This window comes from Cupriavidus alkaliphilus, from assembly GCF_014191175.1.
Lineage (GTDB): Bacteria > Pseudomonadota > Gammaproteobacteria > Burkholderiales > Burkholderiaceae > Cupriavidus > Cupriavidus alkaliphilus.
In genome coordinates this window covers 1070269-1126029 of the sequence record NZ_JACHWE010000001.1, presented here as the reverse complement: position 1 = coordinate 1126029, position 55761 = coordinate 1070269, and the positions used below count along the sequence as shown (strand labels likewise).

Genomic DNA, 55761 nt, shown 5'->3' with positions numbered 1-55761 from the left:
GAACCAGAATACTTGCATGTCGTGCTCCTGTTCTTCTTGGCTTGCGGGTTAGCGCCTGGCCTGCTGCTGCGGCGCGGTCCAGCGTGCATCGGCGACCTTGACCGGCCTGGGAATCAGCTTCAGCGCATGAAAGGCATCGGCTATGCGTTGCTGCTCGGCCAGCACCTCGGCGCTGACCGGGCGCGCGCCGTACGAGAAGCGCGACACCGCAAGCGCGAGCACATCGGCCGGCAGCCCGGTTTCACCGGCCAGCACCGTGGTGGCCTCCTTCGGATGCTGTTGCGCCCAGGTGCCGAGCGTCGCCAGTTCCTCCAGGATCAGGCCGACGATTTCCGGCCGGGCCTGGGCATAGGGGCGTGAGGCAAGGTAGAACTGGTGGTTGCTGACCACGTTCTTGCCATCCGCGCCGCGGCCGTCGGCCAGCACGCGCGCGCCCAGCTGCTTCTCGGCGGCGGCGAGGAACGGGTCCCAGATCACCCACGCATCCACCGCGCCCCGCTCGAAGGCGGCGCGCGCGTCGGCCGGCGGCAGGTAGACCGGCTGGATCTCGCTGTAGGGAATGCCGGCCTGTTCCAGCTGGCGCACCAGCAGGTAATGCACGTTCGAGCCCTTGTTCAGCGCTACGCGCTTGCCGCGCAGGTCTGCGACCGAGCGCAGCGTCGAGCCCCTGGGCACGACGATGGCTTCCGCCACCGGCGCCGGTGGCTCGTTGCCGACATAGACCAGCTGCGCTCCCGCTGCCTGCGCGAAGATCGGCGGCGCCTCGCCGACGGTGCCGAAGTCGATGGCGCCCACATTGAGCCCCTCGAGCAGTTGCGGCCCCGCCGGAAACTCGGTCCACCTGATGCTGATGCCTTGCGCCGTCAGTCGCTTCTCCAGCGAGCCGCGCGCCTTCAGCAGCGTCAGCGTGCCGTACTTCTGGTAGCCGATGCGCAGCACCTTGGGATCGATGTGGTTCGATTGTGCTTCGGCCTGGCCGGGCAGAATTCCGTAGGCCAGGCCAGCGGCGAGCACCAGCGCTGCGGTAATGAGGCGGCGGCGCCGGCTTGCCGCGCGCAACGGGTCGGTCGTTGTCATGTGAGGTCCTCCGTGGCCCGCGCCGATGTGCTGCGGGCCGGATCGATGTCCGGGATGGTTGCGGCAGCACGCCGCCCTGCCGGCCCCGCGTGGCGGGTGGCATGGTGTCGCTGCCATTGCGCCGGGCTGGCCGGCGCCACTACAGTCAAGCCATCAGTTCAGGCGGAACATCGCCCGGCCGCCGCGACCGCGGCGGCGCGGCGGACATAGGCGCCGGGCACCACGTCGAGCGGCACCTCGATGCGGGCATGCGCCAACGCATCGCGCACGCGCAGGACGCCTTCGTCCAGCCGCGCCGCCAGCGCGGCATCGAAGCGCCCCTGGCGCGCGCCGGCGGCATCGACCGCTTCGATCTGCTGGTCCACGGCGAAGATGCCGGGCAGGATCTGGCGCGAGCCGAGTGCGGCCAGCACCGGCCGCAGCGCGTAGTCGATCGCCAGCGCATGCGCGAGGCTGCCACCCGTGGCGATCGGCAACACGATCTTGTCGCGCAGACCGGTCTGCGGCAGCATGTCCAGGAAGGCTTTGAGCAGGCCGCTGTAGGCGGCCTTGTAGACCGGCGTGGCCAGTACCACCACCTGCGCCTCGGCCACGGCACGGGTGGCGGCATCGATGGCCGGGTCGTCGGCGCGCGCGGCCAGCAGCGGGCCGGCGGGAAGCTCGCGCAGCTCGAGATGGCGGGTGCGTTCGCCGGCAGCCTCGAGCGCCGTGCGCAGGTGCGCCAGCACGAGACCGGAGCGGGACTGGGCCGACGGGCTGCCGGAGAGCGTCAGGATGGACATCGGGCTTCCTTGTTCGGATGGACCGGTCGACGCCGCGGCCGCCCCACGCGGCCCGGCGCGCCGGTCTGGGGGTCTTATTTCTTGCCGGGCTGGTAGATCTGGTCGAACGAGCCGCCGTCGGCGAAGTGAGTCTTCTGCGCCTTCTGCCAGCCGCCGAACACCTCGTCGATGGTGAACAACTTCACCTTCGGGAAATTGGCGGCATACTTGGCCGCGACCTTCTGCGAGATGGGGCGGTAGTAATTCTTCGCCGCGATCTCCTGCCCTTCATCGGTGTAGAGGAACTGCAGGTAGGCCTCGGCCGCCTTGCGCGTGCCCTTCTTGTCGACCACCTTGTCGACCACCGCCACCGGCGGCTCGGCCAGGATCGACACCGACGGCGCGACGATGTCGAACTTGTCCGGGCCCAGCTCCTTGATCGCCAGGATGGCTTCGTTCTCCCACGCGATCAGCACATCGCCCAAGCCGCGTTCGACAAAGGTGGTGGTGGCGCCGCGCGCGCCCGAATCCAGCACCGGCACATGCTTGAGCAGTTCGCCGACGAAGTCGCGCGCCTTGGCATCGTTGCCGCCCGGCTGGCGCAGCGCATAGCCCCATGCCGCCAGGTAGTTCCAGCGCGCGCCGCCCGAGGTCTTGGGATTGGGGGTGATCACCTGCACGCCGGGCTTGACCAGGTCGCCCCAGTCCTTGATGCCCTTGGGATTGCCTTTGCGCACCAGGAACACGATGGTGGAGGTGTACGGCGAGGCGTTGTGCGGCAGGCGCTTCTGCCAGTCCGGCTTGATCAGGCCCTTTTCGGCGATGGCGTCGATGTCGTAGCCCAGCGCCAGCGTGACCACGTCGGCGTCGAGCCCGTCGATCACCGAGCGCGCCTGCTTGCCCGAGCCGCCGTGCGACTGGCGCACGTTCACGGCGTCGCCACCCTGCGCCTTCCAGGCCTTGGCGAAGGCGGCGTTGACATCGACATACAGCTCGCGCGTCGGATCGTAGGAAACGTTCAGCAGGTTGGCAGCGCTCGCGGTCTGCGCCGCGCCGATTGCTGCCAGCACGGCCAGGCCGATGGCCAGTTTGCGAATCATCTTGTGTTGCTCCCGTCAGTGTCGTGAATGGCGCCTTGCGCCTGTTTGCGTGGCCCGCCTGGCGGGCGGGCTGGTGTCAGGAGCAAGACTACCGACGGGGCAATCCGAACGGAACGAAGGGTTTCGCCGATCCTTCGCCGTTTTCTGCATAAGATCCGGCGGAAATATGGGCATGCCCGGGAAGGGATACTCACCGCGCCGCGAAACCCAGGGCACAGGTGGCGCAAACAGCACGCCCAAAAGAAAACGCCCGCACCGGCAAACCGGTGCGGGCGAAGTTTCCATTCTGGAAACGGGTAGACAAGTCATGAAGAGCGCCCCCGCATCTCCATGACAGGGCAGATCTTATCGGGCCGGCCGCGGCCGCGGCTTGACCAATATCAAGTGCGCGGCAATCGCATCAGCCGCCGCCCTGCCGGCTCAACAGGTCGGCCATCTCGTCGGCATGCTCCTCTTCCACCGCCAGGATCGATTCCATCAGCCGGCGCGAAGTCGGGTCGCGCTCGCCCAAAAACTGGATGATCTCCCGGTAGCTGTCGATGGCAATGCGCTCGGCCACCAGGTCTTCCTTGATCATGTCGGTCAGCGAGGTGCCGGCCACATACTCCGCATGCGAACGGCTGGTCAGGCCGTCCGGCGCAAAGTCAGGCTCGCCGCCCAGCTGGACGATGCGCTCGGCAATCTGGTCGGCATGGCCTTGTTCTTCGTTGGAATGCGCCAGGAATTCATCGGCCACGCTCTTCGAGTTCGGGCCCTTGGCCATGAAGTAATGGCGACGGTAGCGCAGCACGCAGACCAGTTCGGTGGCCAGCGCGTCGTTCAGCAACTTCAGCACGGTGTCACGGTCCGCAGCGTAGCCCGCGGTCACCGCACCTTCGTCGATGTGCTGGCGGGCACGCTCGCGCAGGGTCTTGACGTCTGTAAGGAAAGGCTTGTCGTTCATAAAGGGCTCCTGGGGATCGGGCTGCGTCGGCGCAGCGCCTTGTAGGGAAACTCAACCCTTTTGTAACGCGAAAAGTGTGCCACTCGGTGCCGGCCAGCCATTCCTTGGCGGCCGCGGCTCCCCCACACATTGCCGCGTGAAATATTTGCACGCATGCGGACCGCATTACACGGCGTCGATGATAAAAAAAAATCCCTGCGCTCTCGCGCAGGGATGGTTCGGCAGCTTGTCGGCGCCCCCTTTTCGGGGGCCACCGCCGGGCTCAATCCAGCTTCCGCCCGAAGGTGAACTCGCCATCGGCATAATCCACCGGCACCAGGTCCTTGGCCGCGAACTTGCCCTCGAGGATGGCCCGTGCCACCGGGTTCTCGATCTGCTGCTGGATCGCGCGCTTGAGCGGCCGCGCGCCGAACACCGGGTCGTAACCCGCGCTCGCGATTTTTTCCAGCGCCTCGTCGCTGACCTCCAGCGTCATGTCCATGCGGGCCAGGCGGGCCTGCAGGCGCTGCAGCTGGATGCGCGCGATCGACTCGATATGCTTCTGGTCGAGCGCGTGGAACACCACTACTTCATCGATCCGGTTCAGGAATTCCGGCCGGAAATGCGTGCGCACCTCTTGCCAGACCGCGCCCTTGATCGCTTCCTGCGGCTCGCCGCTCATGGCCTGGATGATCTGCGAACCCAGGTTGGACGTCATCACGATCACCGTGTTCTTGAAGTCCACGGTGCGGCCCTGGCCGTCGGTCAGGCGGCCGTCGTCCAGCACCTGCAGCAGCACGTTGAAGACGTCCGGGTGGGCCTTCTCGACTTCGTCGAGCAGCACCACGCTGTACGGCTTGCGGCGCACGGCTTCGGTCAGGTAACCGCCTTCTTCATAGCCGACATATCCCGGCGGCGCGCCGATCAGGCGGCTGACGCTGTGCTTCTCCATGAATTCGCTCATGTCGATGCGGATCAGGTGTTCTTCCGAATCGAACATGAACTCGGCCAGCGCCTTGCACAGCTCGGTCTTGCCGACGCCGGTCGGGCCCAGGAACAGGAACGAGCCATAGGGCCGGTTCTCGTCCGCCAGCCCGGCACGCGAACGACGGATGGCGTCGGACACCAGCCGCACGGCCTCGTCCTGGCCCACCACGCGCCCATGCAGGCGGTCTTCCATCTTCAGCAGCTTCTCGCGCTCGCCCTGCATCATCTTCGATACCGGGATGCCGGTGGCGCGGCTGACCACTTCGGCGATTTCCTCGGCGCCCACCTGCGTGCGCAGCAGCTTGTTGGGCTGCTTCTGCTCGCTCGCCTCGGCATCGGTCGCGGCCTTGAGCTTGCCTTCCAGGCCCGGCAGCTTGCCGTACTGCAGCTCGGCCACCTTGTCCAGCTTGCCCTCGCGCTGCAGCTTGGCAATCTCCAGCTTGACCTTCTCGATCTCTTCCTTCAGCGCGGCCGTGCCCTGCGCGGCGCCCTTCTCCGCCTTCCAGATCTCATCGAGGTCGGCGTACTCCTTTTCCAGGCGCGTGATTTCCTGCTCGATCAGTTCCAGGCGCTTCAGCGAAGCCTCATCGGTTTCTTTCTTGACCGCCTCGCGCTCGATCTTCAGCTGGATGGTACGGCGCTCGAGCTTGTCCATCGACTCCGGCTTGGAATCGATTTCCATCTTGATGCGCGCGGCGGCCTCGTCGATCAGATCAATGGCCTTGTCGGGCAGGAAGCGGTCGGTGATATAGCGATGCGACAGCTCCGCCGCGGCGACGATGGCCGGGTCGGTGATCTCGACGCCGTGGTGCAGCTCATACTTCTCCTGCAGGCCGCGCAGGATGGCGATGGTGGCTTCCACGCTCGGCTCGTCCACCAGCACCTTCTGGAAGCGGCGCTCGAGCGCGGCATCCTTCTCGATGTACTTGCGGTATTCGTCCAGCGTGGTCGCGCCGATACAGTGCAGCTCGCCGCGCGCCAGCGCCGGCTTGAGCATGTTGCCCGCGTCGATCGCGCCCTCGGCCTTGCCGGCGCCGACCATGGTGTGGATCTCGTCGATAAAGACGATGGTCTGGCCCTCGTCCTTGGCGACGTCGTTCAGCACGGCCTTGAGCCGTTCCTCGAACTCGCCGCGGTACTTGGCGCCGGCCAGCAGGCCGGCCATGTCCAGCACCAGCACGCGCTTGTTCTTCAGGCTTTCCGGCACCTCGCCGTTGACGATGCGCTGCGCCAGGCCTTCGACGATGGCCGTCTTGCCGACGCCCGGCTCGCCGATCAGCACCGGGTTGTTCTTGGTGCGGCGCTGCAGGATCTGGATCGCGCGGCGGATTTCGTCGTCGCGGCCGATCACGGGATCGAGCTTGCCGATACGGGCGCGCTCGGTCAGGTCGATGGTGTACTTCTTCAGGGCTTCGCGCTGGCCTTCGGCCTCGGCGCTGTTGACCGAATCGCCGCCGCGCACGGCCTGGATCGCCGACTCGAGCGACTTGCGGTTGAGTCCGTGCTCGCGGGCGAGGCGGCCGGCGTCGCCCTTGTCGTCGGCGACGGCCAGCAGGAACAGCTCGCTGGCGATGAACTGGTCGCCGCGCTTGATCGCTTCCTTCTCGGTGGCATTGAGCAGGTTCACCAGGTCGCGGCCGATCTGGACCTCGCTGGTGCCCTGCACCTGCGGCAGCCGCTTGATGGCCGCGTCCAGCGCGGTCTGCAGGCCCTGCACGTTGGCGCCGGCGCGCGCCAGCAGCGCCTTGGCGGCGCCGTCGTCCTGCGCCAGCAGGGCACGCAGCACGTGCTGCGGATCGATGTACTGGTTGTCGTTGGCCAGCGCCAGGCTTTGCGCATCAGCCAGCGCTTCCTGGAACCGGGTGGTCAGCTTGTCAAGACGCATAAGGATTCCCTCTCTCGGATAGGTCGTGTCCTGATGCGGGGGCGATGGCGCCGGCCGGTTGCCGGCGCGCCCGTATGCCCTGCCGGACACTCGATGTCATACCGAAAGATAAGGCTTTGCCGTGACATTTCAAGGCCGCATTCCGCGCGCAATCGCGCCATCCGGCGTAGCGCCGCGCGGGCACGCCTGGATTACCCCATGTGATGCCCGAGATACGCAGCCGCTACGCGGCGCGCTCAGCGGCCTTGTCGGCGAGGTTGCGCACCAGCACCAGCGACTCGCCCTGCACCACCACCCGGCCGTCGGCGCCGGTGACCACGCTGGCGAGATTGACCAGGTCCTTGTCCGCGCGCAGCCGCACGATGCGCACGCGGGCCGTCAGCGGTTCGTCCAGCCGGGCCGGCGCGGCCAGCCGCAGCGACTGCTTCATCCAGCCGGTGCCGCGCCCGGGCAACCGGGTGCCGAGCAGGTCCGAGAACATGCCGGCCAGCAATGGCAGCGGCACCACGGGCCCGGCGAAACCGCGCGCGCGCGCGAAGTCCGCATCGGCGTGGAACGGGTTGGCATCGCCGGTGAGCGCGATGTACTCGTCCAGGTCCGCAGCGGTGAAGGCCCGAGCCGCGGCCGCCTGCTGGCCCGGACGCAGGCCGTACAGGGCCGCGTCGCCGTCCTGCGCAACCGGGTCCGCTCCGGCCGACTGGCCGGCCAGTGCGGCAGGAGCCGCGTCCGCCAGCCAGCGCGACTCGCCCACGGCCGTCACCCGCGGCGCCTGGCCGGGCCCGCCCGCACAGCTCACCGTGGTGGCGTAGGCGGCAAGCCCGGCGGGCGCCGGCTGCGCAGACAGCGCACACTGCACCGCATCGCCGACGAACGCCGGCGTTGGGAACATCAGCGTCTGCGCGACCGGCAAGGCCGGCCGCGGCAGTCGCCGCGCGCTATGCGCGCACAGCAGCGAGAACAGCAACATGCCGTGCGCCACCGTGGCACCGAAATGCGTGCCACGGGCAAAGGCCGGATCGCAGTGGATCGGGTTGTCGTCGCGCGACAGCGCGGCGAAGCGGTCGAAATCGCGCTGCGACAGCACGCGCGGCGGGTCGTCGTGCATCAGTCGGGCACCTGTACGGTATTGGCGTTGACGGTGATGGCGTTGCCGGGCGCCGGCGTGGCGGCGAACGGCGGCACGTTGGACGGCAACAGCGCCGGCGCCGGGGTGTTGAGGGTGCCGCCGCGCGGCGTGGTCCGCACCACCTGCGAGGGCGGCAGCGCCTTGCCGGCGGTCAGGTTGTCGTAGACCGCGTCGAGGGCCCGGTTCAGGTAGACGTGCAGCGGCACATAGCGGTTGCTGTAGCCCGGCACCAGGCCGATGAAGGCATCGAAGTGCTGGGCGTTTTCGACCTCCACGTAGGACAGCTTGCTGGTCACGCCTTCCTGCTGGCGGTTCAGGCCCAGGTAGGGGCGCGAGGTATGGTTGACCGGCAGCAGCGCGTCGCTGCGCCCATGCACGATCAGCGCCGGCTTGCCGCGCAGGTTGCCATTGCGCAGCGTCAGCGCCTGGCCGGCCTGGAGCGCAAGTGCCGCGCCATCGGCGCCGGTCAGCAGGTTGCGCAGGCAGCTGGCGCCGTCGTAGTTGAGGTCGGCGCGCTGAGTCGAGGCGGACACGGACGGCAGGTTCAGATAGGGCCCGTGCTGCGGATCGCGGTCGTTGATCAGCTGGACCGGCGCCTGCGGCGGAATGCCGTTGCCGGTGGCGTACATCGACGCCAGCGCGGCCGGCGCGATCGCGGCGGGCTTCAGGTCGGTCAGCGTGGCGGCAAAGCTGTAGCCGCACAAGCGGTCGGTCACGCTGGCCTGCGCATAGGCGTTGGCGTAGGTGACCGAGATCGCGGCCGCTACGTCGAACGCGGCCAGCGACGGGTGCAGGTCGTCCGATTCCGCTTCCCAGCCGGCGGCACGCAGCGCCTGCAGCGCGCTGGCGCTCTGCTGGTCGGTGTTGGCACCGGTGACCAGCCCTTTCTCGGCCAGCGTCTGGCAGCGCGCGGCGAAGAACGGCGCCATGGTCGGGTTGGTGTAGAACGGCGCCTGCGCCAGCGCAGTGGCACGCCCGGCGCAGTGCTGCAGCAGGTTGGCGGTGGTGGTGTAGTCGTACAGCGTCAGGCCTGACGCCGCCACCTGTGCCGCGCCGCGACGCACCACGATGCCGGTATTGGGCGGCATGTTCAGGTTGGGCTCGGCCACCGCGACGCCGTCGATCAGGCCGCCGGCATCCTGTTCCGCGGCCGCCACGGCGGCGCCGCCGCCATTGGACACGCTCGATGCGATCACCAGCACCTGGTCCTGGCCCAGCGTGCGCTGGCGCGTGCCGTTGGCCGACACGGCGCCGAAGCGGTCATTGATGGCCCACAGCGCGAACTCCACCGCCTGCAGCGTGAACCTGCCCCAGTCCTTCTCCGGGTTGCGCTGCGAGTGCGCGTGCTTGAACGCGAGCCGGTGCGGGTTGGCGGCGGTGAATTCGGCCAGCGAGGTGGCGCCGGCCGGCGCAGCAAAGTGCGCGTTCTTGCCGGCGGCCGCGCGCGTGGTGCGGGTGCCGTCGATCAGCGGCACCGTGTCGGTATCCAGGTCATGCGGCGCGGCGCCGGTGCCCTTGTCGGTATAGGCCACCGCGCAGCCGCGCTTCAGGCCCCATTCGCCGGTGCCGATGGCGCCATACACGCCGCGCGAGCCCGACGAGGTCGCGGTGATCAGGCACGGCCTGGCGGGGTTGAACGTGCTCGGTATCTGCACCAGCATGGTCACGTTCTGCTGGCCCGAGCCGTCGTCCGAGTACGCCACGTACTCGACGCCCGCGACCTTGCCTTCCGACGCCGTGACATTGCCCTGCGCGTCGATGTTGGGCCCATAGAGCGAGCCATAGCCGCCGCCGGCGCTGGTATCGACAATGGCGCGATAGTTGGTATAGATCGCATAGCGCCGCAGCTCCGCCGCGGTCGGTGCGGCCGGGTTGAGCGGCAGTGGTGCCGTGCTGCCCGCCAGACCGTCCTTGCCCAGCCCTGCGGTCAGCAGGTCGTCGGTGGCGCCGTCGTAGCTGCTGGTGGTAACCGCGCCGATATAGGCGGGCTTGGTATTGGGGTTGCCGCCGTTGCCGTTGTCGTCGCTGGAGCCGCAAGCGGCCAGCATCGTTGCGGCCGCCGCCAGCGCCGTGAGCCTGAGGCCGCGGTGCCGCCGCGGCAAATGCTGAGTGGATTGCATGTCAACCTCCTTCTGTCGCCCCGCCTCGGGGCCGTCGAGACATACGTCGATGGAAGACTGCGAAAACTGCGAAGACTGCGACCGCGAACAACGGGTACAACATCAAACCACGGCAACCGGTGCGCACCTCAGCCGGTGTTGCCGGCAAGGGCCGCACGCAGCTTGTGCTTTTCCACCTTGCCGGACGGCGTACGTGGCAACGCCTCGAGAAAGCGCACCTGGCGCGGCACCTTGTAGCCGGCCAGGTGCGCCTTGCAGTGGGCGATCACGGCATCGGTGTCCAGCGCCGCACCGGGGCGCAGCACCACCAGGGCCATGCCGACCTCGCCCCAGCGCGGGTCCGGCGTGCCGATCACCGCGGCCTCGGCCACGCCCGGCAGCTGGAACAGCACGTTCTCGACCTCGGCCGGATAGATGTTCTCGCCGCCCGAGATAAACATGTCCTTGGCCCGGTCGACGATGTAGTAGTCGCCGTCCTCGTCGCAATAGGCGATGTCGCCGGAATGCAGCCAGCCGTCGCGCAGCGCCTGCGCGGTGGCCTCGGGCAGGTTCCAGTAGCCCGGCGTCACGCCCGGCCCCTTGATCAGCAATTCGCCGCGCTCGCCGGGGCCTGCGTCGACGCCGAGCGGATTGACGATGCGGGTCAGCATCGACCCCACCGGCTTGCCGATGCTGCCGAGCTTGCGGCGCGCGGTGTCCTCGTCGCAAACGAAGACCGTGGGGCCCGTCTCGGTCATGCCGAAGCCGAAGCGGATGGTCACGCCCTTGGCCAGGTAGGCTTCGAGCAACGGCCGGGGCACCGGCGAGCCGCCCGCCGCCATGTTGCGCACGCCGGACAGATCCGTTTGTGCGAAGCGCGGATGCTGGCTCAGGAACAGGTACACCGCCGGCACGGCGAAGAACATGGAGATGCCCTCGCCGCTGCCGCGGTCGAGCCGGGCCAGGACCGCCTGCGGCTCGAACTGCCGCATGATGTGCACGGTGCCGCCGGCGTGCAGCACCGGGTTGGCATACAGGTTCAGCCCCCCGGTATGGAAGAACGGCAGCACGTTGAGGAACACGTCGTCGCGCGTGATCTGGTTCGCCAGCATCGCGTTGACGGCGTTGAAGAACACCATGCCGTAGGTCTGGATCACGCCCTTGGGCTTGCCGGTGGTGCCTGAGGTGTACAGCAGGTGCCAGATTTCGTTCTCGTCGCGGCACGGCATCTCGATGATGCGTCCGGACGCGGCATCGAGCACGGCTTCATACTCGGGCCAGCCGCCGGGCACGTCGGCGGCTTCGTCATCGGCCAGGTGCAGCACCGCGCGCAGCGGCACCGCACTGGCCAGTTCCGCCGCCACGCCCAGAAAGCCGTCGCCCGCGATCAGCACTTGCGGCGTGCAGTCGTGCAGGATCGGCAGCAGTTCGGCCGCGGGCAGGCGCCAGTTCAGGCACACCATCACCATGCCGGCCTTGGCGCAGCCATACAGCATCTCGAGATAGTCGGAGCTGTTGTGCGCCAGCACCGCCACGCGCGAGCCCGGTGCCAGGCGCAGATGGTCGCGCAGGTATTCGGCGAAACGGCTGGCACGCTCGTCGGCATGGCGATAGGTCACGTGGCGGCCGCTCTCGACGTCCACCAGCGCGACCTTGTCGGGGAAATGCTGCGCGTTCCGGTGCAGCCAGTCGATCACGTACATGGGCTAGCCTCCGCTCAGCTGGCGATGTCGTGGACCGGCCCGCTGCCGCGCAGCCGGCCCACCACGCCCTGCGGGAAATAATAGACGCTCAGCACGAACAGCAGGCCCAGCCACAGCAGCCAGCGGTCCGGATGCAGCAGCGCCGACAGCAGCGGCAGCGCGGCGGTGCCGTCGCTGGCCAGCTTCATCACGTCCTGCAGGTAGGTCTGCGCCAGCAGGAACAGCACGGTGCCGATCACCGCGCCGTAGAGCGTGCCCATGCCGCCGATCACCACGATCAGCAGGATGTCGACCATGATCTCGAACGACAGCGAGGTGTCGGGTCCGTTGTAGCGCAACCAGACCGCCATCAGCACGCCCGCCAGCGTCGCGAACATCGCCGACAGCACCGTCGACACCGTGCGGTAGACCACGGTACGGTAGCCGATCGCCTCGGCACGGAAGTCGTTCTCGCGGATCGCCTGCAGCACCCGGCCGAACGGCGAGTTGACGATGCGCAGCAGCGCCAGGAACAGCACCAGCGCGCCGGCGAACACCAGGTAATAGCTGAGCAGCTTGCCGCTCAGCGGCACGCCCAGCCATTCGGCGTCGCCCAGCGTAAAGCCGGGGCGCAGCACCTCGGGCACCTTGAAGGTCAGTCCGTCCTCGCCGCCGGTCCACTCCGACAGCTGCGAGACCAGCGTGGCGAAGGCGCTGGCCACCGCCAGCGTGATCATGGCAAAGAAGATCGCCCGCACCCGCAGCGAGAACAAGCCGATCAGGAAGGCCAGCAGCGCCGACACCGCCAGCGCGCCCGCCGTGCCGGCCAGCAATGCGCCCCAGCCGGGCTCCATGCGCGACATGGCGATGGCCACGCCATAGCCGCCGATGCCGAAGAACATGGTGTGGGCAAACGAGACAATGCCGGTATAGCCCAGCAGCAAATCGTAGCTGGCCACCAGCACCACGAAGATGCAGATCTTGGCCGCCATGTTGAGCGCGCGCGCGCCGGGGAACGCAAACGGCGCGCACGCCAGCGCAATCAGGATCAGCAGCAGCAGCGCCGCCAGCACGCGGCTGCGCGGCAGGTCGCCGGAGAGCAGTCGGATCATGGTCGTTCTCCTCAGCGCCGCGCCACCGGGAACAGCCCTTGCGGGCGCCACAGCAGGATCAGCATCATCAGCAGGATGTTGGAGAACAGCGCCACCTTGGGGAACAGGAAGCCGGTGTAGTTGGCCATCAGCCCCACCAGCAGTGCGCCGACGAAACAGCCGGTGGTGGACCCGAGCCCGCCGATGATGATCACGATGAAGATCAGCACATTGACCTGCGCGCCGATCGCCGCCGTGATGTTCTGCTGGTACAGCCCCCACAGCACGCCGCCAAGCCCGGCCAGCGCCGCCCCCGCGACGAATACGCCGATAAACAGGCGGCGCACCCGGTAGCCCAGCGCCTCGACCATCTCGCGGTTCTCCACCCCGGCGCGGATCAGCAGGCCGATGCGGGTGCGGTTGAGCAACAGCAGCATGGCGATGAAGATCACCAGCCCCAGCGCCATCGCGATCAGCCGGTACTTCTCGATCGCCGCGTCGCCCAGCAGCACCGCGCCGCGGAAGGTGGTGGGCACCTGCAGCGCGATGGTTTCCGGGCCCCAGATCGCCTTGATCAGCTGCTCGGCCACGATCATGCCGCCCATCGTGATCAGGATCTGCTTGAGGTGCTGGCCGTAGACCGGACGCACCACCACGCGCTCAAAGAACAGCCCGACCGCGCCGGCAGCCACCATCGCCGCGGCGATCGCCAGGGCAAAGACCGACAGGTTCTGCGCCAGGCTGTCGGCCTCGACCCAGCCCGCCAGCGGCAGCAGCACCGAGGCCGCGACATAGGCGCCCAGTGCGATGAAAGCGCCATGGCCAAAGTTGAGCACGTCCATCAGGCCGAACACCAGGGTCAGGCCGGACGACACCACGAAGATGATCATGCCCATCGCCAGGCCGGCGATGGTCAGCGTGAGCCACGTGGAGGGGCTGCCTACCAGGGGGAAGGCAAGCAGCATCAGCAGCGGCGCAAGTGCCAGCGGAGTCCAGTCGAGGCGGACCTTGGGCAGGGCAGCCGCCGCGCCTGCAGCGGGCAAGGTTGTAGAGGTTGTCATGTGTCTCGTCCTGCGCGGCATGGTCTTCCGCCTGCGCTTCTTCCAATCACTGATTGCTGGCTCCCTCTCCCGCAAGCGGGAGAGGGAGCCAGCCTGCGCAACTGAAAAGGCCTACTGGTGCGCCGCCAGCGATAAACCCAGCAGCCGCTGCTGCAATGCCTCATCCTCCGCCAGCGCCGCCATCGTGCCGGTATGCACCGTGCGGCCATCGTCCATCACCGCCACCGTATCGCCCACCGATTTCGCCATATGGAAGTTCTGCTCCACCAGCAGGATCGACACCTCGGTCTGCTTCAGCTCGCGGAACACATGGATCATGTTCTGGATGATCGCCGGCGCCAGCCCCTTGGTCGGCTCGTCGACGATCAGCAGCTGGCGCGGCTCGATGATGGCGCGCGCCACCGACAGCATCTGCTTCTGCCCGCCCGACAGCACGCCGGCGCGCTGGTGCCAGAACGTCTTCAGCGCCGGGAACATGCGGAACACCCAGTCCAGCCGGCGTTCGTCGATGGCGCCGGTGCGGGCGGCGAGGCGCATGTTCTCGGCCACGGTCAGGTCGGAGAACACGCTCATGTTCTCGGGCACGTAGGCAATGCCGGCCTGCGCGATCGCCGGCGTGCTGTGGCGCGTGATGTCGGCGCCGTTGAAAGCGACAGTGCCGGCGCTGGCCTGCCACAGGCCCATGATGGTGCGCAGCGTGGTGGTCTTGCCGGCGCCGTTGCGCCCCAGCAGCATGGTCACGCCGCCGCGCGGCACCGCGAAGCTGACGCCATGCAGGATGTGGTACGGGCCGATATGGGTCTGCACGTCCTGCAGCTGCAGGATCGGCTCTGCCGTGGTCGAGTCAGCCATGGCTGCCCTCCTCTTCCGGCAGGCCCAGATAGGCCTGCTGCACCACCGGCGATGCGATCACCTCGGCCGGATCGCCATCGGCCACCAGCGTGCCGTTGTGCAGCACGATGATGCGGTCGGCCAGCGAGCGCACCACATCCATCTTGTGCTCGACCAGCAGCACGGTCTTGCTGCGGTCCTGGCGGATCTCGCGGATCAGGTCCAGGATCACCGGCACTTCGTCGACGCTCATGCCCGCGGTGGGCTCGTCGAACATGAACACGCGCGGCTGCAGCGCGAGCAGGATGCCGACCTCCAGCTTGCGCTGGTCGCCATGCGGCAGCGATGCCACCGTCAGGTGGCGCTTGCCGGCCAGCGCCACCCGTTCCAGGATGGCCATGGCCTGCGCCTGCAGCGCGCGGTGGCCCGACCACATCGAGAACAGATCGATGCCGCGCTGCTGCCGCGCCTGCACCGCCAGCCGCACGTTCTCCAGCACCGACAGCTGCGGGAACAGGCTGGTCAGCTGGAACGCGCGGCCAATGCCGCGCCGGGTCTTCTGCGACACCGGCAGCCGCGTCACGTCCTCGCCGTCGAGCAGGATCTGCCCGGCAGTGGGCGGCAGCTGTCCCGAGATCAGGTTGAAATACGTGGTCTTGCCGGCGCCGTTGGGGCCGACGATGCAGGTCAGCTCACCGGCCCGGAACGCGCACGACACCGCATTGACGGCGACGTGGCCGCCAAAGCGGATGGTGAGCCCGCGCGTTTCCAGCAGCGGCCGCGCCGCGGACACCGCCGCGCCCGCGGGCTGGCCCGCCGGCTGCGACGGCGCGGGCGCGGTCCTGGCGTAGGAGGCTGGCGCGTCCATCAGCGGTGGTTGCGCACGGGCACGTTCATTTCCTCGGGCCTGATCTCGCGCACGAGCTCGGGCACGCCCCAGGCAAAGGCCGGGTCCACCTTGATCTTGAAGTGGTACATCGACTGCATCGCCTGGTGGTCTTCCTTGCGGAAGGTCATCCTGCCCTTGGGCGTGTCGAACGACATGCCTTCCATCGCCGCGATCAGCTTCTCGGTGCCGGTTTCGCCATGGGTCTTCTTCAGGGCTTCGACCAGCGCGATGCCCGCGCTCATGCCGCCGGCGGTGAAGAAATCGGGCGGCGCCTTGAACTTGCTGTAGTGGTTGGACACCAGCCATTCGTTGGCCTTGTTCTTGGGGATGCCGAAGTAGTAGTACGTGGCCCCTTCCATGCCCGGGAAGTTCTTGTAGCTGGCCATCGCGGGCAGGATGTTGCCGCCGGTGGCGATCTCGATGCCGTAGCGCTTGGGATCCAGGTCGGCGATCTTGAACGGGTTGCCGGCGCCGGCCCAGATGATGAAGATCACCTTGCGGCCGGGCTTGTCCTTGAGCGAATCGAACAGCCGCTGCGCGCCCGCGGTGAAGTCCGTGGTATTGGTCGGCAGGTATTCCTCATGCACGATCCTGGCGTGCTTGAGCGCGCCCTTGAAGGCCTTGACGCCGTCGCGGCCGAAGGCATAGTCCTGCGCCAGCGTGGCGATCTGCACGCCCGGCTTGTCCAGCGCCACCGCATTGGAAATCGCGTCCTGCGACGAATTGCGGCCGGTGCGGAAGATATAGCGGTTCCACTTGTCGCCGGTGATGGAGTCGGCCACGGCGGGCTCCACCAGCAGCACCTTCTTGTATTCCTCGGCCACCGGCAGCATCGCCAGCGCCGTGCCGGAGGACGTCGGGCCCACCGCGATGTCGGCGCGGTCGTCGCTGTAGGCCGCGGCCAGCTGGGCCTTGGCCACGTCCGGCTTGCCCTGGGTGTCCTTCTCGATCACCACCAGCTTGTTGCCGTTGACGGTCATGGTGCCGTTGGTGGCGTATTCCAGGCCCATCATCAGGCCGGTCTGGGTCTGCTTGGCATAGGCCTCGAGCGCGCCGGTCTTGTCGTAGACATGGGCGATGCGGATGTCCTTGGCCTGCGCGGCGCCGGCGCCGAGCAGCGCGGCGGCCAGGGCCAGGGCGCGCAGGGCGTGGGGGTTGCGATGCATTGCGGTCTCCTGGGTTCGGTCTCGTTTGTGTTTGTAGCGATGAAACCTGCTGCAACTGCGTGGCATGCCGGCGGCCGGCGCATGCGGGCCGGTACTGCGCAATCGCGCGTCGCGCCTATCGCGTTTGGCGCGGTTGCAGGCCATGCGCGATCAAGTCGAACGCGGTGTCGACCACCTTCTCCATCGATGGCGGACGCTTCCAGCGCGCATAGCGCATGCCGAGAAAATTGCTGATGCCGATCAGGCACCAGGCGCGCACCTCGGCATCGCCGGGCACGATTTCGCCCTGCTCTTCGGCGCGGGTCAGGCGCCGGCTGTAGAGCTCGGCGAATACCTGGAAATAGCTGCTGTAGATGGTCTCGTCGACCGAGTAAGAATCCAGCACGATCCGGTACAGGTTCTTGTGGCGCGAAACGAAGGACAGGAACGCCTTCAGGCCCAGGCGCTCGGCCTCCATCTGGGTTTCGGCGGCGCCAACGTGCTTGCGCAGGTGCGCGCGCACCAGTTCCAGCATGTGGGCGACCAGCGCGCGGAAGATGTCTTCCTTGTCCTTGAAGTACAGGTAGAAGGTGCCCATCGCCACCTTGGCTTCCTGCGTGATCTCGGAGATCGACGCGGCGTAGTAGCCCTTCTCGCCAAACACTTTCTCGGCGGCGCGCAGCAGCGCCTCGCGTGTCTTCTGCCCGCGCGCGGTCTTGGGCGGGCCCATGCCGCCGGCCGGGCCGGTGGCGTCGACGTCGGCTATGCCGGTGTCGCCAGTCTGGGTGGTGGACATCTTGTCTCCGGTGGCGCTGCGCGCCTTGTCATGGAAATGCCGACCGCTATGTGTATTGCCGGCGCCAGCGGGTCGTCGGCAGGCGCCTCCTCGCCCCTGCCGCCGACTTGCCGTCGCCCGGAACCGACATTCAGGCAAAACCTGATATCTGATTCATGTTTCATCGTATAAATTGCCCAGCGTGGATGTCAATAGAGGGGCACCCTCACCCCGGGGGCATCCGGGACATCCTTTACCCCTCCAGCCAGCCGAGACACGCCGTTGGACGCTTTCGATCCGGTACCCGCCAGCCCCGCCGCGCCACCCTATGCGCTTTATCCGGCGCGCGGCGCCCTGCCCGGCTGGCGCGAGGCTGGCCAGGGCCGGCCCCTGCTGCTGCTGCACGGCTGGTCCGTCAACGGCGCGGTCTTTGACGGACAGCGCGCGCTGGCGCTGGCCGGCTTCCGCGTGATCGCCCCGGACCATGCCGGGCATGGCCTGTCGCGGCAGCGCGCGGGCGCGACCATCGCGGAGCTTGCGCGCGACGTGGCCGCGCTGGTCGCGCACCTCGGGCTGGCTGACGTGGTGGTGGCGGGCTGGTCGATGGGTGCGATGGTGGCCTGGGCCCTGCTCCGCGACCAGCCGCAACTGCCGCTTGCGGCGGTCGGCAGCATCGACATGACGCCCCGCATGATCACTGACCAGGGCTGGCCGCATGGCCTGCACGGCCATTACGACCTGGCGCTCGCGAGGCAGATGGCGGACCGGGTTCGTGCCGACTGGCTACGGCTGGCGCCGTCGGTGGCTTCAGGCCTGTGGGCGGCGGGCCGGCGACCGGAGGCAGCGGCGACGCAGCGCGTCGCGCACATGGCGCAGCAGTGCGATGCCGCGGCCCTGGCCAGCTTGTGGGAAGACATGGCGCGGCAGGATTTTCGCGACACGCTGCGCGCGGCGCGCCTGCCGCTGTTCCATCTGTACGGTGAGTCCAGCCGGCTGTACGCGCCGGCGGTGGGTATTGCCACGCGGGCCTTGCACCCGGAGTCAGGGTTCAGCGTGGTGGCCGGTGCCGGCCACAGCCCGCATATGGAGCAGGCACAGGCTTTCAATGCCGCGCTGCTGACCCTGATCCGCGACGCCGATCAGGCCAGCATGCGATAGGTCCAGAGTCCCAGCGCGGTCAGCAGCAATGAGCCGCCGAGATGCAGCAGCAAGTGCATCGCCGCCCAGCCGTAGTCGCCGGCCATCAAGTTCGCCACGACCTCGCTCGAGAACGTCGAGAACGTGGTCAGCCCGCCGAGGAAGCCGGTAATGGCAAACAAGCGCCATTCCGGCGGCAGGCCGGCATGGGTATCGAAGAAGCCGACCGCCAGCCCGATCAGGTAGCCGCCCACCAGGTTGGCCGCGAGCGTGCCGTACGGCATCGCCGGATTGATGGCATTCCACAGCACCGAGAATCCCCAGCGCAGCCAGGCCCCCGCCGCGGCGCCGACACCGACGGCGAAAAACCCCAACGCGCCCATCAGGGCTGGTCCTCGCCGCTGGCGTTGATCGACTCGATGCCCCAGCGCTTCAACGCGTCTTCATCGGTCACCCGTGCATCGACCCAGCGCGCCCCCTCCGGCGTTTCTTCCTTCTTCCAGAAGGGCGCTTCGGACTTGAGGTAATCCATGATGAATTCGCACGCGGCGAAGGCGTTGCCGCGGTGCTTCGATGCCACCGCGACCAGCACGATCTGGTCCAGCGGCAGCAGCGGGCCGACGCGATGGATGACGGTGACGCCCAGCAGTTCCCAGCGCGCGCGCGCCGCCGCCTCGATCTGCGCCAGCGCCTTCTCGGTCATGCCCGGGTAATGCTCCAGCTCCATCGCGCTGACGGCGCTGCCCTCGCTGACGTCGCGCACGGTGCCGATAAAGCTGGCCACTGCGCCGACCTGCGGGTTATCGGCGCGCAGCGCCGCGACTTCGGCGCCAAGATCGAAATCCTCACGCTGCACCCTGACGCTCATCTCAGCCTCCGGTTACGGGCGGGAAAAACGCGACTTCGCAGCCGTCGGCAAGCGCGGTATCGGCGCGGGCGACGGCATGGTCAACGGCCATGCGCAGCGCGCGGCCCTCGGCCAGGGTCTCGGCCCAGGCGCCGCCACGCTGGCGCAGCCACTGACGCAGCGCGCCGACGGTGCGCACCTCGGGCGGCACGTCGGCGCGCTCGGCGGATACGCCGAGCTGCTCGCGCACGCTGGCAAAGAATCGGAGTTCGATGATCATTGCTGCCTTCTATATCCTGGGCATCCTTCATGCCGGCCGCTACGCGAGCAGGCCGTCAAACGGAATGAACTGCACGGTGTCGCCGCGCGCGATCGCCTGGTTGGGCGGATTGTCGATCAGGCCGTCGCCCCAGACGGTGGAGGTCAGCACGCCCGAGCTCTGGTTGGGGAACAGCTCCAGCCCGCCCTCGGCATTGAGTCGCGCGCGCAGGAATTCGTTGCGGCGGTCGCCCTTCTTCAGCTCGAAATCGGCGCGCAGCGGCAGGCGCCGCGGCGTCACGTCAGCCACGCCCTGCAGGCGCAGGATGAACGGGCGCACGAACAGCAGGAAGGTCACGAAGCTGGACACGGGGTTGCCAGGCAGCCCGAGGAAAAACGCCGGCTCGCTGCCGCTGCCGACCTGTCCGAATGCGAGCGGCTTGCCCGGCTTGATCGCGATCTGCCACATATCGAGCCGCCCTTCGGCCTCGACCGCGGGCTTGATATGGTCTTCCTCGCCGACCGAGACGCCGCCCGAGGTAATGATCAGGTCATGTCCCTGCGCCGCGCGGCGCAGGGTTTCGCGCGTGGCCGCCAGCGTATCGGGCACGATGCCGAAGTCGCTGACCTCGCAGCCCAGGTTTTCCAGCAGGCCGCGCAGCGTGAAGCGGTTGGAGTTGTAGATAGCGCCCGGCTTGAGCGGCTCGCCCGGCATCGCCAGTTCGTCGCCGGTGAAGAACACCGCGACGCGCACGCGGCGCACCACGTCCAGCTTCGCCTGGCCGACCGACGCGGCCAGCCCCAGTGCCTGCGGCGTCAGCCGCGTGCCGGCCGGCAGGATCACGCTGCCGGCTTCGATATCCTCGCCGGCGCGCCGCACCCACTCGCCGGATTGCGGCACGTGGTTGACGATCACGTCGTCGCCGTCGGCCGTGCATTGCTCCTGCATCACCACGGCATCGGCGCCGGGCGGAATCAGCCCGCCGGTGAAGATGCGCGCCGCGGTGCCGGGCTCCAGCGCAGTGCCGACATGGCCGGCGGGAATCCGTTGCGACACGCGCAGCCGCGTGCCCGCGGCCGGCACCTCGGCGGCGCGCACGGCGTAGCCGTCCATCGAGGTATTGTCGGCCGGCGGCACGCGCAGCGTGCTCGTCACCGGCGCCGCCAGCACGCGGCCGTTGGCGGCGAGCGTGTCGATCGACTCGGCCTGCGCCAGCGGGCGAGCGGCGCCAAGCAGCGCGTCGAGCGCCTGGGCCATGGTCAGCATCGGGGGACGGGAAGGTGCTGCGGCTTGGGTCATGGTGCGATGTGGGAAAGGGTTGGCCCACGAAAAACGGCCCGCGCATTGCCGGCACCCGCGCGCGGGGCTGGCAATCCGGGGACCGTGGATCGGGCCCGCAGCCTGATTGTAGCGAGTTGGGCCGGACCCGGCACGCGGCGGCGCCGCAGCCACGTGAGCGGCCCCGCGCGCTTACAGGCCGGTGTGGCGGGCGATATAGGCCTTCACCTGCGCGGCGTCGGCCGGCATCACCTCGAAGCGCTGCGGCAGGCTCTCGATGCCCTCGAACTTCGCCGGGCGCTCCGGCTCGTGGCCGAGCGCTTCGCGGATGGTGTCGGCAAACTTGGCCGGCAGCGCGGTTTCCAGCACCACCATCGGCACGCCGGCGCTGAGATGCTCGCGCGCCACCTTGATGCCGTCGGCGGTATGGGTATCGATGGTGACGCCATAGCGCGACGACAGGTCGCGGATGGTCGCCAGCCGGTCCTCGTGCGTGCTGCGTCCCGAGACGAAGCCGAACTGGCGGATGCGGTCGTATTCCGGCGTGCCCGCCAGGTCGAAGCCGCCCTTCTCTTCCACGTCGCGGAACAGCGCCGCCAGCTTGCCGGCGTCCTGGCCCAGCAGGTCGAACACGAAGCGCTCGAAGTTCGAGGCCTTGGAAATGTCCATGCTGGGGCTGGAGGTGTGGTAGGTCTCGGCCGATTTGCGCACGCGGTAGGCGCCGGTGCGGAAGAATTCGTCGAGCACGTCGTTCTCGTTGGTGGCGACCACCAGCTTGTCGATCGGCAAGCCCATCATGCGCGCGATATGGCCGGCGCAGACATTGCCGAAGTTGCCCGACGGCACGCAGAACGACACCTTCTGGCCCGGGCCATCGGTCGCCAGCAGCCAGCCCTTGAAGTAGTACACCACCTGGGCCACCACGCGCGCCCAGTTGATCGAGTTGACCGTGCCGATCTTCTGGCGCGCCTTGAAGGCGTGGTCGTTCGAGACCGCCTTGACGATGTCCTGGGCGTCGTCGAACACGCCGTCGATGGCGATGTTGAAGATGTTCGGGTCTTGCAGGCTGAACATCTGCGCGGTCTGGAACGCGCTCATCTTGCGGTGCGGGCTCAGCATGAAGACGCGGATGCCGCGCTTGCCGCGCATCGCGTATTCGGCGGCGCTGCCGGTGTCGCCCGAGGTGGCGCCCAGGATGTTCAGCTCCTGCCCGGCGCGCGCCAGCGCGTACTCGAACAGGTTGCCGAGCAGCTGCATCGCCATGTCCTTGAAGGCCAGCGTCGGGCCGTTGGACAGGCCCAGCAGCTGCAGCCTGGTGCCCCCTTCCTCGCCCAGCGTGCGCAGCGGCGTGATGTCGGCGGTGTTGTCGCCTTCGCGCGCGTTGCAGTACACCTCGGCGGTGTAAGTCTTGCGCGTCAGCGCGCGCAAGTCTTCGGCGGGAATGTCGTCGCAGAACTTGCGCAGGATCTCGTAGGCCAGGTCGGCGTACGGCAGCTTGCGCCACGCCTCCAGCTCATCGGCCGTGACCTGCGGATACTGCGCGGGCAGGTACAGGCCGCCGTCCGGCGCCAGGCCGCCAAGCAGGATCTCGGAAAACGATTGCGGCATCTCGTGGCCGCGGGTCGACTGGTATTTCATGACAATGGTCCGGTCCGGCCCTTAGTTCAGTTCTTCCATGCGCAGGCGCGTCACTGCGGACAGCACGGTGGGCAGTGCCTCGATCTTCGCGATGGCGGCGTTGACGTGCTTCTCGCGCGTGATGTGGGTCAGGATGATGATGTCGGTCTGCGGCTCGCCTTCACGCGATTCCTTCTGCAGCATGGCGTCGATCGAGATGCCGCCCTCGGCCAGGATGCGCGTGATCTCGGCCAGCACGCCGGTCTCGTCGGACACGCGCATGCGCAGGTAGTACGAGCTGTTGATCTCTTCGATCGGCAGCACCGGCACGCTCGACAGCTCGTCGGGCTGGAACGCCAGGTGCGGCACACGGTGCTCGGGGTCGGCGGTGTGCAGGCGGGTCACGTCGACCAGGTCGGCGATCACCGCCGAGGCGGTCGGCTCGGCGCCGGCGCCCTTGCCGTAGTAGAGCGTGGCGCCCACGGCGTCGCCCTGCACCAGCACCGCGTTCATCGCGCCTTCCACATTGGCGATCAGCCGCGTGGCCGGCACCAGCGTCGGATGCACGCGCAGCTCGACGCCGTCGTCGCGCCGGCGCGTGATGCCCAGCAGCTTGATGCGGTAGCCCAGCTCTTCGGCGTACTTGATGTCGGTGGCCGACAGCCTGGTGATGCCTTCGACGTGGGCGCGGTCGAACTGCACCGGCATGCCGAAGGCGATCGCGCTCATCAGCGTGACCTTGTGCGCGGCGTCGACGCCCTCGATGTCGAAGGTCGGGTCGGCCTCGGCGTAGCCCAGCTGCTGCGCTTCCTTCAGGACCGCGTCGAAATCCAGGCCCTTGTCGCGCATCTCGGACAGGATGAAGTTGGTGGTGCCGTTGATGATGCCGGCGATCCACTGGATGCGGTTGGCGGTCAGGCCTTCGCGCAGCGCCTTGATGATGGGGATGCCGCCGGCCACCGCGGCCTCGAACGCGACGATCACGCCCTTCTTGCGCGCGGCCTCGAAGATCTCGTTGCCGTGCACGGCCAGCAGCGCCTTGTTGGCGGTGACCACGTGCTTGCCGTTCTCGATCGCCTTGAGCACCAGCTCGCGCGCGATGCCGTAGCCGCCGATCAGTTCGATGACGATGTCGACGTCGGGGCGGTTGACCACCGCATTGGCGTCGCTGACGATCTCCACTTCCCCGTTGGTCAGTTCGCGCGCGCGTTCGGTGTTGAGATCGGCCACCACGGCAATCTCGATGCCGCGGCCGGCGCGGCGACGAATTTCTTCCTGGTTGCGCTTGAGCACGTTGAACGTGCCGCTACCGACGGTACCGATGCCGAGCAGGCCAACTTTGATGGGGTTCATGGACAATCTTCTGAGTTGCTAAGGATGGGTTGCGGCGCGGCCGGATCAGGCCGCTGCCTTGCCGTGGCGTTTTCGGTACGCCTCGAGGAAGCGCGCGATGCGGCCGATGGCCTCGCGCAGGTCTTCCTCGTGCGGCAGGAACACGATGCGGAAATGGTCGGGCCTGGCCCAGTTGAAGCCCGAGCCCTGCACCAGCAGCACCTTGGACTCCTGCAGCAGTTCATAGATGAACTCCTGGTCGTCCTGCACCGGGTACATCGACAGGTCCAGCTTCGGGAACAGGTACAGCGCCGCCTTGGGCTTGACGCAGGTCACGCCCGGAATCGCGGTGATCAGCTCATAGGCCAGGTCGCGCTGGCGGCGCAGGCGCCCGCCTTCGGCGACCAGGTCGTTGATGCTCTGGTAGCCGCCCAGCGCGGTCTGGATCGCCCACTGGCCCGGCACGTTGGCGCACAGGCGCATCGACGACAGCATGTTCAGGCCCTCGATGTAGTCGATGGCCGGGCGCTTGTCGCCCGACACCACCATCCACCCGGCGCGGTAGCCGCACGAGCGGTAGTTCTTCGACAGGCCGTTGAAGGTCACCGTCAGCACGTCGGTGGACAGCGAGGCGATCGAGGTATGGGTGTTGCCGTCGTACAGAACCTTGTCGTAGATCTCGTCGGCGAAGATGATCAGCCCATGCTCGCGCGCGATCGCGACGATCTCCAGCAGCAGTTCGTCCGAGTACAGCGCCCCGGTGGGGTTGTTCGGGTTGATGATGACGATGGCCTTGGTATGCGGCGTGATGCGCGCGCGGATATCGGCCGGATCGGGCATCCAGTCATTGGACTCGTCGCAGATGTAGTGCACCGGCGTGCCGCCCGACAGGCTCACCGCAGCGGTCCACAGCGGGTAGTCCGGCGCCGGCACCAGCACTTCGTCGCCGGTATTGAGCAGCGCGTTGACGGCCATCACGATCAGTTCGGAGGCACCGTTGCCCACATAGATATCGTCCAGGCCGACGCCTTCGATATTTTTTTGCTGGGTATAGTGCATGATCGCCTTGCGCGCAGCGAAAATGCCCTTGGAATCGGAATAACCTGCCGAATTCGGCAGGTTTCGCATCATGTCCTGCTGAATTTCCTCCGGCGCATCGAAGCCGAACACGGCCAGGTTGCCGATATTCAGCTTGATGATCTTGTGCCCTTCTTCCTCCATCTGCTTGGCCTTTTCCAGCACCGGCCCGCGGATGTCGTAGCAAACGTTATTGAGTTTGTTGGATTTCTGGATGGGTTTCACGGCGATGTCGGGCAAGCGTGGCGTGCCGCGTCGGCGGCACCGGACTGGGAATCGGGGCGATCTGACAGATTCTGAAAGAATGCGGAGGCGCCGTCCGCTGCGATGCAACGCAAACGTGGCAGACAGGGAGGCAAAAGCTATAATTTATCGGATTATGACAGACTTCGGCAGGGATTCTTGCATTGCAGCGTGCGCTGTCCGCGCGCACCGCGGCCGCCTGCCCGCTGTCGTCCATCCATTGCCCGCCCGGCCCGCCGGCCCTCCGCTCCGCGGACCCGCCCGCCAGCCCGCGCCGGCCATCGCCGAGATCCCCAAGTGAAACTCCACGCCGACCAGCCCCAGTCGCTCAACACCGTCACGGCCTACGGGCCCGGGTATATCGAAATCAACCTTGTGCGCCACACCAACTCGGTGCTGGTCATGCCAGAGGGCGAAGTCCGGCCCTGGCCGGTCGACCGCTTCGAAGACCTGGAGCCCGCGCATTTCGAGCAGCTGTCCGAACTGGGACCCGAAGTGGTGCTGCTCGGCACCGGCTCGCGGCTGCGCTTTCCGCACCCGCGCCTGACCGCATCGCTGGCGCGCCGCCATGTCGGCGTCGACGCCATGGACATGCAGGCGGCGTGCCGCACCTACAACATCCTGATGGCCGAGGGACGCAAGGTGGCGGCGGTGCTGCTGATCGAGCCCGAGGCCACCTGACGCGCCCCCGGCGAAAGTTGAGCAGTCGCCACGCTTGAAGTCCGCGCGAGGCGCCCCAATCTGCTCGCGCTGAGGCGGCAGCCCCTCTCCCGATTCCAACGATCTCACCGATCCCCTGCCCCTCCCCCAAGGAGCCACAAGCATGACCGTCAGTCTCAACAAGGCCATCCCCGACTTCAGCGCGCCGATGACCGGCGACGCCACCTTCCGCCTGGCCGACTACCGCGGCAAGACGGTGGTGCTGTACTTCTACCCGAAGGACAACACGCCGGGCTGCACCACGGAGGCGATGAACTTCCGCGACCAATACGAGGATTTCGAGAAGGCCGGCGTGCAGGTATTCGGCATCTCGCGCGACAGCCTGCGCTCGCATGAAAACTTCAAGGCCAAGCTGGAACTGCCGTTCGAACTGATCTCCGATGCCGACGAAAATGTGTGCACATTGTTCGATGTCATCAAGATGAAAAAGCTGTATGGCAAGGAGCACCGCGGCATCGAGCGCAGCACCTTTGTCATCGACGGCAAGGGCATCCTGCGACACGACCTGCGCGGCATCAAGGTGCCCAGCCACGTCGACGAAGTGCTGGAGATCGTGCGCGGCCTCTGAGGCATCGCCCGCGCGCCGTTGCCCGTAACGGCTTCGATCCGGACGCACCGCGGCAAACGTTGGCAGACCCAATTGCCAAACCCAAAACCTTCGGATACATTGGCCCGTAATGAGTTCAGATTCCGGATGCCACGCTGTTTCGACTCCCCGGCCCAGGCGCTTCCTGCCACGGGCCGGTAGCGGACCTGCCATGTCGGCAGTCCGCCCAAGAGCCGCCAACCCTGTTCCGCAGGCATGGCGGCTTTTTTGTTTGCAGCCACGTCTGTCCTCGTCCTTGTCCGCGCCGGGCGCCTCGCGCATGCATGCCCCGGCCCGGGTCCGCCACGCCGCCCTGAACATGTCGCACGCTGCCGAAGTCGCGCGGCGCCGCGGACCGGACCTTCCCGCCCCCTTCTTGTCCCCCTGAAAGGAAAGCCAAGCATGCCGCTGCCTACCATGCCCGCCAAGCCTGCCCAATTGCTGGACCCGAGCGAGTTCGCTCCGGTCTCCGCGGTGCCTAAGGCCAAAGCCGCCACACAGGGCAAGAAACCTGTGCCGGCGCTCGAGCGCGTGGCATTGCTGGAAACCGGCGACACGCAGGTGCCTGAAGTCAAGGCCCGCGCCGCCGGCGGCACCCGCGCCCGCAGCACCGAGACGCCCGCCGTATCCACGCCGGCCGTCACCGCCGCGCCGGTGAGCCTGGTCAAGCCGTCGACCGGCACCACGCGCCGCGCGCGCAAGGCCGACGGCCCGAGCAAGCTGTTCGTGCTCGACACCAACGTGCTGATGCACGACCCGGCCTCGCTGTTCCGCTTCGAAGAGCACGACATCTATCTGCCGATGATGACGCTCGAAGAGCTGGACAACCACAAGAAGGGCATGAGCGAAGTCGCGCGCAACGCGCGCATGGTCAGCCGCACGCTCGATTCGCTGGTCGGCGGCACCGACGGCGTGCTCGACGAAGGCCTGTCGCTGGCCAGCCTGGGCAACCGCGATGCGCAGGGCAAGCTGTTCTTCCAGACGCGCCTGAACGACATCAAGCTGCCCGAAGGCCTGCCGCAGGGCAAGGCCGACAACCAGATCCTGGGCGTGGTCAGCGCGCTGCAGCAGCAGTATCCCGAGCGCCAGGTGGTGCTGGTGTCGAAAGACATCAACATGCGCATCAAGGCGCGCGCCCTGGGCCTGCCGGCCGAGGACTACTTCAACGACCAGGTCCTCGAGGACAAGGACCTGCTCTACGCGGGCGTGATGCAGCTGCCCGGCGACTTCTGGGCCAAGCACGGCAAGGGCGTCGAAAGCTGGCAGGACCCCAAGTCCGGCGCCATGTTCTACCGGCTCACCGGCCCGCTGGTGCCGACGTTCCTGGTCAACCAGTTCGTCTACCTCGAGCCCGTGGACGGCAGCCTGCCGCTCTATGCGCAGGTCAAGGAGATCAACGGCAAGACCGCGCTGCTGCAGACCCTGAAGGACTACACCCACCACAAGAACAACGTGTGGAGCGTGACCGCGCGCAACCGCGAGCAGAACTTCGCGCTCAACCTGCTGATGAACCCGGACATCGACTTCGTCACGCTGCTGGGCCAGGCGGGTACCGGCAAGACGCTGCTGGCGCTGGCGGCCGGGCTGGAGCAGGTGCTGGACCAGAAGCTCTACAACGAGATCATCGTCACCCGCGCCACCGTGCCGGTGGGCGAGGACATCGGCTTCCTGCCCGGCACCGAGGAAGAAAAGATGCAGCCGTGGATGGGGGCGTTCGACGACAACCTCGAGGTGCTGCAGAAGAGCGACGACAGCGCCGGCGACTGGGGCCGCGCCGCGACCCAGGAGCTGATCCGCTCGCGCATCAAGGTCAAGAGCATGAACTTCATGCGCGGCCGCACCTTCGTCAACAAGTTCGTCATCATCGACGAGGCGCAGAACCTGACGCCCAAGCAGATGAAGACGCTGGTGACGCGCGCCGGCCCGGGCACCAAGATCATCTGCCTGGGCAATATCGCGCAGATCGACACGCCCTACCTGACCGAGGGCTCGTCGGGCCTGACCTACGTGGTCGACCGCTTCAAGGGCTGGAGCCATAGCGGCCATATCACGCTGGCGCGCGGCGAACGCTCGCGCCTGGCCGACCACGCCGGCGACGTGCTCTGACGCGGACCGCGGGCGCGGGCACCCTTCCATGCGCAAGGGGCCCGGGCCCGCTGTCGTGAGCGGCAAGCGCAATGCGGCTATGATGTCCGCACGTCCGCTCGTTGTTCCCGCATCCCCAACTGGAGGCGTCGATGTACCTACCGCATCTCCGCCTGGCCGCGCTGATCGGCGCTGCCATGGTCCTGGCCGGCCCGCTTCAGGCGCGCGCCGCGGCTGACGAACTGGTGATCCGCACCATGGGCCCCGTCAGCTATGTCTGCGGCGGTGTCGCCGAAGACGAGCGCCAGGCCCTGGCCGCGCGCGAGAAGGATTTCAATATCGGCATCCTGTTCACGCAGGGCGCCGCGGGCGAGTTCCTGTCCGATGTCGCGGTCAAGCTGGTGCGCGACGAGCAGGAAGTCGCGACCTTTCGCGCCGCCGGGCCCCGCTGCCTGATACGTGCGCCAGAAGGCAGCTACAATATCGAGGCCAGTTACAAGGGCCAGGCCAAGTCGATCAAGGTCAGCACCGGTACGCGCAACGCCCAGCTACGCTGGTAGCGGCAAGGCCTCCGGTGCGCCGGCAGGCCGGCGACCGGAATCCAGCGATGCCATTGCGCCGTACCCGTAGTTGTTCCAGTCCTTCCGCACTTCCCGGGCCGCTTGCCCGGGCCGGTCTGCCGCTGCTGTGCGCCGCCGCACTGCTGCTGGCAGCGTGCGCCAGTTCCCCACCCCCTCGCCATGGCAGCTTGCCGCGTACGCCCGGCAAGCCCATGACCGATCCCAGCGCCGGCCTGGAAGAAATCTCGATCCAGGCGATGTCGCTGGTCGGCACTCCCTACCGCTACGGCGGCAACACACCGGATGCCGGCTTCGACTGCAGCGGCCTGGTGCGCTATGTGGTCGCGCGCGCGGCCAATGTCAGCTTGCCGCGCACCACCGAGGCCATGGGCACGCGCGGCAGCTCGCTCGACCGCAGCGAAGTCGCTTCCGGCGACCTGGTGTTCTTCAATACCACCGGACGCGCCAACTCGCACGTCGGCATCTATGTCGGCCAGAACCGCTTTGTCCATGCGCCATCGTCCGGCGGCACGGTGCGGCTGGAGGACATGAGCAAGCCCTACTGGGCCTCGCGCTACAACGGCGCCCGGCGCGTGGTTGCCGGTGCGGTCAACCTGCCGCCGGCGCCGGCGACACCGGTGCCCGCGCCCGCCCCTGCGCCCCTTGCGCCGGAACCGGCCCCGCTGCCCGACGACGACGATCCCATCGCCGCCTTCGCCAACCGCTGAGCGACCGGCGCGGGCAAATAAAAAAGCCAGGCATTCTGCCTGGCTTCTTGCATGAGCAGCCGATCCCGCGTTACAGGATATGGCGCCCGATCCACCATGCGATCGCCGCCATGAAGGCCGAGGCCGGAATCGTCAGCACCCAGGCCCACACGATATTGCCGGCCACGCCCCAGCGCACCGCCGACATCTTCTGCGACGAGCCGACCCCGACGATGGCGCCGGTGATCGTGTGCGTGGTCGACACCGGCACGCCCAGCGCCGAGGCGAAGAACAGCGTCATCGCACCGCCGGTCTCCGCGCAGAAGCCGCCCACCGGCTTGAGCTTGGTGATCTTCTGGCCCATGGTACGCACGATGCGCCAGCCGCCGAACAGCGTGCCCATGCCGATGGCCACGTAGCAGCTGACGATCACCCACGTCGGCGGCGGATCGCCGGCCAGCACATGGCCGCTGGCGATCAGCAGCATCCAGATGATGCCGATGGTCTTCTGCGCGTCATTGCCGCCATGCCCCAGGCTGTACAGCGAAGCCGATACCAGTTGCAGCCGCCGGAACCAGCGGTCGACGCGCGATGGCGGCGTGCGGAAGAAGGTCCAGCCGACGACTACCATCATCAGCGAACCCAGCAGGAAGCCGAGGAACGGCGACACCAGGATGAACGCTACCGTCTTGAGCAGCCCGCTGGCCACCAGCGCGCCGGTGCCGGCCTTGGCCACCGCGGCGCCCACCAGTCCGCCGATCAGCGCATGCGACGACGACGACGGAATGCCGTAGTACCAGGTGATGACGTTCCACGCGATCGCCCCGACCAGCGCGCCGAAGATGACATAGTGGTCGACGACCCCGCCCTGGATGGTGCCGGTGCCGACCGTGGCCGCCACCTTCAGGTGGAACACGAAGATCGCGACCACGTTGCACATGGCTGCCATCGCCACAGCGTGGTGCGGCTTGAGCACGCCCGTGGACACTACCGTCGCGATCGAGTTGGCCGCGTCGTGGAAGCCGTTCATGAAGTCGAACAGCAATGCGAGCGCCACCAGCAAGGCGATCACCCACAGGCTCATTTGTATGGTCTGCATGCCGATTGCCGCCTCAGGCGTTTTCCAGGACGATGCCTTCGATGATGTTGGCGACGTCCTCGCACTTGTCGGTGATCGTCTCGAGCTGCTCGTAGATCGCCTTCAGCTTGATCAGGCGCTTGACGTCGGTCTCGTCGCGGAACAGCTTGGACATCGCCGAGCGCATCACGCGGTCGGCTTCGGATTCCAGCTGGTCGATCTGCTGCGCCGTCTTCAGGATGGTGCTGGCGTTGCCCATGTCCTCGAGCAGGCCCACGGCGATCTTGACCTGGTCGCAGCACTGCACGCAGATCGCGGCCAGGCGCAGCGCCTCGTCGGTCAGGTTGGTCACGTCATACAGCGAGATGGTCTCGGCCACGTCCTCCATCAGGTCCAGGATGTCGTCCATGGTCGTGATGAGCTTGTGGATCTCGTCGCGGTCCAGCGGCGTGATGAAGGTCTTGTGCAGCAGGTCGATGGTGTCGTGCGTGATCCGGTCGGCCTTCTTTTCGGTGGCCTGGACGCGCCGGGCATGGGCCTCGGCGTTGGGCAGGTCGTTGACCAGGGCCTGCAGTTCATGGGCGGCGGTCACCGCGCAGTCGGCGTGCTGGTTGAAATATTCGAAGAACTTGCCCTCGGTGGGCATGAATCGGCCGAACATGGAATGTTCCTTGTGGCAGCGTGGTGTCGCTGCGGATGGTGTTGCGGGATTAAGCGGACGCGAGCATGACGGCCGCGGATGGCGGCTGTCATCAAAGCGCAATATTTTACAGGGTTAGCGGGACATTGCCCGCGTATTTGGCACAAACGAGACGGGCAGGCACAGCAAATGGCCGCCCCGCTTGACTTCGTCAGGTGTCGTTGTCGAAGAAGGCCGGGCCGCCGCTGAAGTTGTCGAACTTCGTGAACTGGCCGAGGAAGGTCAGGCGCACGGTGCCGATCGGGCCGTTACGCTGCTTGCCGATGATGATTTCGGCGGTGCCCTTGTCCTGCGAGTCGGCGTTATAGACTTCGTCGCGGTAGATGAACAGGATCACGTCGGCATCCTGTTCGATAGCACCGGATTCGCGCAGGTCGGACATCACCGGGCGCTTGTTGGGACGCTGTTCCAGGCTTCGGTTCAGCTGCGACAGCGCGATCACCGGGCAATTCAGTTCCTTCGCCAGGCCCTTCAGGGAACGCGAGATTTCCGAAATTTCCGTGGCGCGGTTCTCGCCGCCGCCGGAGCCCGACATCAGCTGCAGGTAGTCGATGATGATCAGGCCCAGCTGCCCGCACTGGCGCGCCAGGCGGCGCGAGCGGGCGCGCAGTTCCATCGGGTTCAGCGCCGGGGTTTCGTCGATGAACAGCTGGGTGTCGTTCATGCGCTGGATCGCATGCGTCAGCCGCGGCCAGTCCTCGTCGAGCAGGCGCCCGGTACGCAAGCGGTGCTGGTCGAGCCGGCCGACCGAGCCCAGCATACGCATGGCCAGCTGCGTGCCCGCCATTTCCATCGAGAACACCGCCACCGGCAGGCCCTGCTCCACCGCCACGTGCTCGCCGATGTTCAGCGAGAACGCCGTCTTACCCATCGACGGGCGGCCGGCGACGATGATCAGGTCGCCCGGCTGCATGCCGCTGGTCATCTTGTCCAGGTCGATGAAGCCGGTAGGCACGCCGGTGACATCGGTGGTCGAATCGCGGTGATACAGCTCGTCGATGCGCTCCACCACCTGGGTCAGCAGCGGCTGGATTTCCTGGAAGCCCTTCTGCCCGCGCGAGCCCTCTTCGGCAATCGCAAAGACCTTGGATTCGGCTTCGTCGAGCAGCTCGCGCACCTCGCGCCCCTTGGGCGCGAACGCGGCCGAGGCGATATCGTCGGCCACCGTCACCAGCTTGCGCAGCACCGAGCGCTCGCGCACGATTTCCGCGTAGCGGCGGATATTGGCCGCGCTGGGGGTGTTCTGCGCCAGCGAGTTCAGGTACGCGAGCCCGCCCACCTCTTCGGCCTTGCCGGCCACCTGCAGCATCTCGTAGACCGTGATCACGTCGGCCGGCTTGGTGGCCGAGATCAACCGGGCGATGCTCTGGAAGATCATCCGGTGGTCGAAACGGTAGAAGTCCGCCTCGGACAGGAAGTCCGCGATGCGGTCCCAGGCGGCATTGTCCAGCAGCAGGCCACCGAGCACCGATTGCTCGGCTTCGATGGAGTGCGGCGGGACCTTGAGGTTATCGAGTTGGGGGTCGGCGACGGGCGCGTTCATGGGGAGGGATTATAACGGCGGGTGGACACACTTCGCCGGACATTTGGCGCCAGCGCCGTCCAGGGCAGCCGGGCAAACGGGCAACAAAAAAGGCAGGAGCCGGGGCTCCTGCCTTCTTGCAATGCCTGCGGGGCTTTGGCCAGCGCCGTGCGCCGGCCGGGGCGGCGCGTCCTTAGACGCTCTCGCCCACCACCGACACGGTCACGTCGACCACGACGTCCGTGTGCAGCGCAACGCTGACCGGGTGGTCGCCAACCGTCTTCAGCGGACCGTTCGGCAGGCGAACCTGCGCCTTTTCCAGCTTGTAGCCTTGGCCAGCCAGGGCTTCAGCGATGTCGGCGTTGGTCACCGAACCGAACAGGCGGCCGTCCACACCCGACTTCTGGGCGATCTGGACGTTCAGGCCGTTCAGCTTCTCGCCTTCGGCCTGCGCGGCGGCCAGCTTCTCGGCAGCGGCCTTTTCCAGCTCGGCGCGCTTGACTTCGAATTCGGCGATCGCGCTTTGCGTGGCGCGGCGGGCCTTCTTGCCCGGGATCAGGAAGTTACGGGCGTAACCGTCCTTCACCTTGACGATGTCACCCAGGTTGCCCAGGTTGACGACTTTTTCCAGCAGAATGATTTGCATCGTGTTCTCTCCTTGACGGACCTAGGGCCTGATCAGTTCTTGTGCAGGTCGGTGTACGGCATCAGCGCGAGGAAACGCGCGCGCTTGATGGCCGTATCCAGCTGACGCTGATAGTGAGCCTTGGTACCGGTCAGGCGGGCCGGCGTGATCTTGCCGTTGTCGCCGATGAAGTCCTTCAGGGTGTCCAGATCCTTGTAGTCGATCTGTTCGACGCCAGCCACGGTGAAGCGGCAGAAGCGCTTGCGCTTGAACAGCGGGTTCTGTTGCTGGAAGCGCTTCTTGTTCTTGTTGTCACGTTTGACGAATGCCATGATTCAATCCTTTTCGAATGCTTTACATCCAGTGATGTGAAAGACGAGAGCCTTGCTGTTGCGGTGCTTGCGGGCCAGGAATCCTTCGCAGTCGAGCAGCGTGCCGAGCGGTAGCCGCTCCAGACGCTGTCCAACCTGGCCGATCCCCATCGCAGCGATTGCAAACTCGACCTGCCTCGGCGTCTGCGCCTCGACGGCCTCGCCGCTGTACTGCAGGATGCAGTTCACGACGGGGACCCCGGCCGGGGTATAGCGCAGGGCATCGCGTTCCGCCAGGATGGCGGCAAGCCTAAGCTGGTTCAACGCGAGGCCTCTTGCTGGTTGCAATCGTTGCGGTTTCCGCTCGTGCCCTGGCCAACGTTGTCAGCCACGGCGCGCACCGCAGTCCGCACTCAGGCGGCCTGGCCTTCGGTGGTCGTTTGCGCGGCCTTGCGGGCTTCTTCGCGCTGCACTTCCTTCATCATCGGCGAAGGTGCGGTCTCGGCCTTCTTGGTCTGCACGATCAGGTGGCGCAGGACGGCGTCGTTGAACTTGAACGCGTGTTCCAGTTCAGCCAGGGTTTCCTTGCCGCATTCGATGTTCAGGCAAACGTAGTGAGCCTTGGCCAGCTTCTGGATCATGTAAGCCATCTGGCGACGGCCCCAGTCTTCCACGCGGTGAACGTTGCCGTTCTGCGAGGTCACGAGCTGCTTGTAGCGCTCGATCATGGCCGGCACTTGTTCGCTCTGGTCCGGGTGGACGATGAAGACGATTTCGTAATGACGCATTGACGCTCCTTTTGGGATTAGCCACCCGGGCGTCACGAGTCCGGTGTGGCAAGGTTGAATAGCCTTAAATTATAGCCCGCCGCGTGCCAACTACGCAAGCCGCTGATTTCACGGGCAAATCAGGCGCTGGCAAAGACCGCCTGCAGCCGCGCCGGGTCGCGCGCGAGCCCGGCATCCGCCGCCAGGGCCAGCGCCAGCAACACGCGCGCCTTGTAGGGATTGAGGTCCGCAGCAGACACGAACACACCGTCGACAGGACTGGGCTGCGGCGGGATCGCCACATGACCCGCACCGGTACGCGAGCTGCGCACCACCGCCACCCCGGCCGCCGCCGCATCGGCAAGAGCCGCTGCCAGCGCTTCGTGGACCGAGCCATTGCCGGTCGCGGCCACGACCAGCCCCGCGGCGCCGGCCTGCACTAGCGCATCCACCAGCGCCCTGCCCGGCTGGGCGTAGCTGGCCACGATCTCCACCACCGGCCACGCTGCCGGCATCGGCCCGATCGGCGCTGCCGCCCGCGGTGCCCGGGCAAAGCGCACGTAGTCGTCCTGCACGAACCCCAGCGGCCCGCACGGCGAGACAAAGGCATCGACCGCCGACGTATGCGCCTTGGCCACGTCCCGTGCCGCGTGGATCTGCTGGTTCAGTACCACCAGCACACCCTTGCCGCGCGCATCCGGGTGGGCGGCGACGCGCACCGCATCCAGCAAGTTCAGCGGCCCGTCGGCCGACAGCGACGTCGACGGACGCATCGCGGCGGTCAGGACCACTGGCACCGGACACGCTTGCGTCAGGTGCAGCGCCATCGCGGTTTCTTCCAGCGTGTCGGTGCCGTGCGTGATCACAATGCCCGCGACTTCGGGCTGCGCCGACCAGTGCTCCACCCGGGCCGCCAGTGTCTGCCACAGCGCAAAGGTCATGTCCTTGCTGTCGACCTGCGCCACCTGCTCGGCCTCGATGCGGGCCAGCGACTGCAAGGGCGGCACCGCCGCCAGCAATGAGGACACCGGCACGGTCGCCGCCTGGTAGCGGGCGCTGCTGGCGGCGCTGCCGGCGGCACCGGCGATGGTGCCGCCAGTGGCCAATACGACGATGCGAGGCAATTGGGTCATGGGAGCGCGCAACGATTTTGTTCTGGATAAAGGAAAGGCGATTGTAGCGGGCGCACACGCCCCGCCGCAGCCAGGATCAGACGCCTTGGCCGGTGTCCATGCGACACGCCTCAAAATTCTGCTTGCACTGACGCCGATACTGTATAAAATCACAGCATACTGTTTAAACATACAGTGCCCGGCCCGCCGGATGCTGGATAACGGACCAGAGCCTCCATCATCCAGCCCAGCGGCCCTGCACGGAACGGCGATCTCATGGCGACCCTGACACCCCGGCAGCAGCAGATTTTCGATCTGATCCGCAACACGATCCGCCGTACCGGCTTCCCCCCTACCCGCGCCGAGATCGCGGCGGAGTTCGGTTTCTCGTCGCCCAATGCCGCGGAAGAACATCTGCGGGCGCTGGCCCGCAAAGGCGTGATCGAACTGACGCCGGGCGCGTCGCGTGGCATCCGCCTGAAGGTGTCGCGCAGCGATTCGGAAATGCCGGACCAGTTCTCATTGCCAATGGCCGGCGTATTGCAGCTGACGCTGCCGCTGGTGGGCCGCGTCGCAGCCGGCAGCCCCATCCTGGCCGCCGAGCATATCGACCGCCAGTACCAGGTCGATGCTTCGGTCTTCGATGAGCGTCCGGATTACCTGCTGCGCGTGCGCGGCCTGAGCATGCGCGACGCCGGCATCCTCGATGGCGACCTGCTCGCCGTGCGCCGCGCCAGCGAGGCGGCCAACGGCAAGATCGTGGTGGCGCGACTGGGCGACGACGTCACCGTCAAGCGCCTGCAACGGCGCGGCGGCCATATCGAACTGATTGCCGAGAACCCGGACTTCACCAACATCATCGTCGAGCCCGGTGAAGAGTTCTCGCTGGAAGGCATCGCCGTCGGGCTGATCCGCTCTTCCGGCTTCTAGCCGGGCACCATCGCAGGCGCTTTGCCTGCACGGGCCTACCCGCTTCCATTGCTTTGCAGACGCCGCCCGGCTTGCCGGGTGTTGACCCCGCTTTGCCTAAAAAGAGGTGCCACCATGCCGCAAATCCACCACGTCGCCGCCCGCCGTCCGGTCAAGCCCGTGCCGTTTCGCCAGAGCAAGGGCGTACGCGTCTACCAGGGTACGCAGCGCCGTACCATGGTCGGCAGCATGGCGGCCATCTGCCGCATGCTGGAACTTGAAACCACCGAAAAGCTGGCCGCCTGACTGTTATTTACGGACGCGGACGCTTGCCGCGTCGCCAGACTTCTGTCGCGCTCAGCTACGCGCGCACGCCTTGGCTTCGGCCTCGAGTTCCGTCGGCGTCAGCTGGGGAAACCAGGTATCGGTCTTGCGCAATTCCAGCGCCGTGCCGTCGGCCTGTGGCGTCAGAGAGATCAGGTAGGCGTATTGATATTCACCGCTTGCCGCGCTCTGGCCGATACGGATTTCGATCTGGTTTTTCGCCGGCAACTGGACCAGCGTAGCCTCATCGCCAAGATTGTTGCGCAGGCATTTCGCGACCTCCGCCATCTTGACCGGCGTATACAGGCGCATCGGCGGGCGAGCGCGGACGTCCTTCTCCGAAGTGCCAGTGGCACACCCTGCCACCATGGTTGCCATCGCTGCGCCAATCAGTGCCGTTCGAACCAACATACCACCCCCGGGGAATGCAAAACGGCGCCCTTGGGAGGCACCGTCCTGGAGAATGCATGGGGTGGCTGGATGGGACTCGAACCCACGACGACGGGAATTTGCCATCCCGGCGTCCATCGCCATTGACCCCATTGAAATCAACGCTTTCGGCTTCGCATTGCAGTTTTGTGCGGAGCCGGGTGCGGATTTTAACCCGCGCACGCGCCACGCGCCATCTCGATCTTTGCGCGATTGACCAGCAGCGGCCTTTGGCCCGGCAGGCGGCTTACCAGCGCTTGCACTCGATCTTCTCTTCGAATTCCCCGTCGCGCTTCCACTCGCGCTCGATCAGGCAAGGGCCTTCGCGGTATTTCTGCTTCTGCTCGTAACCGCGCGGCCCACCCTTGCACTTGCGCTCTTCCTTGTATTCGCCGTCGCGCTTCTGCTCGCGCTCCACCTCGCAGCCGCCGCTACGGAACTTCTCCTTGTATTCGCCACCGCCGTGGCGATAGCCACCGGGATAATCGCGATCATCGGCCTGCGCCGGCGATGATGCCATCAAACACAGTAGCAAGGAGACAGCGGCAGCGGGCGTCCGGAGCATGGAGGTAGAAGCAGGAGGGAAATTGCAGCGAGCATAGCAACCGGAATCGCTGGCCGCTGTATCAAAGCGTTACGCCGCGGCGATCAGCGGAATTCCTCCGACAACGACCCGCGCAACGTCGAGGGGTGATAGGCTTCCAACACGGGGTGGCGTCTGCCGCCGCAGCTTGCTTGCGGCGACCTGGAGCTACCGATGCCAGTATCGAGCATTAGCGTCGTGCCCGCCGAACAAGGCTGGGCACTCGAAATAGACGGCACCTCCGAGCCGCGCGAGTTGTTCCGTACCCTTGAAGCCGCGATCAGTGCGGGCTGGGCACGCGCCCGAAGCGAACGCGTCGAGCTTCATATCCAGCCACTGGCTGGCGGCGTACGCCTGCGCGCGGAGGACAGCAGTCCGGCGAATTTTGCCGGCTAGCCGCTATGGCTGCGTTTATATCGTGGCGCAGCAGACCTCGGCGCGGTAGCCTATACTCACGTCTTCTCGCTGGCCCGCCACGCGCCAGGCCCATGCCGGGGTGCAGTGACCTGCATATGCCACCACGCCAGCCTCTGGGTCCTGCCGACGCTGCCGCGTCCGGCCCGCACCCAATTGCCGTATTCCATGAACGTAAATCCCCGCCGCATTTCGGTTGCGCCGATGATGGACTGGACCGACCGTCATTGCCGCATGTTCCATCGCCAGCTCAGCCGCCACACCTGGCTGTATACCGAGATGGTGACCACCGGCGCGCTGCTGCATGGCGACGTGCCGCGCCACCTCGACTTCGATGCGGCCGAGCATCCGGTCGCGCTGCAGCTGGGCGGCAGCGAGCCGGCCGACCTCGCCATGGCGGCGAAGCTTGGCCAGCAGTGGGGCTATGCCGAAATCAACCTGAACTGCGGTTGCCCGTCCGAGCGCGTGCAGCGCGGCGCCTTCGGTGCCTGCCTGATGGCGGAGCCGGAACTGGTGGCGGACTGCGTGAAGGCAATGCGCGATGCGGTGGAGGTTCCGGTAACCGTGAAGCATCGCATTGGCATCGACAAGGTCGAGCACTACGATTTCGTTCGCGATTTTGTCGGCAAGGTGGCGCAGGCGGGTTGCGGCACGTTTATCGTGCACGCGCGCAATGCGATCCTGAAGGGCCTGAGCCCGAAGGAAAACCGCGAGATTCCGCCGCTGCGCTATGAGGTGGCATACCAGCTCAAGCGCGAATTCCCGGAGCTCGAGATCCTGATCAACGGCGGCATCGTCAGCCATGATGAAATCGCCGCCCATCTGGAGCACGTCGATGGCGTCATGATCGGACGCGAGGCGTATCACCAGCCGTACATCCTCGCGGAAATGGACACGCGCTTTTATGGCGATGACAGTGCGCCGGTGCCGTCGCGGCTCGAGGTCGAACTGGCAATGCAGCGTTATATCGGCGACTTCGTTGAGCAAGGCGGATATATGGGTGCCGTGACACGGCACATGCTCGGCCTGCATCGGGGCATCGCCGGCGGACGTGGCTGGCGTCGCGTGCTGTCCGATGCGAAGCGCATGCATGCCGCGCGCACGCGGGCCGACGTCGAGGCACTGTTCGAAGAAGCCCGCACGCATCTGCGCCCGCACGCGCACGAGCCGCTGGCCGCGTAAGCGCGCATGGCCTCGTGCCATGCCGAGGCGACGCTCTAACTTCGAATCGTGAAAATATGCATGGCGGCGGGCGGGTTCCCCGCGCCGCACATGAGATGCCCGATCGCCCGGAAACCGGCGTCCGGAAAGGGATTCCCCTAATTCGCTGAGGCAGGGCACTTTCTTACACTGTGCCTGCCCTCGAATACAGGGCTTTCTTCAACTGATTATTAGCCCGCTCCGGCGGGCTTTTTTTTCGTCGGCGAGCTCGCTTGCGGCATCGCTCTTCGTTTACCCGAATGGTGCATTCCCCGCATGGCAGTTACAGTGCAACGGCCTTCAGGGCATTTGAGATCGCTAAAGTTAAGAGTCCGCGCTGCGGACTCTTTTTTTGCGCGCTCGCCTGGCACCACCTGGACGAATCGATTTGACCAGCCTTCCGGGCAAGCGTTCCATCGGTCACGCAAAATAGATTCCGCTGGAAGCGCATCGCCGGGGGTCTATCGCGTATGGCTGATGCCGATGTCCAGCGTGCCGTAAGTCGTGATGCTCGATTCCCTGCCGTCGGCCCCGCCGCCCGCAGCGCATCCGCCCAGCAAGGCCGCCAGTGCCGCCGCCGCCAGAATCCTCGTCGTCCATCTACACTTGTTCTGCATGGCCTGTTCCCTGCGTTCGATCACGTCGGTTGGGCTCGCGCATGGCCGGGAGGTTCCATCGCAGGCACGGTGCGGCATGGAAACGCAGGCCGCCAAGCGGAAGGAAACCACGGGGAAGGAAAAAGAGGCAGGCGGCCCATGGGGCGGGCCGCCTGACGGGAAGGTCGAGGGGGGTCAATGTCCCTCGGACTCGAGTATCGCTTCGGCCACGTGCCGCATGAACCCTGCAGAGGTAGGGGCTGTGCGCAGCATATTTGGCTGGCGGGCGTGATCGGAAGTCATCCAGAAGCCGTGATACGATTTCCGCACGCTCCCCAGGCGAGATCAGGCACGGTATGCGGACCGTGCCGGCAGGGGAGGCAGCATGGACAATGACAACGTGGAAAACGAAGCGCCGTTCGGCGTCGTCTATGAAGACTTCAGGGTGATCTGGGTAGCCGAGCAACTCCAGGATGGCAAATGGACCGCGCGCTACTGCTGGCACCCCGGCACCTCGGAAGCCGCGGGCAAGGCGTTGCAGGAAGCCGTGCTTAACGGCAAGTCGCGCCGGCTGCTGGGCCAGTTCGATACCGAAGCCGAGACCATCGCCGCGATCAAGCAGGCGGTGCTGCTCGAGGCCAAGTGGAGCCCGCCCCGCTCGTGAGCGATGCTCCTCAAAATTTTTTGTGCGGAATACTAGCCATCTCGAAAATCTGTTTGTATAATCTTGTTTTTCGTCGATCAGCGCTTCGCTGATGACCTCTACGGTGGCTGTAGCTCAGTTGGTAGAGTCCAGGATTGTGATTCCTGTCGTCGTGGGTTCGAGTCCCATCAGCCACCCCAAAATTCCCTGCAAAACGGCGCCTGATCCAGGCGCCGTTTTGCATTTTGGCCACGGTTTTCGCAGGCTGACGCTGCGCGCGCCGCTCAGCGCGGCGCGTTCCGCTCGATCCAGGCGCCAAACGTGGTCATGAACTTGCCAAGGAAGCCCTTGGTCGACTCGTTGGCAATGCCGCCCTGCTCGTCGAACAGCTTGTCGACGCCGCTGATATAGGCCTCGGGCTGCTGCAGGATAGGAATATTCAGGAACACCAGCGACTGGCGCAGGTGATGGTTGGCACCGAAGCCGCCGATGGCGCCCGGCGAGGCACTGATGATAGCGCCGGGCTTGCCGTCCCAGACGCTGCTGCCATACGGGCGCGAGCCCACGTCGATGGCGTTCTTCAGCGGCGCCGGCACCGAGCGGTTGTATTCCGGCGTGACGAACAGCACGGCGTCGGCGCGGCGGATGCGGTCGCGGAATGCTGTCCAGGCCTGCGTCGGCTTGTCGTCGAGGTCCTGGTTATACAACTCCAGATTGCCGATCTCGACGATTTCCGGCCTGAGCTGCGCCGGCGCCAGCGCGATCAGCGCCTTGGCCAGCTTGCGGTTGTATGACTCCTTGCGCAGGCTTCCCACCAGTACAACGACATCACGAGGTTCACTCATTGCGGCTCCTTTGACGGTGTAGACGGAATGGCACAGGCGGCGCCCGCGCGCGGCATGGCCGTGCACGGGCGCCAGACCCTGCCCGTCACTCTACCTGAGTCGGCGCCGGCGCGTTCCGTGCAGCGATGTCAGGCAGGCTTGCCCAGTGCCGCCAGCGGGTGCTCCTCCTGGCGCCACGGGCTGTCGAAGAACGACAGCGCCTTCTCGCGGCTGACTTCGTCGAGCCGCGCGTATTGCCAGCGCGGCTTGTGGTCTTTGTCGACCGCCAGCGCACGGATGCCTTCGACGCCGTCGCCCTTGCGGAACACGTAGTACATCATGTCGAGCTCCATGCGCAGTTCATCTTCCAGCGACATGCTGCGCGCGCGGCGGATCTGCTCCAGCGTCACCCACAACATCAGCGGCGAACGGCTGCGCAGCATGGCGGCGGTCTGAGCGGCCCAGTCGCCGGGCGCATCGCTGACGGCGGCGAGGATATCCAGCGCGGTGTTGCCGGCGAACAGCTGGTCGATCTGCGGCGACAGCCCGGCCAGCGTGCTTTGCGCGGGCACGCAATCATCGCGGTGCGCGGCGGTGAAGGTTTCGATATGCGCCAGCACCGCATCGCCGCTGGCAAACTGCTGCGCGCGCAGGGAATCGACCAGTTCCGCGAGGCGGTTGCCGGGCAGGTAAGCGTCGGCCAGGCCGGCGTACAAGGCGTCGGCGGCATGGATCACGGCGCCGGTCAGCCCCAGGTATTCGCCGATGCGCCCGGGCGTGCGCGCCAGGAACCAGCCGCCTCCCACATCCGGAAACAGGCCGATATTGGTTTCGGGCATGGCCATCTTGGTGCGATCGGTGACCAGCCGCAGGCGTGCGCCCTGCGAGATGCCCATGCCGCCACCCATCACTACACCGTCCATCAGGGCGATATAAGGCTTGGCGTAGCGGTGGATCAGGAAATTGAGCGCGTATTCCTCGACGAAGAACTGGTCGAGCAGCGGATCGCCGGCATGCGCGGCCCGGTGGAAATAGCGGATATCGCCGCCGGCGCAGAACGCCTTGCCACCGGCACCGGCCACCACCACGGCGGCGACCTCGGGCGCTGCGGCCCAGTCCTGCAGCGCCCGCGTGATGGCGCGGATCATGTCCAGCGACAGCGCGTTGAGCGCCTGCGGGCGGTTCAGCGTCAGGTATCCGATGCCACCGCGGACCTCGGTCGTGACGAATTCAGTCATGTCGTACTCCTCCAATGCAACTGGCAATTTTACGCCAGTCACCTTGGCAAGCGCACGCTCGTGAGCCGCTTGCGGCGCATGCCGGCACGCATGCGCCCTGCCCGCTCAGGCCAGCCGGAACGTCGCCACCAGCGAGGTGAGCCGCTGCGCCTGCTCTTCCAGCGATGCCGCGGCGGCCGCGGCCTGCTCCACCAGCGCCGCGTTCTGCTGCGTCATGCTGTCCATCTGCGACACCGCCACGTTGACCTGCTCGATGCCGTTGGACTGCTCGTCCGACGCCGCGCTGATATCGCCGATGATGGCGCTGACGCGCTGCACCGCATCGACGATGTCCTGCATCGCGCGCCCCGCCTCATCGACCAGTCCCGAGCCCTCGCGCACGTTGGCCACCGAGGCGCCGATCAGCGCGCGGATCTCCTTGGAAGCGCTGGCGCAGCGCTGCGCCAGGTCGCGCACATCGCCCGCCACCACAGCGAAGCCGCGGCCATGCTCGCCGGCGCGCGCGGCTTCCACCGCGGCGTTCAGCGCCAGGATATTGGTCTGGAACGCGATCTTCTCGATCACCTCGATGATGTCGACGATCTTGCCCGAGCTGGCGTCGATCGACTGCATGGTATTGACCACGCGCAGCACGGCATCGCTGCCGCGCCCGGCCAGGGTGGCGGCATCCGTGGCCAACGCGCGGGCCTCGCGCGCGCTGTCGGCATTCTGGCGCACGGTGCTGGTCAGTTCCTCCATGCTCGATGCCGTCTCTTCCAGCGAGGCCGCCTGCTGCTCGGTGCGCTGCGACAGGTCGGCATTGCCGCTGGCAATCTGCTTGCTGGCCGCGGCGATCGAGTCGGCACCGCCGCGCACATCGCCCACCATCGCCACCAGGCTGGCCTGCATCCGGCCCAGCATGCCCAGCATGCGCGCGGTCTCGCTGCGTGCCGCTTCGTCGGCCATCGCTTCGCCGCCGGACGCGGCAACGCTCAGGTCGCCGCCGGCGATCTTTTCGAAGCGCGCAATCGCCGCATCTAGCGGCTGCACGATCGAACGGCGCAGGCGCCATGCCACCACGGTGCTGAACGCCAGCCCCACTGCCAGCACGCACACGGATAGCGTGAACAGGTTGCGATAGCGCTGCTGCGACGCCTCGTAGACCTGCTTCGCGCTGGCCACTTGCAGCTTGTTCAGCTCGGTGTTGACGCTGGTGAAAGCAATATCGAGCTGCGGGATGGTTTCCAGCACGGCCTTCATCACGCCGTCGCGATCGCCGGCATGCAGGGCGGCAATCATGGGCGCCACCCCTTGCTTGAACAGCGCATCGCGCTTGGCGGTAACGTCTTCGACTACCCTGGCCTCGTCGGCCGAACGCGGCAGCGCGAGATAGGCCTTCCAGGCCTTCTCCGAATCGCGCGCAAAACCCTCGGCGGTCGCGGCGCGCGCCTTGGCGTCGGCCGGATCGGCGGCAAAGGTCGCCTGGTCCAGCAGCACGCGAACCAGCAACTGGTTCGAACGCGCCTCGGCCAAGTTGACCGCGGCCGACAGCTGCTGCCCGTAGATCTGGTGCGTGGCCTCATTGCTGCGCGACATGCCAAGCCATCCGACGGCACCGACAATCAGCAACAACAAGTTTGTGACGATCGTGAGAAACCACAATCTGGTGCCGATAGTCGTGTTCTTGAACATGGATGAGGCTCCGCGAGGAAAAAGAGAACTGGAATAAGGCCGGCGCGCCGCGCCGCTGCCCTGTCCAACTACGGCGCGCGCGCCGCATCCTTTACCCGTATTGATCGCCTTCACACGCGTGACAGAATTGCATGGCAGTACAGCATCGCCACCAAGTGATGGATTCGGCGCGCCCCCCGCCGTTTGGAGGAAGCCCTCGTGGCAATTTCGCGGCGAACAGGCACACTGCCGGGATGAACACCGCTTCGCTCGATCCCGGACTCGTGCTGCTGGCCTTCGCGCCGGTCTTCGTGCTGACCATCGGCGCCGAAGCGTGGTACTGGGCGCGGCGCGACCCTGCCGTCTACAGCCTGCGCGACACGCTCTCCAACGCCGCGCTGGCGCTGATGCACCAGGCCTCGGATGCGTTCTTCCTCTGGCTGATGGTCCGCACCGTCTATACGTGGTGCTACCAGCACGGCCTGCAGGCGATGCCGCAGACGCTGTGGTCGTTCGCACTGCTGCTGTTGCTGCAGGACTTCCTCTACTACTGGTTCCATCGCGCCAGCCATCGCGTGCGCTGGCTGTGGGCCTCGCACGTGACGCATCATTCGTCGGAAGGCATGAATTTCTCGACCGCGTTCCGGCAGAGCCTGACCTACCCGCTGTCGGGCATGTGGCTGTTCTGGATTCCGCTGGCGTATATCGGCTTCACGCCGGACTGGGTGATCCTGGCCGTGGGCCTGAACCTGGGCTTCCAGTTCTTCGTCCATACGCGCCTGGGGCAACGCTGGCCGCTGGTCGAGCGGCTGCTGAACACGCCTTCGGTCCATCGCGTGCACCACGCGAAAAACCCTCACTACATCGACCGCAACTATGCCGGCGTGCTGACGGTCTGGGACCGCCTGTTCGGCACCTTCGTGCCCGAGCACGAGGCGCCGGTCTACGGCATCACGCGCCAGCTGCGCAGCCATGACCCGCTGACGCTGACCTTCCACGAATGGCGCGACATGTTCGCCGATGCCTGGCGCGACCGCGACCTGCGCTATCTGTGGAAGCCGCCGGAATGGCGCAGCCCGCGTGCCGCGGTGCCGGCGACGCTGCCGGGCACGCAATAAAAAAACCGCGCCTGCAGGCGCGGTTTTTTGTGAGCAGCGTCAGCGCCTGGGCGCTTATGCGCCTTCGCGGGCGGCACGCTTGCGCTCGTGCTCCTTCAGGTGGCGCTTGCGCAGACGGATGCTCTTGGGGGTGAGCTCGACCAGTTCGTCGTCGGCGATGAATTCCACCGCGTATTCCAGCGACATCTGGATCGGCGGCACCAGGCGCACCGCTTCGTCGGTACCCGACGCGCGCACGTTGGTCAGCTGCTTGCCCTTGATCGGGTTCACGACCAGGTCGTTGTCGCGGCTGTGGATGCCGATGATCATGCCTTCATACAGCGCATCGCCCGGCTTGACGAACATGCGGCCGCGGTCCTGCAGCTTCCACAGTGCGTAGGCCACCGCGTCGCCGTCGTCCTGCGAGATCAGCACGCCGTTGTGGCGCTCGCCCAGGCCGCCTTCGCGCACCGGCGCGTAGTCGTCGAAGATATGGCTGATCAGGCCGGTGCCGCGCGTCAGCGTCAGGAACTCGCCCTGGAAGCCGATCAGGCCGCGGGCCGGGATGCGGTACTCGAGGCGGGTGCGGCCCTTGCCGTCCGACGCCATATCAAGCAGTTCGCCCTTGCGGCGGCCCAGCTCTTCCATGATGCCGCCCTGGTGGCTGTCTTCGACATCCACGGTCAGCAGCTCATACGGCTCGCACTTGACGCCGTCGATTTCCTTGAACACCACGCGCGGACGCGACACGGCCAGCTCGTAGCCTTCGCGGCGCATGTTTTCCAGCAGGATGGTCAGGTGCAGTTCGCCACGGCCCGACACTTCGAAAATGGTGTCGTCGCCGGTATCGGCCACGCGCAGCGCGACGTTGGACTTCAGTTCGCGGTCCAGGCGCTCGCGCAGCTGGCGGCTGGTGACGAACTTGCCTTCGCGGCCGGCCAGCGGCGAGGTGTTGACGCAGAAGTTCATGGTCAGCGTCGGCTCGTCCACCTTCAGCATCGGCAGCGCGTCCTGGGCCTCGGGCGCGCACACGGTGCAGCCGATGCCCAGTTCTTCGATGCCGTTGATCAGCACGATGTCGCCGGCTTCGGCTTCCTGCACGATTTCGCGCTCCAGGCCCTGGAACTTCAGCACCTGGTTGATGCGGCCCTTGATCGGGTTGCCTTCCGGGCCGAACTTGACCACCACGTCCTGCAGCGGACGAGCACGGCCACGCGAGATGCGGCCCACGCCGATCTTGCCGACGTAGCTGGAGTAGTCCAGCGAGATGATCTGCAGCTGCAGCGGGCCGTCGCGGTCGTCGTCGCGCACCGGCACCTTGTCGAGCACGGTTTCGAACAGCGGCTTCATGTCGCCGTCGCGCACGTCTTCGGTCAGGCCGGCAAAGCCGTTCAGGCCCGAGGCGTAGATCACCGGGAAGTCGAGCTGCTCGTCGGTCGCGCCCAGCTTGTCGAACAGGTCGAAGGTCTGGTTGATGACCCAGTCCGGACGCGCGCCCGGGCGGTCGATCTTGTTGACCACCACGATCGGCTTCAGGCCCAGCGCCAGCGCCTTGCGCGTGACGAAGCGGGTCTGCGGCATCGGGCCCTCGACCGCGTCGACCAGCAGCAGCACGCCGTCGACCATCGACAGCACGCGCTCCACTTCACCGCCGAAGTCGGCGTGGCCCGGGGTGTCGACGATATTGATATGGGTGCCGTTGTACTCGACGGCACAGTTCTTCGCGAGAATCGTGATCCCGCGTTCCTTTTCCAGGTCGTTCGAGTCCATCACCCGTTCGGCGACTTGCTGGTTGTCGCGGAAGGTGCCTGCCTGGCGCAGGAGCTGGTCGACCAGGGTGGTCTTGCCATGATCGACGTGGGCGATGATGGCGATATTTCGGATGGCGCGGGTCATTGCTGCGTCTCGCTAAGAACGGGGCCCTCGCATGGAGGGCCGGAGAATCTGAGGTAACCCAACATTCTAGCATGTTGCGGCGCAAGAAGCGTTGACCGGAACCGCCGCTGCCATAGGGAAAATATTTGCGGATTTCGCAATAACCAATTTCCGTTCTTGCGGATCGTTAAACGTGAACATATATTTGCCTCAGCAAACATTGCAACGGCAAAGATGTCACAACCACCCGCTTCCGCCCCGCCCGCCTCGCCCAACCCACTGGCGGGTTCGTTCGACCCCGCCCGGTACCAGATGTGCGACAGCGTCGGCTACCTGATGCAGCGCGCGAAGAACATGCTGGCGCACGGCGTCGAGCAGGAGGTCAGCAGCCTGGACATCACCCAGGCACAGGCCAGCTGCCTGATGATGCTGGCCACCGGCCGCGCCTCGACCGTCACCGACCTGGGCCGCGAACTGAACACCGACATGGGCTCGGTCACGCGGCTGCTCAGCCGCATGGAAAAGCGCGGCCTGATCGAGCGCCGCCGCCGCGATGCCGACCGCCGCGTGGTTGACCTGTCGGTGACGCCGCAGGGCCAGGAGCTGGTGCAGCAGCTGCCGGCGATCTTCTGCAAAGTCCTGGCGCACCACTTCCGCGGTTTTTCCGAGGACGAGATCCGGTTACTGCGCAGCATGCTGCGGCGGGTGATCGACAACAGCGGGTAGCAGGCTGCGCGCCGGACTTCCGGCACGTCAGATCGTCCGCGTCGGCCATACCGGCCGGACACCGTCAGCAGCCCGTAGACACCGATGGCTCCGGACACGGAGCAACACCATGAAACCAGCTTTTTCCTTCCGTTTTTCACAGCCGGCCAGTTCGCGCAAGCTGGCGCGCCGTGCCGGCACGCTGGCGCTGACCGCGATCGCGGCCGCGGCGCTGGCCGGGTGTGCCGCGCTTGGCGATTCGCACAGCACCCAGACCATGGCCGATCCGGCAGCCATGGCGACTTCGCAAACCCTGCCCGGCGAACACGGCCAGTGGCCGTCGCAGGACTGGGTCAGCCAGTTCCAGGACCCGCAGCTGAACGCGCTGGTCGACGAGGCGATCCAGGACAGCCCGAACCTGCAGGCCGCATTTGCCCGCGTCGAGGCCTCGCGCGCGATGGCCGAGGCCACCCGCAGCGCGCTGTATCCGCACCTGGAGTTCGAAGGCAGCCTGCTGCGCCAGCGCTTTTCCAACAACGACCTGTTCGAGGGCACGCCGCTGGCGGGCTCGTGGCAGAACCAGTCGCGCCTGCAGGTGGGCCTGTCCTATGACTTCGACTTTTGGGGCAAGAACCGCGATGCACTCGAAGCCGCGCTCTCCGACGACCGCGCCGCCGAGGCCGAAAGCCAGGCCGCGCGCCTGATCCTGGCGACGTCGATCTCGCGCAATTACGCGCGCCTGGCCGCGCTCTATGCGCAGCGCGACGTGGCCGAGCGCGCCATCGCCCAGCGCCGCGACCTGACCGAGCTGTCGCGCCAGCGCCTGGCCGCCGGCCTGGACACCCAGGTGGAAACCACCCAGGCGCGCGGCACGGTGGCGGCCTCGCAGACAGACTTGCAGCGCGTCGATGAAGAAATCGCGCTGGCCCGCAACCAGCTCGCGGCGCTGCTCGGCAAGGGCCCGGACCGCGGCCTGCAGATCCAGCGCCCGGTGCTGCTGGCGCAGGCCACGCCGACGCTGCCCGACAACCTCACCATCGGCCTGCTGGGCCGCCGCCCGGACCTGGTGGCGGCGCGCTGGCGCGTCGAGGCCGCGTCGAAGGACATCAACGTCGCCAAAAAGGAATTCCTTCCCGACGTCAGCCTGAGCGCGTTCGCCGGCCTGGCCGCGCTGGACCCGTCCAAGCTGCTGATGGGCATCAGCCGCACCTTCGGCATCGGCCCGACCATCCGGCTGCCGATCTTCGAAGGCGGCAAGCTGCGCGCCAACCTGAAGGGCAAGTACGCCGGCTACGACATCGCCGTGGCCAACTACAACCAGGCGCTGGTCGATGCGCTGCGCGAGACCGCCGACACCATGACCAGCATCCGCAGCGTCGACAAGCAGATCCAGACCCAGCGCGAAGCACTGGACCTGGCCGAGCACGCCTACGCGCTGGCCACCACGCGCTACAAGGCGGGACTGGGCACGCAGCTGACCGTGCTCAACGCGGAAAGCAACGTGCTGCAGCAGCGCCGCCTGGCAACCGACCTGCAGGCGCGGCGCCTGGACCTGCAGATGGGCCTGATGAAGGCACTCGGCGGCGGCTACCAGGAGCCGGCCGAAGGCCACGGCAGCATCGTCCACGGCCCGGCGCAGCAACCGGACAACACCCAGGCGGGCGCCCGCGGCTGATCCGCGCACCCGGTGATCGCAGACAAGAGTATCCAGAAGACATCATGAGCAACAACCAGCAAGCGGCCGGCACCAACACTCCCCAGCAGGCCACGGCCACTCCTCCCAACGGCAAGCGCAAGCGCCTGCTGCTGTCGCTGAGCGCCGCGATCGTGGTCGCCGGCATCGGCTACGGCGTCTACTGGGGGCTGTATGCCCGCCATTTCGAAAGCACCGACGACGCCTATGTCGCCGGCAACGTGGTCCAGGTCACGCCGCTGGTGGCTGGCACGGTGGTATCGATTGCCGCCGACGACACGCAGCTGGTCACCGCCGGCCAGCCGCTGATCCAGCTCGACCGCGCCGACACGCAGGTGGCGCTGGAACAGGCCGAGGCCCAGCTGGCCCAGGCCGTGCGCGAAGTACGCACGCTGTACGTCAACAACGGCTCGCTCGCCGCCAACGTGGCGCTGCGCGAAGCCGACGTGGCCAAGGCCCGCGACGACCTGCGCCGGCGCCAGGCCATTGCCGGCTCGGGCGCGGTGTCGAATGAAGAGATCTCGCACGCGCAAGCCGCGCTCAAGGGCGCGGAGTCGGCGCTGCTGGCTGCGCGCGAGCAGCTGGCATCGAACAAGGTGCTGACCGACCAGACCACGGTCGAGAACCACCCCAACGTGCAGCGCGCCGCCGCCAACCTGCGCTCGGCCTACCTGTCGTTCGCGCGCTCGGCGCTGCCCGCGCCGGTGACCGGCTACGTCGCCAAGCGCTCGGTGCAGGTCGGCCAGCGCGTGGCCGCCGGCGCGCCGCTGATGGCGGTGGTGCCGCTGGACCAGGTCTGGGTCGACGCCAACTTCAAGGAAGTGCAGATCACGCATATGCGCATCGGCCAGCCGGTGACGCTGGAAGCCGACGTCTATGGTTCCAAGGTCGAATACCGTGGCAAGGTCGCGGGCTTCTCGGCCGGCACCGGCTCGGCGTTTTCGCTGCTGCCGGCGCAGAACGCCACCGGCAACTGGATCAAGGTGGTGCAGCGCCTGCCGGTACGCATCGCGCTGGAACCGCAGCAGCTCAAGGACCATCCGCTGCGCGTGGGACTGTCGATGACGGTCAAGGTCGACGTGCGCCGCGAAGAAGGCGCCGCCATGGCCGCCGCCGCGCCGGCCAGGCCGATGCAGACCGACGTCTATGACAAGGTGGCGCAGGATGCCGACCAGCTGATCGCGCGCATCATCGCCGCCAACAACGGCGGCCGCGGCGCCGGCCTGTCCTCGGCCAGCGCCGCCCACGCCAAGTCCGGCAAGCCCGCCAATACCTGATCATGGCCACCTCCCCTTCCGCCGCACCGGCCGCGCCCGGGGCGCAGCCGGGCGCCGGCCCGGCGCCGGCGCGGGCCCTGCCGCAGCAGCCGCAGCCGCTGACCGGCGGCAAGCTGGTGCTCGGCACCATCGCGCTGTCGCTGGCCACGTTCATGAACGTGCTGGACTCGTCGATCGCCAACGTGTCGATCCCGGCGATCTCGGGCGACCTGGGCGTGGCGCCCAACCAGGGCACCTGGGTCATCACCTCGTTCGCGGTGGCCAACGCGATCTCGGTGCCGCTGACCGGCTGGCTGACCACGCGCTTCGGCGCGGTGCGGCTGTTCATCACCTCGATCCTGCTGTTCGTGCTGGCGTCGTGGCTGTGCGGCGTCGCGCCCAACCTGGAGACGCTGCTGGCCGCGCGCGTGCTGCAGGGCGCGGTGGCCGGGCCGATGATCCCGCTGTCGCAGTCGCTGCTGCTGTCGAGCTATCCGCCCGCGAAGAGCACCATGGCGCTGGCGCTATGGGGCATGACCACGCTGGTGGCGCCGATCATGGGCCCGCTGCTGGGCGGCTGGATCTCAGACAACATGACCTGGCCGTGGATCTTCTACATCAACGTGCCGGTGGGCATCGTCACCGCCTACGCCACCTGGGCCATCTACAAGGACCGCGAGACGCCCACCAAGATGCTGCCGATCGACCGCATCGGCCTGGCGCTGCTGGTGATCTGGGTGGGCTCGATGCAGCTGATGCTCGACAAGGGCAAGGAGCTGGACTGGTTCCATTCGACCGAGATCGTGGTGCTGACGCTGGTGGCAATCGTCGGCTTCCTGTTCTTCCTGGCCTGGGAAACCTATGAGAAGCATCCCATTGTCGACATCAGCCTGTTCAAGGGCCGCAACTTCAGTTCCGGCGTGGTCGCGATCTCGGTGGCCTACGGGCTGTTCTTCGGCAACCTGGTGATCCTGCCGCTGTGGCTGCAGACCATCGTCGGCTATACCGCGACCGACGCGGGCATCGTGATGGCGCCGGTCGGCATCTTCGCGATCCTGCTGTCGCCGGTGATCGGGCGCAACCTGCCGAAGATGGATGCGCGCTGGGTGGCCACCGCGGCCTTCATCACCTTCGGCATCGTCAGCCTGATGCGCGCAGGCTTCACCACGCAGGTCGATACCTGGACGCTGATGGTGCCCACGCTGATCCAGGGCGCGGCCATGGCGATGTTCTTCATCCCGCTGACCTCGATCATCCTGTCGGGCCAGCCGCCGGAGAAGATTCCGGCCGCCTCGGGCCTGTCGAACTTTGTGCGGATCACCTTCGGCGGCATCGGCGCGTCGGTCTCGACCACCGTCTGGGAGAACCGCTCGGCGCTGCACCACGCGCAGCTGGTCGAGCAGGTCAACCCCTACAACCCGGCCTACCACGACCAGCTCAACCACCTGATGCAGATGGGCATGAGCCAGGCGCAGGCGGTCGGCGTGATCGAGCGCAATATCACCCAGCAGGCGGCCATGCTCGGCGCCAACGACATCTTCTGGATCTCGGGCATGCTGTTCTTCGTGCTGATCGGCTTTGTCTGGCTGACGCGGCCGGCCAAGGGTGGCGGTGGCGGCTCGGCGGACGCGATGGCGGCGCATTGAGCCCCTGGTTCAGCGATGCATCGAATGGCCCCGGTTTCGGGGCCATTTTTTTTTGCCCGTCTCCGGCAAGGGAAATTTCCCCTTGTGTTCCGCCACCCATCGCCCTATGATTTGCCAACCGAATTACGGAACCGTAGTTCCGAAAAATGGAACCTAGGAAACGAACGTAGCGGAGAGGCGAAGTGAGCATTCTTGAAGGCGTGGAGAGCGTGCTGGACTTGTTCGGGCACGGCCGCCACGAGATCACGTTCAACGATGTGCTGGATGAGCTGGGCCTGGCCAAGAGCTCGGCGTCGCGCCTGCTCGCACAGATGGTGCGCTACCGGCTGCTGGAGCTGCAGCCATCGACGCGACGCTATCGTCCAGGCGCACTGGTGATCCGCGCGGCACAGGCCGCCACGCAGGCGCACCCCTTTGACGACCAGTGCCGCGAGATCCTCGCCGCCTTGTCGGATTCGACCGGCTTCACGGCCTACCTTTCGATGCTCGACGGCACCGACACCGTGGTGCTGCAGCGCTTGAATGGCAGCAACCCGGTGCAGGTGCTGTCGCCGCCGGGCGCGCGCCGCCCGGCCTTCACCACGGCCATGGGCCGCGTGCTGCTGTCGCGCCTGCCCGAGACCGAATTCAGCGCGCGCTACGGCGCCACCGGCGCCCGCAAGCTGCCCGACGCACCCGCCGGATGCCCCGCCACCGTAGCCGAGCTGCGCGAGCGCGTCGCCACGGCCCGCGCCGAGCGCAGCGCCATCGCCGTCAACGAAGGCATGCCGGGCATCGGCGCCGTTGCCACCACGCTTGCGGACCCGCTCTCTGGCGACGTGCGCGGCCTGTGTCTGTCCTTCACCGCGATGCAGGTCAGCCAGGCCCAGGCCCGCGCGCTGCGGGAAACCCTGGTGCAGGCGGTGGCGCCGCTCGGGCAGCGCCTCGGCGATCCGCTCTGGCTCCATCCCGGCAACACCGCCGCCAACTAGTCATCCCGGCAGCTCAAACCGCCAGCTCGAACTCATGGAACTCCTGTTACTCAGCAACTCCTCCAGCGACGCGGGTTACCTCGTCCATGCCCACGACGCGATCCGCGAACTGGCCGACGGGCGCACCCGTGCCTGCTTCATCCCGTTCGCCGGCGTCACGCGCGACTGGGACAGCTACGAAGCCCTGGTGCGCGACGCACTGGCCCCCGCCGGCATCGCCGCGCACTCGCCGCATCGGCTCGGCCATGCGGATTGCGTGCGGGCGGTGGCAGCGGCCGAACTGATCGTCATCGGCGGCGGCAACACCTTCCGTCTGCTGCAATGCCTGCGCGAGCGCGGCCTGCTGCCCGTGATTGCGCGCCAGGTGGCCGCGGGCGCCGCGCGCTATATCGGCTGGAGCGCCGGCACCAATGTCGCCTGCCCGACCATCCGCACCACCAACGACATGCCGGTCGCCGACCCTGGCGGCCTCGACGCGCTCGGGCTGGTGCCGTTCCAGATCAACCCGCACTACTTCAACCTGGTGGTGCCCGGCTTCCGCGGCGAAACGCGCGACCAGCGGCTGGCCGAGTTCACGGTGCTGCAGCCGCAGACGCCGGTGCTGGGCTTGCCCGAAGGCAACTGGGTGCGCGTCTCGGGCGAGCGCATGGAGATGGGCGGCGCGCATCGCGCACGCTGGTTCCTTGGCCAGCAGATCGTGGACGTCGCCCCCGGCGCACTGTCCGTGCCGGCCTGTACCGCTGCCATCTGATCCATCGCCATCCCGTAACGCAAGCAAGGAACCCCAAGCAAGATGTCCATCAAGCAGGTGATTGAATCGATCGAGCTGCTGTCCGCAGCCAACGTCGACGGCGCAGCCGTTGCCACTTTGCTGCGCGCCCGCGGCATCCGCGACGTCACGGTGACGCGCGTGGAAGAGAACGGCCTCTACACCGACTTCCTCGCCTGCACCCTGCCCGGCCGCAACCCCGATGCGCCCGCGCTGGGCGTGGTCGGCCGCCTCGGCGGCGTCGGCGCGCGTCCTGCCGTGACCGGCCTGGTGTCCGATGCCGACGGCGCCATCGTTGCCGTCGCCACCGCGCTCAAGCTGGCCGACATGGCCGCCGGCGGCGACGTGCTGGCCGGCCCGGTGCGGATCCATACGCATATCTGCCCGCACGCCGCGACGCGGCCGCACCAGCCGGTGCCGATGATGAAATCGCCCTTCGCGATGCGCACGATGATGTCGCACGAAGTGCATCCCGACATGGCAGCAATCCTGTCGGTCGACACCACGCGCGGCAACCGCTTCGTCAACCGCCGCGGCGTGGCGCTGACGCCGGTGGCCAAGCAAGGCTGGCTGTTGCGCCTGCCGGAGCGGATGCTGGACCTGATGGGCTGGGTCAGCGGCGAACTGCCGTCGGTGCTGCCGCTGACCACCCAGGACATCACCCCGTATGAGAATGGCCTGTGGCATGTCAATTCGATCATGCAGCCGGCCATCGTCACCGCGGCGCCGGTGGTGGGCGTGGCACTGACCGCGCAGACCACCGTGCCGGGATGCGCCACCGGCGTCACCAACGCCTTCGACATCGATGTGGCGACGCGCTTCTGCATCGAGGTCGCCAAGCAGTTCGGCGAGGGCCAGTGCGCCTTCTTCGATGCCGAGGAATGGGCCGAGCTGCAGCGGCGCTACGGCTCGCTCGCGCACCTGCAGACCGTCGGGACCGAAGCA

General features: G+C 66.9%; 57 protein-coding genes and 2 tRNA genes (3 of these 59 running past the window's edge). 21 read left to right on the top strand and 38 right to left on the bottom strand.

Features of this window, described 5'->3' with window-relative positions; all coding sequences use genetic code 11:
• The 15 genes from ssuD to FHX60_RS05280 all read right to left on the bottom strand — a co-directional run.
• A protein-coding gene (gene ssuD / locus FHX60_RS05350; protein WP_183282690.1) for an FMNH2-dependent alkanesulfonate monooxygenase crosses the window boundary here: on the bottom strand, window positions 1-18 show its 5' portion. 1146 nt of this gene lie to the left of the window's left edge; 18 of the gene's 1164 nt are visible here — the first part of the coding sequence; the start codon lies at window positions 16-18; its stop codon lies off the left edge, out of view.
• Window positions 19-48: 30 nt separating this feature from the next.
• Window positions 49-1077 carry a sulfonate ABC transporter substrate-binding protein gene (locus tag FHX60_RS05345; RefSeq protein ID WP_183282689.1) on the bottom strand — a complete coding sequence of 343 codons (1029 nt, stop codon included), beginning with the start codon at window positions 1075-1077 and terminating at the stop codon, window positions 49-51.
• Between the two features lie 158 nt (window positions 1078-1235).
• The gene (gene ssuE, locus FHX60_RS05340) at window positions 1236-1859 is read right to left on the bottom strand and encodes an NADPH-dependent FMN reductase (RefSeq protein WP_183282688.1); all 624 of its coding nucleotides are present in this window, start codon (window positions 1857-1859) and stop codon (window positions 1236-1238) included.
• A 74-nt stretch (window positions 1860-1933) separates the two neighbouring features.
• Window positions 1934-2938, bottom strand: coding sequence for a sulfate ABC transporter substrate-binding protein (locus FHX60_RS05335; RefSeq protein ID WP_116600962.1), 1005 nt, complete (start codon window positions 2936-2938; stop codon window positions 1934-1936).
• Window positions 2939-3338: 400 nt separating this feature from the next.
• Window positions 3339-3881 (bottom strand): ferritin-like domain-containing protein, encoded by a 543-nt coding sequence (locus FHX60_RS05330; RefSeq protein ID WP_092308920.1) that lies wholly within the window; start codon window positions 3879-3881, stop codon window positions 3339-3341.
• A gap of 262 nt (window positions 3882-4143) precedes the next feature.
• Window positions 4144-6732, bottom strand: a complete 2589-nt coding sequence (clpB, locus tag FHX60_RS05325) for an ATP-dependent chaperone ClpB (protein ID WP_092308938.1) — start codon at window positions 6730-6732, stop codon at window positions 4144-4146.
• A 223-nt stretch (window positions 6733-6955) separates the two neighbouring features.
• Window positions 6956-7837 (bottom strand): MaoC/PaaZ C-terminal domain-containing protein, encoded by an 882-nt coding sequence (locus FHX60_RS05320; protein ID WP_183282687.1) that lies wholly within the window; start codon window positions 7835-7837, stop codon window positions 6956-6958.
• Complete coding sequence (locus tag FHX60_RS05315) at window positions 7837-9978, bottom strand: D-(-)-3-hydroxybutyrate oligomer hydrolase (protein ID WP_183282686.1); 2142 nt, start codon at window positions 9976-9978, stop codon at window positions 7837-7839. Before FHX60_RS05315 ends, FHX60_RS05320 begins: the two co-directional genes overlap by 1 nt.
• A 128-nt stretch (window positions 9979-10106) precedes the next feature.
• Window positions 10107-11660, bottom strand: coding sequence for an acyl-CoA synthetase (locus FHX60_RS05310; protein WP_183282685.1), 1554 nt, complete (start codon window positions 11658-11660; stop codon window positions 10107-10109).
• A gap of 14 nt (window positions 11661-11674) precedes the next feature.
• Window positions 11675-12751 carry a branched-chain amino acid ABC transporter permease gene (locus FHX60_RS05305; RefSeq protein ID WP_183282684.1) on the bottom strand — a complete coding sequence of 359 codons (1077 nt, stop codon included), beginning with the start codon at window positions 12749-12751 and terminating at the stop codon, window positions 11675-11677.
• Window positions 12752-12762: 11 nt separating this feature from the next.
• The gene (locus tag FHX60_RS05300; protein ID WP_183282683.1) at window positions 12763-13791 is read right to left on the bottom strand and encodes a branched-chain amino acid ABC transporter permease; all 1029 of its coding nucleotides are present in this window, start codon (window positions 13789-13791) and stop codon (window positions 12763-12765) included.
• 111 nt (window positions 13792-13902) lie between these two features.
• Window positions 13903-14643, bottom strand: a complete 741-nt coding sequence (locus FHX60_RS05295; RefSeq protein ID WP_112774120.1) for an ABC transporter ATP-binding protein — start codon at window positions 14641-14643, stop codon at window positions 13903-13905.
• Window positions 14636-15397 (bottom strand): ABC transporter ATP-binding protein, encoded by a 762-nt coding sequence (locus FHX60_RS05290; protein ID WP_183282840.1) that lies wholly within the window; start codon window positions 15395-15397, stop codon window positions 14636-14638. Before FHX60_RS05290 ends, FHX60_RS05295 begins: the two co-directional genes overlap by 8 nt.
• 92 nt (window positions 15398-15489) lie before the next feature.
• Window positions 15490-16677 carry a substrate-binding domain-containing protein gene (locus FHX60_RS05285; RefSeq protein ID WP_092308957.1) on the bottom strand — a complete coding sequence of 396 codons (1188 nt, stop codon included), beginning with the start codon at window positions 16675-16677 and terminating at the stop codon, window positions 15490-15492.
• 115 nt (window positions 16678-16792) lie between these two features.
• Complete coding sequence (locus FHX60_RS05280) at window positions 16793-17452, bottom strand: TetR/AcrR family transcriptional regulator (protein WP_112774119.1); 660 nt, start codon at window positions 17450-17452, stop codon at window positions 16793-16795.
• Between the two features lie 261 nt (window positions 17453-17713).
• Here FHX60_RS05280 and FHX60_RS05275 point away from each other — a divergent pair, with 261 nt between their 5' ends.
• Window positions 17714-18589, top strand: coding sequence for an alpha/beta fold hydrolase (locus FHX60_RS05275; RefSeq protein ID WP_183282682.1), 876 nt, complete (start codon window positions 17714-17716; stop codon window positions 18587-18589).
• Here the strand turns inward: FHX60_RS05275 and crcB are convergent.
• The 7 genes from crcB to FHX60_RS05240 form a co-directional block, all read right to left on the bottom strand.
• A complete protein-coding gene (gene crcB, locus FHX60_RS05270) occupies window positions 18571-18951 on the bottom strand; it encodes a fluoride efflux transporter CrcB (RefSeq protein ID WP_183282681.1) in 381 nt (126 codons plus the stop codon). The two genes, FHX60_RS05275 and crcB, sit on opposite strands and share 19 nt — an antisense overlap.
• Window positions 18951-19436, bottom strand: coding sequence for a molybdopterin synthase catalytic subunit MoaE (moaE, locus tag FHX60_RS05265; RefSeq protein ID WP_092308966.1), 486 nt, complete (start codon window positions 19434-19436; stop codon window positions 18951-18953). Before moaE ends, crcB begins: the two co-directional genes overlap by 1 nt.
• A gap of 1 nt (window position 19437) precedes the next feature.
• A complete protein-coding gene (gene moaD, locus FHX60_RS05260; RefSeq protein WP_111517778.1) occupies window positions 19438-19695 on the bottom strand; it encodes a molybdopterin converting factor subunit 1 in 258 nt (85 codons plus the stop codon).
• Window positions 19696-19734: 39 nt separating this feature from the next.
• Window positions 19735-20973 (bottom strand): molybdopterin molybdotransferase MoeA, encoded by a 1239-nt coding sequence (locus tag FHX60_RS05255; protein WP_183282680.1) that lies wholly within the window; start codon window positions 20971-20973, stop codon window positions 19735-19737.
• Window positions 20974-21144: 171 nt separating this feature from the next.
• Entirely contained in the window at window positions 21145-22590 is a 1446-nt protein-coding gene (gene thrC, locus FHX60_RS05250; RefSeq protein ID WP_112774115.1) for a threonine synthase, read from the bottom strand.
• Between the two features lie 21 nt (window positions 22591-22611).
• Window positions 22612-23922, bottom strand: a complete 1311-nt coding sequence (locus tag FHX60_RS05245; RefSeq protein WP_112774114.1) for a homoserine dehydrogenase — start codon at window positions 23920-23922, stop codon at window positions 22612-22614.
• A 45-nt stretch (window positions 23923-23967) separates the two neighbouring features.
• Entirely contained in the window at window positions 23968-25203 is a 1236-nt protein-coding gene (locus FHX60_RS05240; RefSeq protein ID WP_112774271.1) for a pyridoxal phosphate-dependent aminotransferase, read from the bottom strand.
• A 315-nt stretch (window positions 25204-25518) separates the two neighbouring features.
• Here FHX60_RS05240 and FHX60_RS05235 point away from each other — a divergent pair, with 315 nt between their 5' ends.
• The 5 genes from FHX60_RS05235 (at window position 25519) to FHX60_RS05215 (ending at window position 29900) form a co-directional block, all read left to right on the top strand.
• On the top strand, window positions 25519-25902 hold the full coding sequence (locus FHX60_RS05235) for an Mth938-like domain-containing protein (protein ID WP_112774113.1): 384 nt from the start codon (window positions 25519-25521) through the stop codon (window positions 25900-25902).
• Window positions 25903-26044: 142 nt separating this feature from the next.
• Window positions 26045-26509: a peroxiredoxin gene (locus FHX60_RS05230; protein ID WP_112774112.1), complete on the top strand. Its 465-nt coding sequence runs from the start codon at window positions 26045-26047 to the stop codon at window positions 26507-26509.
• Window positions 26510-26929: 420 nt separating this feature from the next.
• Window positions 26930-28633 (top strand): PhoH family protein, encoded by a 1704-nt coding sequence (locus FHX60_RS05225; protein ID WP_092308987.1) that lies wholly within the window; start codon window positions 26930-26932, stop codon window positions 28631-28633.
• A gap of 131 nt (window positions 28634-28764) precedes the next feature.
• Window positions 28765-29172: a hypothetical protein gene (locus tag FHX60_RS05220; protein WP_183282679.1), complete on the top strand. Its 408-nt coding sequence runs from the start codon at window positions 28765-28767 to the stop codon at window positions 29170-29172.
• A gap of 47 nt (window positions 29173-29219) precedes the next feature.
• Window positions 29220-29900: a C40 family peptidase gene (locus FHX60_RS05215; protein WP_183282678.1), complete on the top strand. Its 681-nt coding sequence runs from the start codon at window positions 29220-29222 to the stop codon at window positions 29898-29900.
• Between the two features lie 70 nt (window positions 29901-29970).
• Here FHX60_RS05215 and FHX60_RS05210 read toward each other — a convergent pair whose 3' ends face one another.
• The 8 genes from FHX60_RS05210 to FHX60_RS05175 form a co-directional block, all read right to left on the bottom strand.
• On the bottom strand, window positions 29971-30978 hold the full coding sequence (locus tag FHX60_RS05210) for an inorganic phosphate transporter (protein WP_063238031.1): 1008 nt from the start codon (window positions 30976-30978) through the stop codon (window positions 29971-29973).
• A 13-nt stretch (window positions 30979-30991) separates the two neighbouring features.
• Complete coding sequence (locus tag FHX60_RS05205) at window positions 30992-31618, bottom strand: DUF47 domain-containing protein (protein ID WP_010809517.1); 627 nt, start codon at window positions 31616-31618, stop codon at window positions 30992-30994.
• Between the two features lie 190 nt (window positions 31619-31808).
• Window positions 31809-33200 (bottom strand): replicative DNA helicase, encoded by a 1392-nt coding sequence (locus FHX60_RS05200; protein WP_018007703.1) that lies wholly within the window; start codon window positions 33198-33200, stop codon window positions 31809-31811.
• Window positions 33201-33372: 172 nt separating this feature from the next.
• Window positions 33373-33825, bottom strand: coding sequence for a 50S ribosomal protein L9 (gene rplI, locus FHX60_RS05195; protein ID WP_092308997.1), 453 nt, complete (start codon window positions 33823-33825; stop codon window positions 33373-33375).
• A 32-nt stretch (window positions 33826-33857) separates the two neighbouring features.
• Complete coding sequence (gene rpsR / locus FHX60_RS05190) at window positions 33858-34136, bottom strand: 30S ribosomal protein S18 (RefSeq protein ID WP_006163606.1); 279 nt, start codon at window positions 34134-34136, stop codon at window positions 33858-33860.
• A gap of 3 nt (window positions 34137-34139) precedes the next feature.
• A complete protein-coding gene (gene priB / locus FHX60_RS05185; RefSeq protein ID WP_092308999.1) occupies window positions 34140-34439 on the bottom strand; it encodes a primosomal replication protein N in 300 nt (99 codons plus the stop codon).
• 89 nt (window positions 34440-34528) lie between these two features.
• On the bottom strand, window positions 34529-34903 hold the full coding sequence (rpsF, locus tag FHX60_RS05180) for a 30S ribosomal protein S6 (protein WP_010809513.1): 375 nt from the start codon (window positions 34901-34903) through the stop codon (window positions 34529-34531).
• Window positions 34904-35022: 119 nt separating this feature from the next.
• Window positions 35023-36015, bottom strand: coding sequence for an asparaginase (locus FHX60_RS05175; RefSeq protein WP_183282677.1), 993 nt, complete (start codon window positions 36013-36015; stop codon window positions 35023-35025).
• Window positions 36016-36270: 255 nt separating this feature from the next.
• Between FHX60_RS05175 and lexA the strand changes: the two genes are divergently transcribed.
• Window positions 36271-36924 carry a transcriptional repressor LexA gene (lexA, locus tag FHX60_RS05170; protein ID WP_092309005.1) on the top strand — a complete coding sequence of 218 codons (654 nt, stop codon included), beginning with the start codon at window positions 36271-36273 and terminating at the stop codon, window positions 36922-36924.
• 114 nt (window positions 36925-37038) lie between these two features.
• The gene (locus FHX60_RS05165) at window positions 37039-37209 is read left to right on the top strand and encodes a hypothetical protein (RefSeq protein WP_012353085.1); all 171 of its coding nucleotides are present in this window, start codon (window positions 37039-37041) and stop codon (window positions 37207-37209) included.
• Between the two features lie 51 nt (window positions 37210-37260).
• Here FHX60_RS05165 and FHX60_RS05160 read toward each other — a convergent pair whose 3' ends face one another.
• The 3 genes from FHX60_RS05160 to FHX60_RS05150 form a co-directional block, all read right to left on the bottom strand.
• Window positions 37261-37605 (bottom strand): hypothetical protein, encoded by a 345-nt coding sequence (locus FHX60_RS05160; protein WP_244159782.1) that lies wholly within the window; start codon window positions 37603-37605, stop codon window positions 37261-37263.
• Window positions 37606-37700: 95 nt separating this feature from the next.
• Window positions 37701-37769 (bottom strand) — tRNA-Ala (locus FHX60_RS05155).
• 134 nt (window positions 37770-37903) lie between these two features.
• On the bottom strand, window positions 37904-38176 hold the full coding sequence (locus FHX60_RS05150) for a hypothetical protein (protein WP_260163457.1): 273 nt from the start codon (window positions 38174-38176) through the stop codon (window positions 37904-37906).
• Window positions 38177-38413: 237 nt separating this feature from the next.
• On the opposite strand from FHX60_RS05150, the gene FHX60_RS05145 reads away from it, so the two are divergent.
• Window positions 38414-38635 carry a DUF2188 domain-containing protein gene (locus FHX60_RS05145; RefSeq protein ID WP_183282675.1) on the top strand — a complete coding sequence of 74 codons (222 nt, stop codon included), beginning with the start codon at window positions 38414-38416 and terminating at the stop codon, window positions 38633-38635.
• A gap of 186 nt (window positions 38636-38821) precedes the next feature.
• On the top strand, window positions 38822-39835 hold the full coding sequence (dusA, locus tag FHX60_RS05140; protein WP_112774105.1) for a tRNA dihydrouridine(20/20a) synthase DusA: 1014 nt from the start codon (window positions 38822-38824) through the stop codon (window positions 39833-39835).
• A 479-nt stretch (window positions 39836-40314) separates the two neighbouring features.
• Here dusA and FHX60_RS05135 read toward each other — a convergent pair whose 3' ends face one another.
• Entirely contained in the window at window positions 40315-40494 is a 180-nt protein-coding gene (locus tag FHX60_RS05135) for a hypothetical protein (RefSeq protein WP_112774104.1), read from the bottom strand.
• 340 nt (window positions 40495-40834) lie between these two features.
• Between FHX60_RS05135 and FHX60_RS05130 the strand changes: the two genes are divergently transcribed.
• Together FHX60_RS05130 and FHX60_RS05125 are read left to right on the top strand one after the other, a co-directional pair.
• Entirely contained in the window at window positions 40835-41113 is a 279-nt protein-coding gene (locus FHX60_RS05130; RefSeq protein ID WP_183282674.1) for a hypothetical protein, read from the top strand.
• A 103-nt stretch (window positions 41114-41216) separates the two neighbouring features.
• Window positions 41217-41292, top strand: a tRNA-His gene (locus FHX60_RS05125).
• An 84-nt stretch (window positions 41293-41376) separates the two neighbouring features.
• On the opposite strand, the gene FHX60_RS05120 is transcribed toward FHX60_RS05125, so the two are convergent.
• The 3 genes from FHX60_RS05120 to FHX60_RS05110 all read right to left on the bottom strand — a co-directional run bounded on the left by FHX60_RS05120 (window position 41377) and on the right by FHX60_RS05110 (window position 44825).
• Window positions 41377-41937 carry an NADPH-dependent FMN reductase gene (locus FHX60_RS05120; protein WP_112774103.1) on the bottom strand — a complete coding sequence of 187 codons (561 nt, stop codon included), beginning with the start codon at window positions 41935-41937 and terminating at the stop codon, window positions 41377-41379.
• Window positions 41938-42065: 128 nt separating this feature from the next.
• Window positions 42066-43154, bottom strand: coding sequence for an enoyl-CoA hydratase/isomerase family protein (locus FHX60_RS05115; protein WP_183282673.1), 1089 nt, complete (start codon window positions 43152-43154; stop codon window positions 42066-42068).
• Between the two features lie 105 nt (window positions 43155-43259).
• Window positions 43260-44825, bottom strand: a complete 1566-nt coding sequence (locus FHX60_RS05110; protein WP_183282672.1) for a methyl-accepting chemotaxis protein — start codon at window positions 44823-44825, stop codon at window positions 43260-43262.
• 233 nt (window positions 44826-45058) lie between these two features.
• On the opposite strand from FHX60_RS05110, the gene FHX60_RS05105 reads away from it, so the two are divergent.
• Window positions 45059-45922, top strand: a complete 864-nt coding sequence (locus tag FHX60_RS05105; RefSeq protein ID WP_112774100.1) for a sterol desaturase family protein — start codon at window positions 45059-45061, stop codon at window positions 45920-45922.
• Window positions 45923-45976: 54 nt separating this feature from the next.
• Here FHX60_RS05105 and typA read toward each other — a convergent pair whose 3' ends face one another.
• Window positions 45977-47797, bottom strand: a complete 1821-nt coding sequence (gene typA / locus FHX60_RS05100) for a translational GTPase TypA (protein WP_092309077.1) — start codon at window positions 47795-47797, stop codon at window positions 45977-45979.
• Window positions 47798-48010: 213 nt separating this feature from the next.
• Here typA and FHX60_RS05095 point away from each other — a divergent pair, with 213 nt between their 5' ends.
• Window positions 48011-48502 (top strand): MarR family winged helix-turn-helix transcriptional regulator, encoded by a 492-nt coding sequence (locus FHX60_RS05095; protein WP_183282671.1) that lies wholly within the window; start codon window positions 48011-48013, stop codon window positions 48500-48502.
• A gap of 109 nt (window positions 48503-48611) precedes the next feature.
• Window positions 48612-50156: an AdeC/AdeK/OprM family multidrug efflux complex outer membrane factor gene (locus FHX60_RS05090; protein ID WP_183282670.1), complete on the top strand. Its 1545-nt coding sequence runs from the start codon at window positions 48612-48614 to the stop codon at window positions 50154-50156.
• 44 nt (window positions 50157-50200) lie between these two features.
• Window positions 50201-51451: an HlyD family secretion protein gene (locus tag FHX60_RS05085; RefSeq protein ID WP_112774097.1), complete on the top strand. Its 1251-nt coding sequence runs from the start codon at window positions 50201-50203 to the stop codon at window positions 51449-51451.
• 2 nt (window positions 51452-51453) lie between these two features.
• The gene (locus FHX60_RS05080; protein ID WP_092309089.1) at window positions 51454-53076 is read left to right on the top strand and encodes a DHA2 family efflux MFS transporter permease subunit; all 1623 of its coding nucleotides are present in this window, start codon (window positions 51454-51456) and stop codon (window positions 53074-53076) included.
• 182 nt (window positions 53077-53258) lie between these two features.
• The gene (locus FHX60_RS05075) at window positions 53259-54047 is read left to right on the top strand and encodes an IclR family transcriptional regulator (protein ID WP_183282669.1); all 789 of its coding nucleotides are present in this window, start codon (window positions 53259-53261) and stop codon (window positions 54045-54047) included.
• 34 nt (window positions 54048-54081) lie between these two features.
• Window positions 54082-54798: a dipeptidase PepE gene (pepE, locus tag FHX60_RS05070; RefSeq protein WP_183282668.1), complete on the top strand. Its 717-nt coding sequence runs from the start codon at window positions 54082-54084 to the stop codon at window positions 54796-54798.
• Window positions 54799-54840: 42 nt separating this feature from the next.
• Window positions 54841-55761 carry the 5' portion of a DUF1177 domain-containing protein gene (locus FHX60_RS05065; RefSeq protein ID WP_183282667.1) on the top strand. 3 nt of this gene lie beyond the right edge of the window, so 921 of the gene's 924 nt are visible here — the first part of the coding sequence; it begins with the start codon at window positions 54841-54843; the stop codon falls past the right edge of the window.
• Window position 55761, top strand: partial view of an AroM family protein gene (locus FHX60_RS05060; protein WP_183282666.1) — a 1-nt sliver only. The gene runs 707 nt beyond the window's last position; only 1 of the gene's 708 nt is visible here; its start codon straddles the right edge of the window (only 1 of its three bases is visible, at window position 55761); its stop codon lies off the right edge, out of view. The genes FHX60_RS05065 and FHX60_RS05060 overlap by 4 nt, the downstream gene beginning before the upstream one ends.

Bases quoted from the DNA above. Each gene is read 5' to 3' on its own strand.
- FHX60_RS05160 (WP_244159782.1), bottom strand. From the start codon at position 37,605: ATGGCAACCATGGTGGCAGGGTGTGCCACTGGCACTTCGGAGAAGGAC.
- FHX60_RS05145 (WP_183282675.1), top strand. From the start codon at position 38,414: ATGCCAGTATCGAGCATTAGCGTCGTGCCCGCCGAACAAGGCTGGGCA.
- moaE (WP_092308966.1), bottom strand. From the start codon at position 19,436: ATGAGCGTCAGGGTGCAGCGTGAGGATTTCGATCTTGGCGCCGAAGTC.
- FHX60_RS05315 (WP_183282686.1), bottom strand. From the start codon at position 9,978: ATGCAATCCACTCAGCATTTGCCGCGGCGGCACCGCGGCCTCAGGCTC.
- FHX60_RS05150 (WP_260163457.1), bottom strand. From the start codon at position 38,176: ATGGCATCATCGCCGGCGCAGGCCGATGATCGCGATTATCCCGGTGGC.
- FHX60_RS05230 (WP_112774112.1), top strand. From the start codon at position 26,045: ATGACCGTCAGTCTCAACAAGGCCATCCCCGACTTCAGCGCGCCGATG.
- FHX60_RS05310 (WP_183282685.1), bottom strand. From the start codon at position 11,660: ATGTACGTGATCGACTGGCTGCACCGGAACGCGCAGCATTTCCCCGAC.
- FHX60_RS05090 (WP_183282670.1), top strand. From the start codon at position 48,612: ATGAAACCAGCTTTTTCCTTCCGTTTTTCACAGCCGGCCAGTTCGCGC.
- FHX60_RS05255 (WP_183282680.1), bottom strand. From the start codon at position 20,973: ATGACCCAAGCCGCAGCACCTTCCCGTCCCCCGATGCTGACCATGGCC.
- FHX60_RS05320 (WP_183282687.1), bottom strand. From the start codon at position 7,837: ATGCACGACGACCCGCCGCGCGTGCTGTCGCAGCGCGATTTCGACCGC.
- FHX60_RS05080 (WP_092309089.1), top strand. From the start codon at position 51,454: ATGGCCACCTCCCCTTCCGCCGCACCGGCCGCGCCCGGGGCGCAGCCG.
- FHX60_RS05305 (WP_183282684.1), bottom strand. From the start codon at position 12,751: ATGATCCGACTGCTCTCCGGCGACCTGCCGCGCAGCCGCGTGCTGGCG.
- FHX60_RS05280 (WP_112774119.1), bottom strand. From the start codon at position 17,452: ATGTCCACCACCCAGACTGGCGACACCGGCATAGCCGACGTCGACGCC.
- typA (WP_092309077.1), bottom strand. From the start codon at position 47,797: ATGACCCGCGCCATCCGAAATATCGCCATCATCGCCCACGTCGATCAT.
- pepE (WP_183282668.1), top strand. From the start codon at position 54,082: ATGGAACTCCTGTTACTCAGCAACTCCTCCAGCGACGCGGGTTACCTC.
- lexA (WP_092309005.1), top strand. From the start codon at position 36,271: ATGGCGACCCTGACACCCCGGCAGCAGCAGATTTTCGATCTGATCCGC.
- rpsF (WP_010809513.1), bottom strand. From the start codon at position 34,903: ATGCGTCATTACGAAATCGTCTTCATCGTCCACCCGGACCAGAGCGAA.
- FHX60_RS05085 (WP_112774097.1), top strand. From the start codon at position 50,201: ATGAGCAACAACCAGCAAGCGGCCGGCACCAACACTCCCCAGCAGGCC.
- thrC (WP_112774115.1), bottom strand. From the start codon at position 22,590: ATGAAATACCAGTCGACCCGCGGCCACGAGATGCCGCAATCGTTTTCC.
- rpsR (WP_006163606.1), bottom strand. From the start codon at position 34,136: ATGGCATTCGTCAAACGTGACAACAAGAACAAGAAGCGCTTCCAGCAA.
- FHX60_RS05215 (WP_183282678.1), top strand. From the start codon at position 29,220: ATGCCATTGCGCCGTACCCGTAGTTGTTCCAGTCCTTCCGCACTTCCC.
- FHX60_RS05335 (WP_116600962.1), bottom strand. From the start codon at position 2,938: ATGATTCGCAAACTGGCCATCGGCCTGGCCGTGCTGGCAGCAATCGGC.
- FHX60_RS05210 (WP_063238031.1), bottom strand. From the start codon at position 30,978: ATGCAGACCATACAAATGAGCCTGTGGGTGATCGCCTTGCTGGTGGCG.
- clpB (WP_092308938.1), bottom strand. From the start codon at position 6,732: ATGCGTCTTGACAAGCTGACCACCCGGTTCCAGGAAGCGCTGGCTGAT.
- FHX60_RS05200 (WP_018007703.1), bottom strand. From the start codon at position 33,200: ATGAACGCGCCCGTCGCCGACCCCCAACTCGATAACCTCAAGGTCCCG.
- dusA (WP_112774105.1), top strand. From the start codon at position 38,822: ATGAACGTAAATCCCCGCCGCATTTCGGTTGCGCCGATGATGGACTGG.
- FHX60_RS05105 (WP_112774100.1), top strand. From the start codon at position 45,059: ATGAACACCGCTTCGCTCGATCCCGGACTCGTGCTGCTGGCCTTCGCG.
- rplI (WP_092308997.1), bottom strand. From the start codon at position 33,825: ATGCAAATCATTCTGCTGGAAAAAGTCGTCAACCTGGGCAACCTGGGT.
- ssuE (WP_183282688.1), bottom strand. From the start codon at position 1,859: ATGTCCATCCTGACGCTCTCCGGCAGCCCGTCGGCCCAGTCCCGCTCC.
- crcB (WP_183282681.1), bottom strand. From the start codon at position 18,951: ATGGGCGCGTTGGGGTTTTTCGCCGTCGGTGTCGGCGCCGCGGCGGGG.
- FHX60_RS05110 (WP_183282672.1), bottom strand. From the start codon at position 44,825: ATGTTCAAGAACACGACTATCGGCACCAGATTGTGGTTTCTCACGATC.
- FHX60_RS05225 (WP_092308987.1), top strand. From the start codon at position 26,930: ATGCCGCTGCCTACCATGCCCGCCAAGCCTGCCCAATTGCTGGACCCG.
- FHX60_RS05345 (WP_183282689.1), bottom strand. From the start codon at position 1,077: ATGACAACGACCGACCCGTTGCGCGCGGCAAGCCGGCGCCGCCGCCTC.
- moaD (WP_111517778.1), bottom strand. From the start codon at position 19,695: ATGATCATCGAACTCCGATTCTTTGCCAGCGTGCGCGAGCAGCTCGGC.
- FHX60_RS05300 (WP_183282683.1), bottom strand. From the start codon at position 13,791: ATGACAACCTCTACAACCTTGCCCGCTGCAGGCGCGGCGGCTGCCCTG.
- FHX60_RS05120 (WP_112774103.1), bottom strand. From the start codon at position 41,937: ATGAGTGAACCTCGTGATGTCGTTGTACTGGTGGGAAGCCTGCGCAAG.
- FHX60_RS05205 (WP_010809517.1), bottom strand. From the start codon at position 31,618: ATGTTCGGCCGATTCATGCCCACCGAGGGCAAGTTCTTCGAATATTTC.
- FHX60_RS05220 (WP_183282679.1), top strand. From the start codon at position 28,765: ATGTACCTACCGCATCTCCGCCTGGCCGCGCTGATCGGCGCTGCCATG.
- FHX60_RS05130 (WP_183282674.1), top strand. From the start codon at position 40,835: ATGGACAATGACAACGTGGAAAACGAAGCGCCGTTCGGCGTCGTCTAT.
- FHX60_RS05330 (WP_092308920.1), bottom strand. From the start codon at position 3,881: ATGAACGACAAGCCTTTCCTTACAGACGTCAAGACCCTGCGCGAGCGT.
- FHX60_RS05095 (WP_183282671.1), top strand. From the start codon at position 48,011: ATGTCACAACCACCCGCTTCCGCCCCGCCCGCCTCGCCCAACCCACTG.
- FHX60_RS05245 (WP_112774114.1), bottom strand. From the start codon at position 23,922: ATGAACCCCATCAAAGTTGGCCTGCTCGGCATCGGTACCGTCGGTAGC.
- FHX60_RS05115 (WP_183282673.1), bottom strand. From the start codon at position 43,154: ATGACTGAATTCGTCACGACCGAGGTCCGCGGTGGCATCGGATACCTG.
- FHX60_RS05295 (WP_112774120.1), bottom strand. From the start codon at position 14,643: ATGGCTGACTCGACCACGGCAGAGCCGATCCTGCAGCTGCAGGACGTG.
- FHX60_RS05165 (WP_012353085.1), top strand. From the start codon at position 37,039: ATGCCGCAAATCCACCACGTCGCCGCCCGCCGTCCGGTCAAGCCCGTG.
- FHX60_RS05175 (WP_183282677.1), bottom strand. From the start codon at position 36,015: ATGACCCAATTGCCTCGCATCGTCGTATTGGCCACTGGCGGCACCATC.
- FHX60_RS05285 (WP_092308957.1), bottom strand. From the start codon at position 16,677: ATGCATCGCAACCCCCACGCCCTGCGCGCCCTGGCCCTGGCCGCCGCG.